The 42,663-nt window shown below is 64.2% G+C and carries 42 protein-coding genes and 3 pseudogenes; 25 read left to right on the top strand and 20 right to left on the bottom strand.

The window, feature by feature from the left end; all coding sequences use genetic code 11:
- Positions 1-27: 27 nt before the first annotated feature.
- The gene (locus ACODTJ_RS26160; RefSeq protein ID WP_488850833.1) at positions 28-2,376 is read right to left on the bottom strand and encodes a phosphoketolase family protein; all 2,349 of its coding nucleotides are present in this window, start codon (positions 2,374-2,376) and stop codon (positions 28-30) included.
- A 233-nt stretch (positions 2,377-2,609) separates the two neighbouring features.
- Between ACODTJ_RS26160 and ACODTJ_RS26165 the strand changes: the two genes are divergently transcribed.
- The gene (locus tag ACODTJ_RS26165; protein ID WP_454656736.1) at positions 2,610-3,146 is read left to right on the top strand and encodes a GNAT family N-acetyltransferase; all 537 of its coding nucleotides are present in this window, start codon (positions 2,610-2,612) and stop codon (positions 3,144-3,146) included.
- 159 nt (positions 3,147-3,305) lie between these two features.
- Here the strand turns inward: ACODTJ_RS26165 and ACODTJ_RS26170 are convergent, their stop codons facing one another.
- Both ACODTJ_RS26170 and ACODTJ_RS26175 read right to left on the bottom strand, forming a co-directional pair.
- Positions 3,306-4,112, bottom strand: a complete 807-nt coding sequence (locus tag ACODTJ_RS26170) for an ABC transporter ATP-binding protein (RefSeq protein ID WP_454656737.1) — start codon at positions 4,110-4,112, stop codon at positions 3,306-3,308.
- Positions 4,113-4,197: 85 nt separating this feature from the next.
- On the bottom strand, positions 4,198-5,088 hold the full coding sequence (locus ACODTJ_RS26175) for a universal stress protein (RefSeq protein WP_488850836.1): 891 nt from the start codon (positions 5,086-5,088) through the stop codon (positions 4,198-4,200).
- A 244-nt stretch (positions 5,089-5,332) separates the two neighbouring features.
- Here ACODTJ_RS26175 and ACODTJ_RS26180 point away from each other — a divergent pair, with 244 nt between their 5' ends.
- Both ACODTJ_RS26180 and mgtA read left to right on the top strand, forming a co-directional pair.
- A complete protein-coding gene (locus ACODTJ_RS26180; RefSeq protein ID WP_454658985.1) occupies positions 5,333-6,397 on the top strand; it encodes an NAD(P)-dependent alcohol dehydrogenase in 1,065 nt (354 codons plus the stop codon).
- Positions 6,398-6,488: 91 nt separating this feature from the next.
- Positions 6,489-9,086 (top strand): magnesium-translocating P-type ATPase, encoded by a 2,598-nt coding sequence (mgtA, locus tag ACODTJ_RS26185; RefSeq protein ID WP_488850838.1) that lies wholly within the window; start codon positions 6,489-6,491, stop codon positions 9,084-9,086.
- Between the two features lie 29 nt (positions 9,087-9,115).
- On the opposite strand, the gene ACODTJ_RS26190 is transcribed toward mgtA, so the two are convergent.
- Positions 9,116-10,012 (bottom strand): ABC transporter ATP-binding protein, encoded by an 897-nt coding sequence (locus tag ACODTJ_RS26190; RefSeq protein WP_488850840.1) that lies wholly within the window; start codon positions 10,010-10,012, stop codon positions 9,116-9,118.
- 86 nt (positions 10,013-10,098) lie between these two features.
- Positions 10,099-11,082, bottom strand: coding sequence for a zinc-dependent alcohol dehydrogenase family protein (locus tag ACODTJ_RS26195; protein WP_454656741.1), 984 nt, complete (start codon positions 11,080-11,082; stop codon positions 10,099-10,101).
- Positions 11,083-11,205: 123 nt separating this feature from the next.
- Here ACODTJ_RS26195 and ACODTJ_RS26200 point away from each other — a divergent pair, with 123 nt between their 5' ends.
- From ACODTJ_RS26200 to ACODTJ_RS26210, 3 genes and pseudogenes are all read left to right on the top strand, one after another.
- A complete protein-coding gene (locus tag ACODTJ_RS26200; RefSeq protein ID WP_454656742.1) occupies positions 11,206-13,002 on the top strand; it encodes a PHA/PHB synthase family protein in 1,797 nt (598 codons plus the stop codon).
- Positions 12,999-13,337 carry a MaoC/PaaZ C-terminal domain-containing protein gene (locus ACODTJ_RS26205; protein WP_488850843.1) on the top strand — a complete coding sequence of 113 codons (339 nt, stop codon included), beginning with the start codon at positions 12,999-13,001 and terminating at the stop codon, positions 13,335-13,337. The genes ACODTJ_RS26200 and ACODTJ_RS26205 overlap by 4 nt, the downstream gene beginning before the upstream one ends.
- A gap of 494 nt (positions 13,338-13,831) precedes the next feature.
- Positions 13,832-14,230, top strand: a pseudogene (locus ACODTJ_RS26210) (acetate/propionate family kinase); the annotation flags it as partial.
- A 53-nt stretch (positions 14,231-14,283) separates the two neighbouring features.
- On the opposite strand, the gene ACODTJ_RS26215 reads toward ACODTJ_RS26210, so the two are convergent.
- Positions 14,284-14,685, bottom strand: a complete 402-nt coding sequence (locus ACODTJ_RS26215) for a phasin family protein (RefSeq protein WP_454656744.1) — start codon at positions 14,683-14,685, stop codon at positions 14,284-14,286.
- Positions 14,686-14,799: 114 nt separating this feature from the next.
- Here ACODTJ_RS26215 and ACODTJ_RS26220 point away from each other — a divergent pair, with 114 nt between their 5' ends.
- Entirely contained in the window at positions 14,800-15,288 is a 489-nt protein-coding gene (locus tag ACODTJ_RS26220; RefSeq protein ID WP_488850845.1) for an NUDIX hydrolase, read from the top strand.
- Positions 15,289-15,550: 262 nt separating this feature from the next.
- Entirely contained in the window at positions 15,551-15,859 is a 309-nt protein-coding gene (locus ACODTJ_RS26225) for a hypothetical protein (RefSeq protein ID WP_488850847.1), read from the top strand.
- Positions 15,860-15,932: 73 nt separating this feature from the next.
- On the opposite strand, the gene ACODTJ_RS26230 is transcribed toward ACODTJ_RS26225, so the two are convergent.
- The 5 genes and pseudogenes from ACODTJ_RS26230 to ACODTJ_RS26250 form a co-directional block, all read right to left on the bottom strand.
- The gene (locus ACODTJ_RS26230) at positions 15,933-16,580 is read right to left on the bottom strand and encodes a BON domain-containing protein (RefSeq protein WP_454656747.1); all 648 of its coding nucleotides are present in this window, start codon (positions 16,578-16,580) and stop codon (positions 15,933-15,935) included.
- A gap of 126 nt (positions 16,581-16,706) precedes the next feature.
- The gene (locus tag ACODTJ_RS26235; RefSeq protein ID WP_454656748.1) at positions 16,707-17,537 is read right to left on the bottom strand and encodes a universal stress protein; all 831 of its coding nucleotides are present in this window, start codon (positions 17,535-17,537) and stop codon (positions 16,707-16,709) included.
- A gap of 88 nt (positions 17,538-17,625) precedes the next feature.
- Positions 17,626-18,006: a hypothetical protein gene (locus ACODTJ_RS26240; protein WP_454656749.1), complete on the bottom strand. Its 381-nt coding sequence runs from the start codon at positions 18,004-18,006 to the stop codon at positions 17,626-17,628.
- 109 nt (positions 18,007-18,115) lie between these two features.
- A complete protein-coding gene (locus tag ACODTJ_RS26245) occupies positions 18,116-18,715 on the bottom strand; it encodes an Hsp20/alpha crystallin family protein (RefSeq protein WP_488850850.1) in 600 nt (199 codons plus the stop codon).
- A 109-nt stretch (positions 18,716-18,824) separates the two neighbouring features.
- Positions 18,825-19,076 (bottom strand): annotated as a pseudogene (locus ACODTJ_RS26250) (hypothetical protein); the annotation flags it as partial.
- A gap of 220 nt (positions 19,077-19,296) precedes the next feature.
- Between ACODTJ_RS26250 and blh the strand changes: the two are divergent.
- The 5 genes from blh to ACODTJ_RS26275 are packed head-to-tail and all read left to right on the top strand — an operon-like array spanning position 19,297 to position 22,550.
- Positions 19,297-20,592, top strand: a complete 1,296-nt coding sequence (gene blh, locus ACODTJ_RS26255) for a bifunctional sulfur transferase/dioxygenase Blh (protein ID WP_488850852.1) — start codon at positions 19,297-19,299, stop codon at positions 20,590-20,592.
- Positions 20,586-20,924 (top strand): sulfite-sensing transcriptional repressor BigR, encoded by a 339-nt coding sequence (bigR, locus tag ACODTJ_RS26260; protein WP_454656752.1) that lies wholly within the window; start codon positions 20,586-20,588, stop codon positions 20,922-20,924. The genes blh and bigR overlap by 7 nt, the downstream gene beginning before the upstream one ends.
- Entirely contained in the window at positions 20,921-21,328 is a 408-nt protein-coding gene (locus tag ACODTJ_RS26265; protein ID WP_454656753.1) for a YeeE/YedE family protein, read from the top strand. Before bigR ends, ACODTJ_RS26265 begins: the two co-directional genes overlap by 4 nt.
- Positions 21,325-21,768, top strand: a complete 444-nt coding sequence (locus tag ACODTJ_RS26270; RefSeq protein ID WP_454656754.1) for a DUF6691 family protein — start codon at positions 21,325-21,327, stop codon at positions 21,766-21,768. The genes ACODTJ_RS26265 and ACODTJ_RS26270 overlap by 4 nt, the downstream gene beginning before the upstream one ends.
- The gene (locus ACODTJ_RS26275; protein ID WP_454656755.1) at positions 21,765-22,550 is read left to right on the top strand and encodes a sulfite exporter TauE/SafE family protein; all 786 of its coding nucleotides are present in this window, start codon (positions 21,765-21,767) and stop codon (positions 22,548-22,550) included. The genes ACODTJ_RS26270 and ACODTJ_RS26275 overlap by 4 nt, the downstream gene beginning before the upstream one ends.
- 99 nt (positions 22,551-22,649) lie before the next feature.
- Here the strand turns inward: ACODTJ_RS26275 and ACODTJ_RS26280 are convergent, their stop codons facing one another.
- From ACODTJ_RS26280 to ACODTJ_RS26295, 4 genes and pseudogenes are all read right to left on the bottom strand, one after another.
- Entirely contained in the window at positions 22,650-24,032 is a 1,383-nt protein-coding gene (locus ACODTJ_RS26280) for a protein kinase domain-containing protein (protein WP_454656756.1), read from the bottom strand.
- Between the two features lie 5 nt (positions 24,033-24,037).
- Entirely contained in the window at positions 24,038-24,835 is a 798-nt protein-coding gene (locus ACODTJ_RS26285; RefSeq protein WP_454656757.1) for a metallophosphoesterase family protein, read from the bottom strand.
- Between the two features lie 158 nt (positions 24,836-24,993).
- Positions 24,994-25,218 (bottom strand): annotated as a pseudogene (locus ACODTJ_RS26290) (chromate transporter); the annotation flags it as partial.
- A gap of 232 nt (positions 25,219-25,450) precedes the next feature.
- Complete coding sequence (locus ACODTJ_RS26295) at positions 25,451-25,765, bottom strand: Lrp/AsnC ligand binding domain-containing protein (RefSeq protein ID WP_488850856.1); 315 nt, start codon at positions 25,763-25,765, stop codon at positions 25,451-25,453.
- Positions 25,766-25,835: 70 nt separating this feature from the next.
- Between ACODTJ_RS26295 and ACODTJ_RS26300 the strand changes: the two genes are divergently transcribed.
- The 11 genes from ACODTJ_RS26300 (at position 25,836) to ACODTJ_RS26350 (ending at position 36,741) form a co-directional block, all read left to right on the top strand.
- A complete protein-coding gene (locus tag ACODTJ_RS26300; protein WP_454658986.1) occupies positions 25,836-26,192 on the top strand; it encodes an ArsR/SmtB family transcription factor in 357 nt (118 codons plus the stop codon).
- A complete protein-coding gene (locus tag ACODTJ_RS26305; RefSeq protein WP_454656759.1) occupies positions 26,185-26,712 on the top strand; it encodes an arsenate reductase ArsC in 528 nt (175 codons plus the stop codon). The genes ACODTJ_RS26300 and ACODTJ_RS26305 overlap by 8 nt, the downstream gene beginning before the upstream one ends.
- Positions 26,712-27,137, top strand: coding sequence for an arsenate reductase (glutaredoxin) (gene arsC / locus ACODTJ_RS26310; protein WP_454656760.1), 426 nt, complete (start codon positions 26,712-26,714; stop codon positions 27,135-27,137). The genes ACODTJ_RS26305 and arsC overlap by 1 nt, the downstream gene beginning before the upstream one ends.
- 7 nt (positions 27,138-27,144) lie before the next feature.
- Positions 27,145-28,197, top strand: coding sequence for an ACR3 family arsenite efflux transporter (arsB, locus tag ACODTJ_RS26315; protein WP_488850859.1), 1,053 nt, complete (start codon positions 27,145-27,147; stop codon positions 28,195-28,197).
- Positions 28,198-28,256: 59 nt separating this feature from the next.
- Positions 28,257-28,574 carry an ArsR/SmtB family transcription factor gene (locus ACODTJ_RS26320; protein WP_454656762.1) on the top strand — a complete coding sequence of 106 codons (318 nt, stop codon included), beginning with the start codon at positions 28,257-28,259 and terminating at the stop codon, positions 28,572-28,574.
- 57 nt (positions 28,575-28,631) lie between these two features.
- Entirely contained in the window at positions 28,632-30,050 is a 1,419-nt protein-coding gene (locus tag ACODTJ_RS26325) for an FAD-dependent oxidoreductase (protein ID WP_454656763.1), read from the top strand.
- Positions 30,047-31,222 carry an MFS transporter gene (locus ACODTJ_RS26330; RefSeq protein ID WP_488850861.1) on the top strand — a complete coding sequence of 392 codons (1,176 nt, stop codon included), beginning with the start codon at positions 30,047-30,049 and terminating at the stop codon, positions 31,220-31,222. The genes ACODTJ_RS26325 and ACODTJ_RS26330 overlap by 4 nt, the downstream gene beginning before the upstream one ends.
- A gap of 12 nt (positions 31,223-31,234) precedes the next feature.
- Positions 31,235-31,633: a hypothetical protein gene (locus ACODTJ_RS26335; protein WP_454656765.1), complete on the top strand. Its 399-nt coding sequence runs from the start codon at positions 31,235-31,237 to the stop codon at positions 31,631-31,633.
- A 127-nt stretch (positions 31,634-31,760) separates the two neighbouring features.
- Positions 31,761-32,156 (top strand): FixH family protein, encoded by a 396-nt coding sequence (locus ACODTJ_RS26340; protein WP_454656766.1) that lies wholly within the window; start codon positions 31,761-31,763, stop codon positions 32,154-32,156.
- Positions 32,153-33,568, top strand: a complete 1,416-nt coding sequence (locus ACODTJ_RS26345; RefSeq protein WP_454656767.1) for an efflux RND transporter periplasmic adaptor subunit — start codon at positions 32,153-32,155, stop codon at positions 33,566-33,568. The genes ACODTJ_RS26340 and ACODTJ_RS26345 overlap by 4 nt, the downstream gene beginning before the upstream one ends.
- Positions 33,565-36,741, top strand: coding sequence for an efflux RND transporter permease subunit (locus ACODTJ_RS26350; protein ID WP_454656768.1), 3,177 nt, complete (start codon positions 33,565-33,567; stop codon positions 36,739-36,741). The genes ACODTJ_RS26345 and ACODTJ_RS26350 overlap by 4 nt, the downstream gene beginning before the upstream one ends.
- Positions 36,742-36,889: 148 nt before the next feature.
- Here ACODTJ_RS26350 and ACODTJ_RS26355 read toward each other — a convergent pair whose 3' ends face one another.
- The 5 genes from ACODTJ_RS26355 to ACODTJ_RS26375 form a co-directional block, all read right to left on the bottom strand.
- The gene (locus ACODTJ_RS26355; protein WP_454656769.1) at positions 36,890-37,462 is read right to left on the bottom strand and encodes an ureidoglycolate lyase; all 573 of its coding nucleotides are present in this window, start codon (positions 37,460-37,462) and stop codon (positions 36,890-36,892) included.
- Positions 37,463-37,553: 91 nt separating this feature from the next.
- A complete protein-coding gene (locus tag ACODTJ_RS26360; protein ID WP_454656770.1) occupies positions 37,554-38,579 on the bottom strand; it encodes an alcohol dehydrogenase in 1,026 nt (341 codons plus the stop codon).
- A gap of 5 nt (positions 38,580-38,584) precedes the next feature.
- Positions 38,585-39,742: a flavin monoamine oxidase family protein gene (locus tag ACODTJ_RS26365; RefSeq protein ID WP_454656771.1), complete on the bottom strand. Its 1,158-nt coding sequence runs from the start codon at positions 39,740-39,742 to the stop codon at positions 38,585-38,587.
- A 5-nt stretch (positions 39,743-39,747) separates the two neighbouring features.
- The gene (locus ACODTJ_RS26370) at positions 39,748-40,965 is read right to left on the bottom strand and encodes an MFS transporter (protein WP_454656772.1); all 1,218 of its coding nucleotides are present in this window, start codon (positions 40,963-40,965) and stop codon (positions 39,748-39,750) included.
- Positions 40,962-42,281 carry a tetratricopeptide repeat protein gene (locus ACODTJ_RS26375; protein WP_454656773.1) on the bottom strand — a complete coding sequence of 440 codons (1,320 nt, stop codon included), beginning with the start codon at positions 42,279-42,281 and terminating at the stop codon, positions 40,962-40,964. The genes ACODTJ_RS26370 and ACODTJ_RS26375 overlap by 4 nt, the downstream gene beginning before the upstream one ends.
- A gap of 114 nt (positions 42,282-42,395) precedes the next feature.
- On the opposite strand from ACODTJ_RS26375, the gene ACODTJ_RS26380 reads away from it, so the two are divergent.
- The gene (locus ACODTJ_RS26380) at positions 42,396-42,656 is read left to right on the top strand and encodes an AraC family ligand binding domain-containing protein (RefSeq protein ID WP_488850867.1); all 261 of its coding nucleotides are present in this window, start codon (positions 42,396-42,398) and stop codon (positions 42,654-42,656) included.
- The last annotated feature ends 7 nt before the right edge of the window (positions 42,657-42,663 follow it).

The raw sequence follows: 42,663 nt of genomic DNA on the forward strand, positions 1-42,663 counted from the left end.
GAACAGGTGGCCGGCTTCGTTTCGGAATCAATGGCCGGCTTCATCGGAATACGCACCGTGCTCGACCAGCTTGTCGCGGATCGCTTGTTTGGCATAGGCAGCACGAGCGCCAAGACTCGGCACCCGATCGATGACATCGCCGACGAGATGGAAGCGGTCGAGCCGGTTGCGCACGACCATGTCGAAGGTCGTCGTCGTCGATCCCTCCTCCTCGTAACCGCGCACATGGATGTTGGCATGGTTCGTCCGCTTGTAGGCGAGCCGATGGATGAGCCAGGGATAGCCGTGATAGGCGAAGATCACCGGCTTGTCGGTGGTGAACAGGGCATCAAAATCGGCATCGGTCAGGCCGTGCGGATGCTGGGACTTCGGCTGCAAGGTCATCAGGTCGACGAGGTTGACGACGCGAACCTTCAGCTCGGGCAGATGTCGGCGCAGCAGCGTGACCGCCGCGAGCGTTTCGAGGGTCGGCACGTCGCCGGCGCAGGCCATCACGACGTCGGGCTCGGTTCCCCGGTCATTGCTGGCCCATTCCCAGATGCCGATGCCCTGCGCGCAGTGCTTGATCGCGGCATCCATGTCGAGCCATTGCGGGGAGGGTGCTTTCCCGGCGACGATGACGTTGATGCGGTCCCAGCTTCGCAGACAGTGGTCGGTCACATGAAGCAGCGTGTTGGCGTCCGGCGGAAGATAGACCCGCACGATGTCGGCCTTCTTGTTCACGACATGGTCGATAAAGCCGGGGTCCTGGTGGCTGAAGCCGTTATGATCCTGCTGCCAGACATGGGAAGTGAGGAGGTAGTTCAGCGAGGCTATCGGCCGCCGCCAAGGCACTTCCTTGGCCGTCTTCAGCCATTTCGCATGCTGGTTGAACATCGAGTCGACGATGTGGATGAAGGCTTCGTAGCAGGAAAAGAGGCCATGGCGACCGGTCATGAGGTAGCCTTCCAGCCAACCCTGGCAGAGATGCTCGCTCAGGATTTCGGTTACACGGCCGTCGCGCGTGAGATTCTCATCTTCGGGGAGGATTTCTTCCTGCCAGGCCCGATCCGTTACCTCGAAGAGGGCCTGTAGGCGGTTCGAGGCGGTCTCGTCGGGACCGAAGACCCGAAAGTTCCGGCTCGCCTCGTTTGCCCTCATGACATCGCGCAGGAAAGCCCCCATGACCCGGGTCGCCTCGGCCTTGCCGCTGCCTGGGCGTTCCACAGACACGGCATGGCGAGTATAATCCGGCATCCTCAGGGGTCGGCGCAGCGCTCCGCCATTAGCATGGGGGTTGGCGCTCATGCGCTTTTCGCCTGAAGGTGCCAGTGCCGCGATCTCGGCGCGCAGCCGACCGGCCTCATCGAACAGTTCCTCCGGGTGATAGCTGCGCAGCCAATCTTCGAGCAGTTGCAAATGGCCCTGCTTCGACATGTCGCTGAAAGGCACCTGATGGGAGCGCCAGAAGCCCTCGGCCTTCATGCCGTCAACGGTCTTCGGACCGGTCCAGCCCTTGGGGCTGCGCAGCACGATCATCGGCCAGAGCGGACGATTGCGCGACGCCCCCGCGCGGGCTTGATCCTGGATCGCTGCAATTCTGGAGAATGCGATATCGAGCGCTGCCGCCATCGCCTGGTGCATCGCTTCCGGCTCCTCGCCTTCCACGAAGAGCGGATCGTAGCCGTATCCGCGCAGCAATGCCTCCAGCTCGGCATGCGGGATGCGCGCCAGAACGGTCGGGTTGGCGATCTTGTAGCCGTTGAGGTGCAGGATCGGCAGGACGGCACCGTCCGCTGCCGGATTGAGGAACTTGTTGGAGTGCCAGGACGCGGCGAGGGGACCGGTCTCAGCCTCGCCATCGCCGATCACGCAGGCGGCGATTAAACCGGGATTGTCGAGCACGGCGCCAAAGGCATGCGCGAGGCTATAACCGAGCTCGCCACCTTCATGGATGGAGCCGGGTGTGTCGGGCGCGGCGTGGCTGGAGATTCCGCCCGGGAAGGAGAATTGCTTTACGAAGCGCCGCAAGCCTTCCTCGTCCTGCGACACGTCCGGATAGAGCTCGCTATAGGTTCCTTCGAGATAGGTGCTTGCTACCACGCCCGGCGCGCCATGGCCGGGGCCGGCGATGAAGAGGATGTCGAGATCCCGAGCCCTGATGATGCGGTTGAGGTGCAGATAGATAAAGTTCAGGCCGGGTGTCGTGCCCCAGTGGCCGAGCAATCGCGGCTTCACATGCTCGATCCGCAGAGGCTCGCGCAGTAGCGGATTGGAGAGCAGATATATCTGCGCCACGGAGAGGTAGTTGGCGGCCCGCCACCAGGCCTGCATCAACGCGACTTCCTCCGGGCTCAGAGCCGTCTGCGCCGCGGTATCGATGTCCCGAGAGGTCATTGCCGTGCTCCAGCAGGGCTTCAGAAAAGAAATTCTACGTCCGCGCCATCGCTGTGCGCTTTGATTTTCAGCAAAGCGGATCCGAAGTGCAGCGAGTACGAACGAACTGATCTGTGCAGGGATGATCGACCATCATCGTGGCGTCGGTCTGTTCATGGTCCGCCGGAAGCCCTGGCGTAGCCGACCTGCCGAAAAGCGCCTGCTCGATTGCACAGCGATTGGAGGGAAATCTCATGATGACCGACGATTTGAGCCGCTACCTCAACACACGCGCCGGTTTCAGGTTCCTGGTGAGGCCCGCCCATCCCGACGACGAAGCGGGACTGTCTGAATTCTTCACGCATGTGACGCCCGAGGATCTGCGATTCCGCTTTCTGACCACGGTCAAGGAGGTCGGGCATGATCGCTTGGCCGCGATGACGAAGGCCGAGGATCGGCAGACCGAAAACTTCGTTGCCTTCACCGATGACGGGAAGACGATCATCGCCGCGGCCATGCTTGCTTGCGACGCCGCTTTGGAGAAAGGAGAAGTCGCGATCTCGATCCGGCGCGAGTACAAGCATAAGGGCGTGGGTTGGGAGTTACTCAGGCATGTTTGCAAGGTCGCCGAGAGCAAGGGCGTGAAGGCTGTCGAATCTCTCGAGGATCGACAAAATCACGAAGCGATCGAGATCGAAATCGAGCAGGGGTTCGAGGTCAACGAGTGTCGGGACGACGCGAGACTCGTTGTGCTTCGAAGGACATTCAAGCCGGCACCCAAGGTGAAGTGATCGGTTGATCGGCTAAAGTGTCCTCGCACGAATTCCCTTGGCGTACGATCTTCAATCATGGCCAGGGCAGGGGCATTTTCCAGCTCGCTTGCGAGTGCCGCAGATGCACTCTTGGGGGCGTGTCTACGGCGTCTGATCGCGCCGCTCTGCAAGCACATGTCAGGCGGTGATTTGATCCGCGAAAATGGTCCGACCGCGTTCGCCTGCGAAATACTGCTTGAGCCAGGGGTCCTCGTGCCTCAGCAAATCCTGTAGCGTGCCGAGAGCAATGATCTTGCCCCGGGCAATGGCCGCGATCCTGTCGCAGGTCGTGTGAAGGCTGCTCAGATCATGGGTGATCATCATCACCGTCAGATTCAGACTCGCCTTGAGGGTCAACAGAAGCTGGTCGAAGGCATCGGCGGCGATGGGATCGAGCCCCGAGGTTGGCTCGTCGAGAAACAAAATCTCCGGATCGAGAGCCAACGCCCGGGCCAAGGCGGCTCGCTTGGTCATGCCACCCGACAGCTCAGCCGGGTACTTTTCCGCCGCATCAAGCGGCAACCCGACCATCTCGATCTTCAGCATCGCCATTTCGGTCAGCAGGCTCGGCGACAGATGCAGAAGCTCGCGCATCGGGAGCTGGATGTTCTCCGCGATCGTCAAGGACGAGAATAGGGCGCCTTGCTGGAACATCACGCCGCAGCGCTGTTCGACGGCTCTGCGCTCACTCTGCCGAAGGTCATCGAGATCTCTGCCGAATATTTCGATGACGCCGCTTCGCTTGGGGAGAAGGCCGAGGATCGTTCGTGCCAGGACTGACTTGCCGGAGCCGGAAGCTCCGATAACCCCGAGAATCTCGCCGCGCATGATGTCGAGATTGAGGTGATCCAATACCGCCTTGGCGCCGAAGACGACTTCGAGATCTCGGACGCGAACGGCCACTTCACCTCGGTTCGGATCCTGTTCTCGCTCGGTCCCAACCATGAACGGTTCTCCGACTGCAAGGCAGTAGCTGAGCAAGGCGGTTGGCCCATTGGGAAAACTCACCCGGGGCAACCGCCTTGCGACGCTAATGAGCGAGAAAAAGCGGCACGGCGGAGCTGTCGATCAGATCCGCGGTCACGCCGCCGAGCACCCATTCCCGGAAGCGCGAATGGCCATAGGCTCCGATGACGATCAGGTCTGCCGAAATCCGCCTAGCCTCGGAAAGGAGCGCGTCCGTCGGCGACGTCTCCGTATTAAGCACGGTTGCCGTTGCTTCGATACCGTGCCTGGCGAGATGGGCGCTGATATCGGCGAGGACTTCGGCACCGCCCATCCGTCCATGGGCCTCTTCCCTGACCGTGACGATGTGAACCTGTGTTGCGTGGGCGATCAGGGGCAGGGCCTCGGCTACGGCTCGGGCGCTCTGTCGCGTATCGGTCCATCCGATCAGGACGGTCTTGATCGGAGAGCGCAGCGCGGCCTTGGGTGGCAGGAGGTAGAGCCCTCTGCCTCCGTCGAACATGACGCTCTCGATCAGTGGACGCCAGCGGCCGTGGCCGTCACCGCGCGGACAGGTCGCGATGAAGAGGTCGTTCCAGCGGGCTTCGCTGGTGACGGCCTGTTCGAGAAGGCCGGGGAATGCGTCGAGGCGGCGTAGCTCATGCACGGGGCCGAGGCGCGCCAGGCGCTCCCTGAGACGCTTCTCACTGACGTCTCCTTCTTCGGTGACGGCATCGACCAATTGCCCGATCGCGGTGATCCCGAAATCGCCGGCGAAGAGCGCGGGATCGGGCAAGAGGTTCGTGAAGATCCCGGTCATCCGAGCCGCAAAGCCGGCAGCGAGCGCTTCCGCATGAGCCAGGCGGGTTTCGTCCTCCGGCGAACCATCGAGGTGGATTGCGATGTCGCGATAGGCGGTGCCGCGAACGGCCTGCGCCTTCGCTACTGTGCTCGAAGAGAGAGTGATGTCGTTCATGCCAACCTCCGCGTCGAAAGCTGTTCCTGATGTGCCATCGAGCGACGGAAGCGCATCGACCACATTGATTTTCGTCAAACGCCCGGGTGTTCTCTCGCAATTTTGCGTTGGGTCAAATCCAGATGGGCCGGTTCGGGGCAGGCTGATTTCATCTCGAAGAATTCGGAGAGGGATCATGTCGTCATCGCTTCAATCCGGCGTGCGGTCCTCGACGGAAAAGCGGCGCGCAAGCCGGTCCAAGATGATGTGCGCCACCGTGTTCGTGGAACCCGGTCGCATCGAACTCGAGGACAAGCCGATTCCCGATGTGAGGCCGCTCGACGCACTGCTGCGCATCACCACCACGACGATCTGCGGCACCGACATCCATATCCTCAAGGGCGAGTATCCGGTTGCGCGCGGCCTCACCATCGGCCACGAGCCGGTCGGCGTGATCGAGAAGCTCGGATCGGAAGTGAAGGGTTTCCGCGAGGGGCAGCGGGTGATCGCCGGCGCTATCACGCCTTCGGGGCACAGCGCCGCCTGCCTCTGCGGCTGCGCCTCGCAGGACGGCCCCGGCGAGCGCCACGGCTTTAAGGCCATGGGCGGCTGGCGCTTCGGCAATACGATCGACGGCGCACAAGCCGAATACCTGCTGGTGCCGGATGCGATGGTCAATCTCGCACATGTGCCCTCCGGGCTGACGGACGAGCAGGTGTTGATGTGTCCCGACATCATGTCGACCGGCTTTTCCGGCGCCGAAAGCGGCGGGGTCAGGATCGGCGACTGCGTCGCCGTATTCGCGCAGGGCCCGATCGGGCTGTGTGCCACGGCCGGCGCCCGGCTGATGGGCGCGACGCGCATCATCGCCGTGGAGAGCGTTCCGGAACGGCAGGCGATGGCCCGCAGATTGGGCGCCGACGAGATCGTCGATTTCTCGAAGGGCGATCCGGTCGACGAGATCATGCGGCTGACGGAGGGGCGAGGCGTCGACGTGGCGATCGAGGCACTGGGCCGCCAGGAGACCTTCTCCGCCGCATTGCGGGTGCTGCGTCCCGGCGGAACGCTATCGTCGCTCGGTGTCTATTCGAGCGACCTGACGATCCCGCTCGGCGCCTTCTCGGCGGGTCTCGGCGACCACCGCATCGTCACCACGCTCTGCCCCGGCGGCAAGGAACGGATGCGGCGCCTGATCGACGTCGTCGCCTCGGGACGGATCGACCTGGGACCGCTGGTCACGCACCGTTTCCCGCTGGAGCGCATCAAGGATGCCTATGAGCTGTTCTCGCACCAGCGCGACGGTGTCCTCAAGGTCGCGATCACGCCTTGAACGGCAGAATCAAGGAACGGCGTGTCACTTAACGCCCGCTGCAGCGACCGGATCATCAGCGTAGTCGACGGGCGCAATGAGGGAGGCCGGCGTGACGACGGAGCCTGCGAAAGCAGTCGCGGCATGCGGCGGGGAGTTCTGGCAGGAGGGGCGGGATGGATTGCTGCAACGTCTCGGGGCCACGCCGGGCGGCTTGAGCGATGTTGAAGCGACCGAACGGCTGAAATGCTTCGGGCCCAATCTCGCCGTGACCAGTCTGCGGCGGGGGGTGTCGTTCAAGATCGCCAAGCGGCTCATGGAACCCCTGATCGCGATCTTGCTGATTGCCGCACTCATCTCGGGGGCGACGGGCGATTGGCAGAGCCTGATCATCATCGTGCTCATCGTGCTGGCTTCGATCGCCCTCGACGTCTTCCAGGAGACCCAAGCGGAGAATGCCGTTGACGCGCTCCGCCGAACGGTGGCGGTGCAGGTCACGGTTCTTCGCTGCGGACGGCTCATTGAAGTCCCGGTTCGGGAGGCTGTTCCTGGTGACGTCGTCGCGCTTCACACCGGTGATCTCATCCCGGCCGATGGCCTGATCCTCGAGAGCCACGATGCGTTGGCCGATGAAGCGGCGCTCACTGGCGAACCCTTTCCGGTGGAGAAGCTGGCAGCTCCTGAGAATTCCGCTGGCGACGGAACCGCCAGCGCCCTTTTTGGGGGAACAAGCCTCGTTGGCGGAGAGGTCCGGATGCTCGTCGCTGCGACGGGCGCGCAGACACGTCTGGGCTCGATCTCCCGTTCCATGCAGGCGAGCGAGCCGCCCACTGCCTTCGAACGTGGGGTTCACGGGCTCGGCATCCTGATCCTGCGCCTCACCGGCTTCCTGGTCCTATTCGTGCTGCTGACACAGCTCGTGCGTCACGGGCTGTCGATCGAGAGTTTCCTGTTCGCCGTCGCGCTGGCCGTGGGGCTGACGCCGGAGCTGTTGCCGGTCGTGATGACGGTGACGCTCGCACGGGGCGCGATGCGCATGGCGCAACGCCAGGTCGTGGTGAAGCGGTTATCCGCGATCAACGATCTCGGGGCGATGGATGTGCTGTGCACCGACAAGACCGGGACGCTGACGGAAGCGCGGATCGCCCATGTCGGAAGTTTCGACTGCGACGGCTTTGAAAGCTCGCGCGTCACCGAACTCGCTTGCCTCAACAGCCGTTTTTGCAGCGGGCTGCGCAACAACCTCGACACTGCTTTGCTCGCCAACTCGGAAGGCGACGACAAGACCTGGCGTGCCCTGGCCGATCTGCCGTTCGATTTCCAGCGGCGACGCTCCTCCGTTCTTGTGGCGAGGGGCGACGAGCGGGTGATGATTGTCAAGGGCGCTCCCGAAGGCTTGCTCGACCTGTGTGACAGCTTGGAGCGTGAGGATGGGACGGTTGAAAAGCTCGACGATGCTCAGCGAGGCAAGCTTCTGACCTTATTCGAAGCAAAAGGGGCGCAGGGCTTGCGCTTGCTCGGCATCGCTCAGCGCCCTATGCCTCCCGGAACCCATGACCTGTCTCGCGACGACGAAGCCGGTCTTGTCTTCGCGGGCTGCGCTGCCTTCATCGATCCGCCCAAGGCCTCCGCAGGCGTGGCGGCCCGCCAGCTCGCGGCGGCGGGCGTGCGCGTCAAGGTGATCTCGGGAGACGCCGCCCCCGTCGTTCGCCATCTCGCCGAAACTCTGGCGCTTCCGGCGCGAGGGCTGATGACGGGTGACGAGATAGCGGTATTGGGAGATGCCGCCCTGGCCGCTCGCGTTCGCGACGTCGACCTGTTCGCTCGGATCGCGCCGGAACAGAAGGCGCGCCTCGTCTTGGCCCTGCGCAGGGCGGGGCACACAGTCGGCTTCATCGGCGACGGCATCAACGATGCGCCGGCGATCCATGCCGCGGATGTCGGCCTCTCCGTCGAGGGTGGCACCGAAGTCGCGCGCGAGGCGGCGGCGATCGTCCTGCTGGCACCCGATCTCGGGGTTCTCGCGCAGGGCATCGCCGAAGGCCGGCGCACCTATGCCAACATCATGAAATATGTCCGCATGGGCACGAGCTCGAATTTCGGCAACATGCTGTCGATGGCGCTGGCGTCGATGGTGCTGCCTTTTCTGCCGCTCAACCCGTTGCAGATCCTGATCAACAACATGCTCTACGACCTGTCCGAGGTCGGCATTCCTTTCGACGAGGCGGACCCCGCCGACCTTGCGAAGCCGCAGCACTGGGACATGCACGCCGTGCTCCGCTTCACGCTCGTCATGGGGCCGCTCTCATCTGTATTCGATGTGGCAACTTTCGCCGTTCTGCTCGGTGTTTTCGGCGCAGGCACCGAGACGTTCAGGACGGCCTGGTTCGTCGAGTCGATCCTGACGCAGATCCTGGTGATCTTCGTCATCCGCACCGCTGCACCCTGCTGGCGCAGCAGGCCGCATCGCTTTCTCGTCATGACCTCGCTCGGGGCTCTCGCCGCCGCACTGATCCTGGCCCTGACGCCGCTCGGTCATCCCTTCGGCTTTGTCGCGCTGCCGGTTCCGCTCCTGCTCGCCATCCTGGTCATCGCCGCCCTCTACCTCGGGCTTGCCGAGATACTGAAGCCGCTGGCGATGCGCGCGGAAGGGAAACGAAGAAGAGGTCGCACCCGTCATTCGGAAGCTCGTCGTTTCCGCGCCTTCTGAAGCGTCATGACCTCTGGGGGCCGCCGCGGTCATGGAGGAGTATCGTCGGGCAACGTTTCGAGCGCCCGAATAACGAGGTCGTATTTCACGGAGGTCATCGCAAAGCCGCGCGCCCAGTCGATGACGTCGTTCCAGGGGTCGACGATCTTGGTCGTGGCGGACAGGAAGGTGACGACGGTGGCGATCTCGGTCTGTCCGCGAACCGCCAGCACGCAGCCGATGCCGAGCACAAGCAGGCTGCCCAGGGAATAGGTCAGGTTCATCAGAAAATTGAGAGAGAACTTGATTTCGAAGATGCCGATGTCGACAGCGAACACCTCGTCCAGCTTGGGCGCGCTCGATTCCGCTTTCGATGGAGACAGGATTTCGTCGCCGAAACGTCGGAGGAGGCGCGTTCGCTGCGCCACGCGACGGTTGATCGCCCGCTGCATGAGCGGCACGAACACGAATTGCGGCGCGAGGATCAGCAGGCTGGCACCCATCATTCTGAGGTCGAGGAAGGCGAGATAGATGAAGACGCTCGCCAGAAACCCGATCTCGACGATCGGCAGGCTGAGGCTCGAGCCGACGAACCCGCCGATGTCGTCCGCTTCGGCGAGGATCATGGCGAGGCCGGTTCCATTGGCGAGATCGGAACCTTCCTCATCCGCTTGTTCAAGTCGCTGCGTCACCACAAGTCGCAGGTCGCGGGTCGCGCATTCTCCGAGCCAGGCGCGGTAGACGTTCATCGCCAATTTCGCGAGGCCAAAAGCCAGCACGAGCCCGATTTGTAGAGCAATCAAGGTCAGGATGGCACGGGCGCTGCCGAGATGGACGGCGGCGTCGATGATGCGCCGCTGGGTTTCGATCGGGGCGGCATTGAGCAGGAAGACGAAGATGGACAGGGCGCAGACGGCCGCCTGATGCCAGCCGCCTGAGAGGAGCACGAAGCGGAGAAGAGAGGACGGCAGAGGCGAGGCTTGCCCATGTGGACGAGGGGGCTCGGATATCGCGGCAATGAGCCCCGAGAGCGTCATGGCACCAGCACCGCCGCGCCCTGCAACCGGCCGGCGCGCAGATCAGACAGTGCCTCGTTCGCCCGCTCCAAGGGATAGATTGTGGTTTTCGTCCTGATGCCGGCCAGCTGGGCGATCGACAGGAATTCGCGGCCGTCTGCTCGGGTAAGATTGGCGACCGAGACAAGTTCGCGTTCGTGCCAGAGCAGATCGTAGCCGAAGCCGGGAATGTCGCTCATATGGATGCCGCCGCAGACCACGCGCCCGCCCTTCACGACGGCGCTCAGGGCCAGCGGGACCAGCGCGCCGACGGGCGCGAAGATCAGCGCGGCGTCGAGCGGCACCGGCGGTTTTTCTTCGGAGCTTCCGGCCCAGCATGCACCGAGCGATAGGGCATGGGCCTGTGCTGATTCGTCGCCCGGACGGGTGAAAGCATAGACTTCGCGCCCCTGCCAACGGCAGATTTGCGTAAGGATGTGAGCGGCAGCGCCGAAACCGTAGAGACCGATCCGCCGGGCTGCGCCGGCGCTGCGTAGGCTGCGCCAGCCGATCAACCCTGCGCACATCAAGGGTGCGGCAGCGACGGGGTCGGGGAATTCATCCAGCGGGAAGACATAGGCCGCCTCGGCAATGACGTGCGTGGCGAAGCCGCCATCGCGGGTGTAGCCGGTGAATTCCGGGGTGTCGCACAGGTTCTCGCGGAGGGCATGGCAATAGGGACAATGCCCGCATGTATGCCCCAGCCAGCCGAGGCCGACGCGCCGACCGATCAATCCGGACGCGATATCTGATCCGACCAGATCGACCCGGCCGACGACTTCGTGACCAGGGACGCGTGGGCATTGCAGATCGGGCAGTTCGCCATCGACGACATGCAGATCCGTACGGCAGATGGCGCAAGCCTCAACCTTGATCCGTAGTTCTCCCGGGGCAGGTGCAGGATCGGGGCGCGACTCCTCTACTAGTGGGCTGCCCGCGGCGTTCAGAACCATCGCCTTCATGGGATTCTCCCGCTCTGCGCGCTGAAGAACCTACCTGGGGGAGGTGGCATCGGCTTTGACCAAGCTCAAGGAGCGCGGGGCTTTTGGAGCGCATCTTGGCGAGAGTTTCGCGGGAAGAAAGCCATGCAGTCCTCATCCCGAACCGGCTTGTCTCGGAAGCTTCGGAGACAGCAACCTTGCAGGGAGGAGACGCTCGGCGAGGAGGCATTCTCAGCGATCGATCGCATGCGCGAAGCGGCGACAGCGAAGCTCACCGGCGGGTTTTCGCCGATGGCCCTTACGCTGGCCTATCTCGACTGGGCTATCCATCTCGCAGCCGCGCCCGGCAAGCAGCTCGAACTCGCAGCCAAGGCGGCGCGCAAGGCCGCCCGCCTGGGCGGACATGTCGCATCGGGGCTTTTCCAGCCGAAGGCCGATCCCTGCATCGCGCCGCTGCCCGGCGACCGCCGCTTCGCGGCGCCGGAATGGAGCAGGCCGCCCTTTGGCTTCATGGCGCAGGCGTTCCTGCTCAACCAGCAATGGTGGCACAACGTCACGCATGAGGTGCCAGGCGTGGAGCCTCACCATGAGGAGGTGGTCTCTTTCGTCGCCCGCCAGCTCCTCGACATGTTCTCCCCCGCGAACAACCCCTTGACCAACCCGGAGGTGATCGCGCGTGCCCGCGAGACCGGCGGCGCCAATTTCGTCGAGGGCTGGAGGAACTGGATCGAGGATCTGCAACGGCAGCTCGCCGGACAGCCTCCTGCCGGCGCCGAACGCTTCGTCGTCGGCTGGGACGTGGCGGCGACGCCCGGCAAGGTCGTCTTCCGCAACCACCTGATCGAACTGATCCAGTACGCGCCGGCGACGCCGACCGTCCGCGCCGAGCCGATCCTGATCGTCCCGGCCTGGATCATGAAGTACTATATCCTCGATCTGTCGCCGGAGAATTCGCTAGTGCGCTACCTCGTTGGCGCCGGGTACACGGTCTTCTGCATCTCCTGGCGCAACCCCGATGCCGACGACCGAGAACTCGCTCTCGATGACTATCGCCGCAGCGGGGTGATGGCTGCGCTGGATGCCATCGCTGCGATCATGCCCGGTCGCAAGGTTCACGCTGCCGGATACTGTCTGGGCGGCACGCTTCTGGCGATCGCAGCCGCGGCGATGGTGCGCGACGCCGACGGGCGACTGGCATCGCTGACCTTCCTCGCGGCCCAGACCGATTTCAGCGAGCCAGGTGAGCTTGCGCTGTTCATCGATACGAGCGAACTGCGCTTTCTCGACAGCATGATGTGGAACCGCGGCTACCTGTCGGCCGACCAGATGGCCGCGGCCTTTCAGCTCCTGCGCTCGAACGATCTGATCTGGTCGCGGCTGGTGCACGACTATCTGATGGGGGAACGCTCCCCGATGTTCGATCTGATGGCCTGGAACGCGGATTCCACGCGCATGCCCTATCGCATGCAGGCGGAATACCTGCGCGGCCTCTATCTCGACAACGATCTGGCGAGCGGCCGCTTCATGGTGGGGGGACGACCTGCGGCGCTCCAGAATATCCGCACACCGACCTTCGCGGTCGCGACCGAGCGCGACCATGTCGCGCCGTGGCGTTCGGTCCACAAGCTGCACCTGTTGATCGATGCCGACTTGACCTTCGTGCTGACGAGTGGCGGGCACAATGCGGGAATCGTCAGCAAGCCCGGTCATCCCGGGCGCCGATATCGGATGCTCGAGAAGAAGCATGGCGATATCTGTCTCGGTCCCGACGAGTGGTTTGCCGCAGCGCGGACACGCGAAGGCTCGTGGTGGGAGGCCTGGACGGAATGGCTCGAGGGCTTATCGTCGCCCGAGCAGGTCGTGCCACCCGCGTTCGGTGGTGCTGGAAGCGGACGAGAACCGCTCTGCGATGCACCGGGAACCTATGTGCTGCAAAGGTGAGCCGTGGATCAGGAGCTCCTCACCAACCGGACGTTCGACGAGATCGCGATCGGCGAAAGCGCGTCGCCGTCCGCATCGTCCAGCCTGACGACATCGAGCTGTTCGCTTCCGTCTCGGGGGATGCCAACCCCGCCCATCTGGATGCAGCCTTCGCTGCGGCTGATCCGTTCGGGCATGTCGTGGCGCACGGCATGTGGACCGCGGCGCTGGTCTCGGCGGTGCTCGGCACGAAGCTGCCCGGACCAGGTACGATCTATCTCGGGCAGGATCTGCGCTTCCTGAAGCCGGTCACGCCCGGCAATACCATTACGGCGACCGTCACGGTCCGAAGCTAGGAGGCGTCGAAGCGAGCCGTCGTGCTGGATACCGCTTGCTCCAACCAGCGCGGCGAAACGGTTCTGTCCGGCACGGCGACGGTGATGGCACCCGGCCAATGCGCGACCCGGCCGCGCCTGCGCCTTTCCGAAGTCACGCTGAAGCATTCCGATCGCTACGACAGCATCATGGCACAAGCCCGTGTCCTGCCGTCGTTGAGCGCCGCGATCGTCCATCCCTGCTCGCCGGAAGCCATCCTGGCCGCGATCGAAGTCCGTGACGAGGGCTGTTGCAGCCGCTCCTCGTCGGCCCGGAGGCGAAGATCCATGCTGCCGCGGCCGCGCGCGCCGTCGAGCTTGCGGTATCGGGCCAGGCGGCGGCCCTCATGAAGGGCAGCTTTCATTCGGATGAGTTGCTCGGCGCCGTCGTCGCTTCAGGCTCCGGCCTCACCACCGAACGCCGCATCCGCCATGTCTATGCGATGAGCCTGCCAGCCTATCCCAAGCCGCGGCTTGTGGAGGATTTGCTCTACCGCCGCAGTGGCCTGCTCGGCGTATCCGGGATCAGTCCCGACAGCCGCGATCTCCTCGACAGCGAAAGGCCTGAAGCGCATGAGGCTCTCGACCTGTTTTGCTTCCGCATCGCGGGGGAGGTGGGCCGGCTTGCGGCAACGTTGGGCGGGTTCGATGCGATCGTCTTCACCGCCGGCATCGGCGAGCATCAGCCGCCAATCCGCGCCGCCGTGGCGAGGCGGTTGAAATGGTTGGGTCTCGAACTCGACGAGGCCGCCAATGCGGCGAATGCAACCCGGATCAGCCGGACCGATGCTCCTGTGGCGGCTTTCGTAATCCCGACCGACGAGGAAGCTGTTATCGCCGAGGATGCATTGGCGCGGGTAAGACCAACCGCATAGCCGTCTGAGCCGAATGGTGGAAACTCGACTCAGACAGGCTTCCGGATAGAGACTTAGGCTGCGGCTTTGTGATTGCCAGTCCAGCCCGACACGTATTGGGCGCCGACCCCGGTCCAGGCATCCACGTTCTTCCGCGCGAGCGTCGACAATTTCTCGGCCTCGTCGGCATAGGCGCCGCCGACGCCCTTGGCGAAATCCTGCTGGGCGTCCACCGCCTCGCCGATTTCCTTGCAGCGGCCGAGCTTGGCGCAGAATTCGGCCTGGGCTTGCATGCGGCGGCCCATGAACGCCAGGATTTCCGAGGTGATCGCGAGCTGAGTCTCCCAGACCTTCTGCGGCAGCACCGTTGTTGCGGCGAGCTGGGCTTTGACCATCTGCATGCCTTCATCGACCATGGCGGTGGTGCCGATCTGGTCCGGCGCGAGAGAGTTGGAGACAGGCTTCGTCATAGGCATGGGAACCTCCTGAATTGTCTCATTCGCCTGAATGGCGGCGATGGAGAGTTTCCTCCGGGGGCTTCATCGGGTCTTTGACGCAACGCAAAATTTGGAGGCGGTGGAATTACTTCGATGGCTTCGTCCAGTGCCGGAATTCTCATGTATCGCGTTGCGGAGGAAGGTGCCGAGGTTCTCCTCGTCCACCCGGGCGGCCCGTTCTGGCGGCGCAAGGATTTGGGTGCCTGGTCGATTCCCAAGGGCGAGCCGCATCCGGGCGAGGCCGCGGAGGAAACCGCGCGACGTGAATTCGCCGAGGAACTGGGAACCATGCCTGAAGGGCCGCTCGCTCCGCTCGGATGCATTCGACAAAGGTCCGGGAAGATCGTCGAAGGCTTTGCCATCGAGGGTAACCTGGACACGGAGCGGATTCGTTGTGGTAGTGAGGTTGAGATGGAATGGCCGCGTGGCAGCGGTCGGATTCACCGATTTCCCGAAATCGACCGTGCGGCTTGGTTCTCACTTCCGGAAGCACGGTTGCGCATCCTGGCGGCGCAAGGTGATCTTATCGAGCGTCTCGAGAAAAAATTACTCGATGAAACGCTTTGTCCTATCGATCAGTGAGCTGCCGTTGTGACGATTCGCGGCAAAATGGGATAACGTTTGACGTCGTTCTTTTGTCTTTTTCCTTAAGTAATATCGTCAATGCCTCTTCGATCGATTTTCGTAAATTCTGATCGAACGTTGATCGGCCCATCACGCAAAAATAAGCGCTCAGAAGCAGGGTGTTGCACTGGTCGTAATCGGATTGAGAGTCGACCTTCTTCGACATTGTTGACCTCGCACGCCACGCGATCTTTCGGATTCAATCGGCAACGAGCGTTACATGGAAGCGCTGCGCCGGGTTCAAGACCTTGCAGCCGGGATGAAGTTGCGTCCTTGGATGCAGCCGAACTCCTACTCAGCCGGACAACCTCTTATCGCCAGTGCCCGGCTTCTCGTATTCGGGGAAGCGGCAATCGCACTTGCCGGGCTGCGCGCCGATCCGTTCGATGTGGCCGCTCGGCCAAATCCTGAACACGCTTCCGTCGTCGCGCATGAGGTATGCCGGGATCAGAGCGGAATGGGTTCTTCGAATACTTTGCTCTTCCTGTTTCGCCAGCCGTGTCGCAAGCATGATCGCTCCTCGACATGAGTTAGCCGTCGAGATTGCCCGGAGGGACCGGCCGAGACGCGGATCGCGGCTGGTCTGCTTTTCCCGGAAGCCCTCAGGCCACTGCGAGACGGTCCTCGACGATCGCGACCCCGGGAGCGGCCCAGGCAGCTCGTTCTGCGAGCACGCGTTCGTGCCATGCGCTCACCTTGCCCTCGAGAGTCACGCGGCCGCCCGAAACGAGAACGCGGATCTGGTTCGCCTCGAGTTCGGCATTGCGCTTCAAAGCGTCCTCGATCCGGTGCTTGATGTCGCCGGCCTGGACGGTGGGCTTGATGGTGATGTTGTTGGTGATGCCAGTCACGCCCGACAGCTTCCGAACGGCGGTTTGCGCGGCACTGCTCTGGAAGTACCACGGGACCTCGCCGGTCAGGGTGACCCAGCCCTTCTGCACCTTGAGCTGGACCTTGCCGTTGGGAATCGTGGTATCCCATTCGATGATCTTGAGCGCGCGCTGCGCGATCTCGTCATCGTTGGTTTTCTGATCGCTCGGCCAGCGGACCTCGATTTCCTGTGCGATCGCCCGAACGCCTTTCACGCGTTGGACCACACGCTCGGCCATCAGCTTTTCGGCGTAGCTGCCGACATGTCCGGATAAGGTGACGACGCCATTGTCGGCGGCGACGCCGATATGGGCCGCATTGACGCTTGGCTCGAATTCCAACTCGTTCAGCACGCTTTCGCGAAGAGATAAATCACCCATGGCAGCCTCCTGTGTTTGGGTGTATCTTCAGTTTGGTTATCTATACGCTTATTACATTGATAATCATCAATAATTCGGCGCTGAAAATTCGACATATGTTTGCGTGATCTCTGGTGGGGATCATCCTCAATGCGACATCAAGCAGGGTATTGGCGAATGGGCGAGAAGATCGCCCGTAACGCCCCCGAAAACCCATTCTCGCATCCGGGTGTGCCCGTAAGCGCCCGACACGATCAGGTCGCTACCTTCCTCGAGCGCAGCATCTACGATGGTGTCGGCGCAGGAGCCCGACAGCGACGCGCGCGCCAAGTGCCGACTGGCAATACCGTGGCGCGCGAGGTGCGCGCAGACATCCTCCGTGCCCGCCGTGCTTGCTTCTTCGTCAACGGAAAGCACCGTCACGGTTTCGGCGCGTTGGAGAAATGGCAGGGCATCGAGCACGGCGCGCCGCGCTTCCCGCGTGTCCTTCCAGGCTACGATGACACTCCGGGCGAATATCTCCCGGCAGTCATGCGGGACGACAAGCACGGGGCGGCCCAATCGTAAGACTGCTTCGCTGGGGTCGATCGTCATGAGCCGATGGGAAGTTCCCGAAGACGACCTTGCGACGACCACGAGATCGGCGGCGCGTGCCTGGTTGACGATGAACGAGTTGGGCTCTTCGATACTCCAGCGCCACTCGACGTCCGGTAGCGAGCCGGCGCCACGTCGGAAGTTCGCCTCTGCTTGCCCGAGATCTTCCATAGCGGCTTTTCGGGCGTTCTCGACCAGGATCGGACGCGCGGTACCTAAACCGTCTTCGAGATAGGGGATTGCTGCCTCCTCGGCGGCTACGCCGATCAGGCGGCTGCCGAAACGGGACGCGAGCGAGACGGCCAGCGCGACACGGTTTTCGGCGTCGTTCGACGGTCCCACGCAAACCATGATGCTGGCGAAGTTGCGAATGTTCGAACTCATCGCGGGGCCTTCGTGTGCGAGGATCACGCTGAACGGCGGCTCAGCGCGGAGGAGGAACCAAGGATTCGCTGCTTCACCCGCGAGCGGGTTATTTCAGCTTCATCGAGGCAACCTGGAACGGCAGCAGAACCCCATCCTCGGCATTTCTGATCGAGATATAGTCGCCCGCTCCGAAGCGATGGCCGTCGAACCGGAACCCGGGCTCATCGTCGGCAGTGCCGGCATCGTCATAGTCGATGCACCAGGTTGCCCCACCCGATCCGCCGGCCCGATGCACCAGCCAACCGTATCGATCGGCTTCACCAGCCCAGAAGCGTCGGACACGGCACTTGTCACGGTTTCGCTGCCAGGCTTTGGGATCAAGATGGAGTTTCGCGTCCAATGGTGCGTGAATCTCGTATCCACAGCCTGGGTGCCCGTCCGGATGGGTGGGCGTTCGCGCAAGATGGAGTGTGACGACATACATCATTGGCTTTCTCCCGGATCGCTACGGAAGTGCTCACTGATCGCTCGGCATATCGGCAAGCGCCCAGGATACTCTCGCGAATGCGAGCGCTTGCGGCGCGATGCCGACGGCGTCAGGCCGCCTTGACGGGGATGACCTCTTCCTTTGGCTGAGACCTCGCCTGCCGCGGCACCTTGATTGTCAGGATGCCGTTGGCGAAGTTCGCGTCAATCTTGTCGGCGGCGATATCGTCGGGCATGCGAAATGAACGGAAGAAGGAACCATAGCGGCGCTCGGATACATAGGCGTCCTCGTCCTTCCGCTCCTTCTCGCTTTTCTTCTCGCCGCTGATCGTCAGAACGCCTTCGGATAGCTTGACCTGCACGTCAGCCGGGGCCATGCCCGGGAGCTCGGCGGTGATCTCGTAGAGATTGTGCGTCTTGGACACGTCGACTGCGGGGACACTTCCCCAACGCTCGAAGCGGGGCAGGGATGGGTCGAAGGAAGGCGCGCTCGCGAACGGATGTCGGCCCGAGCGAAAGCCGAAAGTGTCGAACAGTCGCTCCATCTCGTTCCAAAAGCCTTCAAGGCCCGCCGGCTCGGCTCGGCGAGGCGAAGGCGCACGGGTTTCACTCTTGATTGGAAGCTTGGTTGCTGCTCCTGCCATGACGGCCTCCTGTGAGACGATGGCGAGCGGTGCGGTGGAGCCGCGAAGATCGTGCCGCTCAATCAAAGCCCGGTATCTGGCGTGCGGCCAACCGGACCGATGCGTGAACCAAGCACGGATCTCGGTCGGTCACTTTGAGAGAAATCAAAAACGAAATGATCGGAGAGCGAACTGCTCAGGGCCTGCGATCATGGGCGAACTGGCGCCGCTTCCAAGCGAGCCGGAAACGCCACTCTTTCGGCCCTGCAAGCGTTCGCAACGCGTTGAGAATGACCGCGATATCGATGCCCTCCTGAAGAAGGGCCCCGGCCACGGGAGGGATCAAGCCGAAGGCCGCGAAAACCATGGCAATGCCCGACAGGCCGAGACCGACAACAATGCTCTGCCGCGCGATGTGGTGGGTCCGTTGCGCGATCGCGACGGCTTCCGTCAAACCATTGCAGCGGAAACAAATGCTGTGTGAAGCGAGCCAGGCTTGCTTGTGGCGGGGCTCTTCGGGTGATGAAGCCGACCCCGCTAATGGCGTTCCAGCCTCCTGACGAAGCAGTTGGAGCGCCATTAGCGGGGTCGGCCGCAGGCGGGCTTGCATTTAGTCGATATATATTATATTTAACTGTAAAGTGATTTCTGCTGAGAGGATGCTCACGATGACTGCCGTCAAGATCGACGACCGGCTGACGATCGCCAGTCAGCCGAGGCAGGAGGCGCTCGCCACGCTGGCGGCGACCGGCTTCGCCACCATTATCAACAACCGACCCGACGGTGAGGAAACTGGACAACCCAGCAGCGCCGCCGAGAAGGCGATTCTCGAGCAGTCGGGTCTTGTTTATCGCTTCATTCCGGTGACGGCGACGACGATCACCGAAGCCGATATCCGCTCCTTCCAAGAGGCAGTGTCGGGGGCCAAGGGGCGCGTCTACGCCCATTGCCGCAGCGGCACGCGATCATTGACGCTGCACGTGCTGGGCGAGGTGCTGGCAGGGCGAATGAAGCCCGGCGAGGTTGAGGCTTTCGGTCGCGCGCACGGCTTCGATCTCTCGGGCGCGGTGCAGTGGCTCGCCCGGAATGCGGCCAAGGCGCCGCAAGTTAAGGGCTTCTACGAGCCGCGCACCGGCAGCATCCAGTATGTCGTAACCGATCCGAAGACGAGGCGCTGCGCGATCATCGACCCGGTCTATGAGTTCGATGAGAAGTCCGGCGCGACCGCCACGCATCAGGCCGACACGATCCTCGCCTATGTGGCGCGCGAGGGGCTCACCGTCGAGTGGATCCTCGACACCCATCCCCACGCCGATCACTTCTCGGCCGCTCATTATCTCAAGCAGAAAACAGGCGCCCGGACAGCCATCGGCGCGCGCGTCACGGATGTCCAGAAGCTCTGGCAGGGCCTCTACAACTGGCCGGAACTGGCGATCGACGGTTCGCAATGGGATCGACTCTTCGCCGAAGGCGACAGCTTCAAGGTGGGAGAACTCTCGGGTCGCGTGATGTTCTCGCCCGGCCATACCCTTGCCTCCGTGACCTATGTGATCGGTGACGCGGCATTCGTGCACGATACGATCTTCATGCCGGATTCCGGCACGGCGCGCGCGGATTTCCCGGGCGGCAGCGCCCGGGCCCTGTGGGCGTCGATCCAGGCGATCCTGGCCCTGCCGGAAGAGACGCGCTTGTTCACCGGGCACGACTACGAGCCTGGCGGGCGCGGCGCCAGATGGGAGAGCACCGTGGGCGAGCAAAAGCGTGCAAACCCGCACCTCGTCAATATGACGGAGGAGCGCTTCGTCGCGCTGCGGGAAGCGCGCGACCGCACCCTGCCGATGCCGAAGCTGATCTTGCATGCACTCCAGGTCAACATCCGCGGCGGCCGGCTGCCGGAGCCCGAAGCCAACGGAAGGCGCTATCTCAAATTCCCGCTCGATGCGCTCTCGGGGGCCGCATGGTGATGGCCGCCGCAATGATCCGCACGATGCCGCCGGCTGAGATGGAGGAGCGCGCTGGCGAGGTTGCCGCCTTGCTCAAGACGTTGTCGCATCCAGCACGTCTGCGGCTCGCCTGCGCACTCGCCGAGGGCGAATACGCCGTCGGCGAGCTCGAGGAGCGGCTCGGCATCCGTCAGCCGACGCTGTCGCAGCAGCTCGGCGCATTGCGCGAAGCCGGGGTCGTCACGACGCGCCGCGAAGCCAAGCAGATCTTCTACCGTCTGAGCGAAGAGAAGGCCGCGCGCCTGATCGAAGCCCTCTACGCCATCTATTGCGAACCGGAGCAGCAGCCATGAGTGTCTATTGGCCTTCTCTGATCGGCGGCATGTTGCTCGGCCTCTCCGCCGTCGCGCTCCTGCTGCTCGACGGACGGATCGCCGGCATCAGCGGCATCGTCGGCCGCTTGCTCGGCGGCGCGCAGGTCCCGCTGAATGCGGCTTTCGTCATCGGGCTCATCAGCGGCCCGCCGCTCTACATGCTGGCCTTCGGGAGCTTCCCGTCCGTGACCATCGCTACGTCCTGGCCCCTGGTCCTCGTGGCCGGGCTGGCCGTCGGCATCGGCACGCGCATGGGCTCGGGCTGCACCTCGGGACACGGCATCCTCGGCCTCGCCCGCTTTTCGAGACGTTCGTTCGCCGCGACCGCGACCTTCCTCCTCGCGGGGGTCGCCATGGCGACGCTGATGGAGTTCCTGCGGTGAAGCCTCTCGCGCCCCTGCGTATCGTCGTTGCGCTCCTTGCCGGTGCGCTGTTCGGATTCGGCCTGTCGCTCTCCGGAATGCTGGATCCGGCGCGCGTGCTCGGCTTCCTCAATCTCGCCAGCGGTCATTGGGACCCGAGCCTGGCCTTCGTGCTCGGCGGCGCTGTGCTCGTGGCGGTGCCGGGCGTCATGCTGCAACGCCGTCTGCGGCGCCCTTTGCTCGACGACAGCTTCCACCTGCCGGAGAAGACGGAGATCGATGGGAGGCTGCTAGCGGGCTCGGCGCTGTTCGGAGCCGGATGGGGTCTCGCCGGCTTCTGCCCGGGCCCGGCGGTCTCGGCGTTGTCGATGGGCCTCGTCCCGGTTCTCCTGTTCGTCGCAGCGATGGTGGTGGGGATGATACTGCATGATCGGGTGATCGCGGGGATGCTGCCGCGATGACCTCGACCCTCGTCCCTGCCCTCGCTTCCGGCGGCCTCGTGGGCTTCAGCCTTGGGCTGGTCGGCGGGGGCGGCTCGATCCTGGCCACGCCACTGCTGCTCTACGTCGTCGGCGTCGCCAGCCCGCATATCGCGATTGGCACTGGCGCGCTGGCAGTCTCGATCAATGCCTATGCCAACCTGCTCGCCCATGCCCGGAAGGGCCATGTCCGCTGGCTCTGCGCATCAGTCTTCGCGGCGCTCGGTTCGCTCGGCGCCCTTGTCGGATCGAGCCTCGGCCTCGTCGTCGACGGAACACGACTTCTCCTGCTCTTCGGCGCACTGATGGTTGTTGTGGGGCTGCTGATGCTGCGGCCGCGCGGCGTCAGCCGAGGCGATGAGCGGCCGGTGGATCGGCGCATGTGTGCGCTCACCGCCGCCGCAGCGCTGGCGACGGGCGGCGCCTCCGGCTTCTTCGGTATCGGTGGCGGCTTCCTCATCGTGCCGGCGCTCGTCTTCGCCACCGGCATGCCGATGATCAATGCCATCGGCTCCTCCTTGCTCGCAGTGGGAACGTTCGGCCTGGCGACGGCGCTGAACTATGCCCGCAGCGGCCTCGTCGACTGGGTCGTCGCAGTGCAGTTCATCTCGGGCGGCGTCGCGGGCGGCATTCTCGGCATGCTCCTGGCGACGCATCTCTCGAAAGGCAAGGCCACGCTGAACCGCATCTTCGCTGCGCTCATCCTGACGGTCGCGATCTATGTGATCTTCAAGAACCTGCCGATGGCGATCGGCATCGCGTAATCGCGGAGGGTGATTTTGGCGGCACGACCTGGATAGTTCGGGCGAACTTCCTTGGAAGCGCGGCAACCTCGTCGCTATGACTGCATCACGCTACGCGCGTTAGGTGGAAGACCTGTTCCGTACCACCGTCACCGAGCATCCGGCCTCGGCCACGACCTTGGACGAGACGCTGCCGAGATGGCGGCGCAGGGTGGAGGCGCCGCGCGCACCGAGGATAATGTGGCCGATCTGGTTATGCTCGGCATAACGCAATATAGCGTCGGCTGCGCTCACCGCCTGCACGACGTGGTAGCTGATCCGGTCCTCGGCAAGGCCGAGCGGGCTCGCCCAGGCCTTAAGCGCAACCAGCCGCTTGATGTAGACGGAGTGGCCAGCGCTGTCCGCCACGACGTCCTCCCGCAGAATCTCGGTCTTCAGGACGGTTAGGCAAGAGAGGCGTGAATCGGAGCGGGCCGCCAAGAGCCGACCGGTCTCGGCGAGCACGGCATCGGCCAGCGGATTGACGCCATCGGCGAGGTCGACTGCCGCCAGGATAAGTGCCGGACCGGCCTCGCGCCGACGGGCCGTTGGAGCGCCGGTGAGCAGAAGATCATCGCGCTTCTGGAACGCTGCGAGGAGCCAGTCCCACCAGCGGCGCTGTGGCAGGGGCTCGACGATCACCACCTGCTCAGGGTTGCGCAACTCGAAAGCGACCCGGGCGGCATCCGCATAGCGGCGCTCGCGATCGACCTCGAGGCATTTCTGAATGATCGTTTCCAGCCAGGCCGGTACCTTCGGATTGCGGGCGGAGGGCGGCTTCGGCGCCTGATAGAGCCTTCGCTTCATCCCCGCCTGTGTCGAGGGCCAGCCGAACGGCGGCTCTCCGGTGGCGAGCAGATAGAGGATGCCGCCCAGGGCGAAGATGTCGCTCGAAGGGTCGGACCGGTCGCCCAGCACCTGCTCGGGTGCGATATAGGCGGCTGAGCCCATTGGGACGTTGCTTTCCTCCGAAAGCAGGTCTGGCAGGCCGGCATGGCGTGAGAGGCCGAAATCGAGCAGCACCGCGCCGCGGGCGGCGAGGATGACGTTCTCGGGCTTCAAGTCGAGATGTGCCACCTGCTGCTGATGCAGGCTGGCGACGGCGGCCGCCACCTCGGCGCCGATGCGCGCGACCTCCTCGGGCGAGAGTGGCGCATTCCTGGCGATCCGTGCGAGGCTTTCGCCTTCGACGAACTCCATAGCGATGTAGGGCGTCTCCGCCAGATCGCCGGAGCGGATGTAGCGCGGAACATGGGGGCCTGATAGGCGCTTCAGGATCAGTTCTTCGACCTCGTAGCCGATGACGGTCGAGACATCCTGGCCGGGCTCGAGAAAGGGAATCTTGAGGACGACGGAGGCTTCCACATCCGGATGATGTGCCCGCCAGAGTGAAGCCATACCGCCGGAAGGCATCAGCGATTTCAGCGTGAAGCCGTCGATCATCTGTCCTTCGTGGAAGCGCATTCTGTTCACCGGCCGAAAATGAGCCGCGTGGCGAGAGCCGGCGGCAGCCCCGCCGCCAGCACCTTGCGGGCAGTCGTTTCTGCATCATAGGGCACGCGCCGCATGGTGACGCAGCGCTGCTCCAAGTCGATGAGAGCGAAGCAGGCGGCCGGATTGCCGTCTCGTGGCTGCCCGACGGAGCCCGCGACCACAAGGTGTCGACGCGTCGCGATCAACGGTGCCGGTTGATTGTCAAGCGGCCGAAACGCGACGGGCGGGTAGCCGACACGAGCATAGAACATGGCTGGAACGTGCGTGTGGCCGCAGACGATGAGACGCGCTCCGGTTGCATCGAAGGCGGATTCCGCTGCCTGCGCGTCCAGGATGTAGCGCCAGCGGCCGGGCTCGTTGGCACTCGCATGAACATAGAGGCGATCCTCCTCCACGATTGTCAGAGGCAGTCCGGCGAGGAAGGCACGATGTTCTTCCGAAAGTTGGCTGCGCGTCCAGTGAATTGCGTCGCGAGCGGCCTTGGTCATGCCACGGTCCTCTTGGTGGACCGCCTGATCGTGATTGCCGAGCACCACCCGCGCACCGTTCGCGGCGTACTGCGCCGCAACTTCCACTGCATAAGCCGGATCCGGCCCATACCCGACGATATCGCCGGCAATCACGATCACGTCCGGGGCCGCCGCAGCGACAGCCTCCTTCACTGCATCGAGTGCCTCGCGATTCCCATGGATGTCAGCGAGTACGACGATGCGCATCGATTGTCCGGAGGCGAAAACCTTGGCGATCCTGCCACCATCGAAACGATGCTGCATCTAAAAAGGACTCCATCCCAGCACGCCCCGCAGCCTCGGTCACGAGCATCAAATTTGCTGCCGCTCGTGTTAACGCGGCACCTATCATTTGTGAGTGATCGGGAGCGGCAGCGGTTGCTGGGGCATCGGCACCTGCGGCCCCGAGGCACGGAGGATGATCATAAGGCTCCATCGCTCTTAGAATGCGTGAGTACGCCAGCGACGGCCAGAAATGCCACGGTGATCCAGGGCGGTGCTTTACAGATGGTGAGGAGCAGAAAGCCCGCAAGCGGCAGAACGAAGACGTGTCGTGATTGAACGGCGCTCGCCCAGACCGGGTCATAAGGGGCGGCACCGAGAATTCCGACGACCGCTGCGTTAGCACCGCGCATTGCCGCCGTGGCGGCGGCGCCTTGCGGCGGCATGGAAGCGATGCGGTCGATGAGTTCCTTCGGGTTCATGGTCACTCCTTGGTCCGGGTGTCGATGAGAATGACGCCGCTCGCCCGGAGAAAGGAGGCCGAAAGACCCTTCAGCGATCCGAAGGTCGGGCTTCAGTCGCCGATCTTCCAACCGCAGGTCTCACATCTCAGCTCGGCGAAGAGCTGATAGGCTGCCCGGCAGATGATGCTGCCGGTTATGCGGGGCCGAGACACAGGTGCGTCTCGGGTTTCGAGATGCCCTCCATCACGCGAATGCCGGTCAGGAGCCGATTGAATTCGGCCATGCTTGGGACCTCGATCTCGGCGATAAGGTCCCAAAGACCATTCGTCGTGTGCATGGCCGCAAAGCCGGGGTTCTTTCGGAGAGCGGCGACCGTGCCCTTCACGTTCCGGCCTTCCAGTGCGATCATCATGACGCTACGGATCCGATCCGCGGTGTCGGCATCTTCGGGCCAACGCTCGGCGAGTGCGGGGCCGAACGTTGAGTGAGAAGTTGCCGCCGAAAGCAAGTTTGGTTCGCGTCGTCTCCAACCGACACCCGCCTTGCGTTTCGATATTAATGTCGATAAGTCTCGACATATGGAAAATGAGCAAGTCATCCTCGCGCTGGCAGCGCTGGCGCAGAGTACTCGCCTCGACGTCTTCCGCCTGCTGGTGAGCGCGGAGCCAGAGGGGTTGCCTGCCGGCGAGGTCGCTCGCCGTCTCGAAGTTCCCCACAACACCATGTCGTCCCATCTGAGTATCCTCAGCCGGGCAGGGCTCGTCCGTTCGGAGCGCTTCAGTCGCTCGATCATCTACCGAGCCGATCTTGACGCGCTTCGATCGGCCATCGGGTTCCTCCTCAAGGATTGCTGCGGTGGCCGTGCGGAGATCTGCGCGCCGCTCCTGGTTGAGCTCACGCCCTGCTGCCCGCCAAAGGTCACGACCGATGCCTGATCGCGTCCACAACGTGCTGTTCCTCTGCACGCATAACTCCGCCCGGTCGATCATGGCCGAGGCGTTGCTCAACCATCTCAGCGAAGGACGTTTTCGAGCCTTCTCCGCCGGCAGCGAGGGCGGCCCCGGGCCGAAGCCGATGGCGCTCAAGGTTCTGGATGCCGAAGGCATCCCGACCGAGGGCCTGTCGTCGAAGACCTGGGATTTCTTCGCGAAGCCCGGCGCACCCGTCATGGATCTCGTGATCACCGTCTGCGATCAGGCGGCGGGCGAGGCCTGCCCGCATTGGCCCGGGCAGCCGATCACGGCGCACTGGGGCATCGAGGACCCGTCCAACGTCCAGGGCAGCGAGATCGAGCGCGAGCGAGCCTTCGTGACGGCGTTGCGCTATCTCAGGAACCGGATCAACGTCCTCCTGTCGCTGCCCGTCGCCAGCCTCGACGAGATGGCGTTGGCTCAGCAGGTTCGGCGGATCGGGGGCCTCGAGGGCGCGAGCGGCGGTCGCCCGGAGGTGGCGTGATGGACGTCATCATCTACCACAACCCGGCCTGCGGGACTTCCCGAAACACGCTCGCGCTGATCCGCAATGCCGGCGTCGAGCCGCACGTCATCGAGTATCTGAAGACGCCGCCGAGCCGGGCGCTGCTGAAGCAGCTTCTCGATCGCGCCGGGCTGACCGCCCGGGACATCCTGCGCGAAAAGGGCACGCCCTTCGCCGAACTCGGCCTCGGCAACCCGAGCCTTTCCAACGAAGTCCTGCTCGATGCGATCGAGGCCCATCCCATTCTAATGAACCGTCCGTTGGTCGTGTCGCTCAAGGGCGTGAAGCTGTGCCGGCCGTCAGAGGCGGTCCTGCCCCTGCTGCCGCCCCAGCTCGGCGAATTCCGCAAGGAGGACGGCGAACTGGTCGTCGATGCCTCCGGCCGTCCCGTCGCACTCGCCTGAGGTCACCATGTCCACCTTCGAACGCTACCTGACCATCTGGGTCGCGCTGTGCATCGTCGTCGGGATTGTGCTCGGCCATGTCATGCCGGGCGTGTTCCAAGCCATCGGCTCTGCCGAGATCGCCAAGGTAAATTTGCCCGTTGCGGTCCTAATCTGGCTGATGGTCATCCCGATGCTGCTGAAGATCGACTTCGCGGCGCTCGGGCAGGTCGGCCGCCACTGGCGCGGGATCGGCGTCACCCTCTTCATCAACTGGGCGGTGAAACCCTTCTCGATGGCGGCGCTCGGCTGGTTCTTCATCGCCTGGCTGTTCCGGCCGTGGCTACCCGCCGACCAGATCAACAGCTACATCGCCGGACTCATCATCCTGGCGGCCGCGCCCTGCACCGCGATGGTCTTCGTCTGGTCGAACCTGACGAAGGGCGAACCGCACTTCACGCTCAGCCAGGTCGCCCTCAACGACGCGATCATGGTCGTCGCCTTTGCTCCGATCGTCGGCCTGCTGCTCGGCCTGTCGGCGATCACCGTGCCGTGGGGAACGCTCGTCCTCTCGGTCGTGCTCTACATCGTCATCCCCGTAATCGTCGCGCAACTCGTCCGCAGCCGCGTTCTGGCGAAGGGCGGACAGGCCGCGCTCGACAAGCTGCTCGGCCGACTGGGACCTGTTTCGCTCGTGGCCCTGCTCGCCACCCTCGTCCTGCTCTTCGGCTTCCAGGGCGAGCAGATCCTCGCCCAGCCGATGGTGATCGCGCTCCTGGCGGTGCCGATCCTGATCCAGGTCTACCTAAATGCCGGGCTGGCCTATCTCCTGAACCGGATCGCGGGCGAGCAGCATTGCGTCGCGGGGCCGTCAGCGCTGATCGGCGCCTCGAACTTCTTCGAGCTCGCCGTTGCTGCGGCGATCAGCCTGTTCGGCTTCAACTCCGGAGCGGCGCTCGCGACCGTGGTGGGGGTTCTTATCGAGGTGCCGGTCATGCTGACTGTGGTCTGGATCGTGAACCGATCGAAGGATTGGTACGAGCGCAGCGACAGCGTACGAAAGGTTCAGGCAGCGGAGTAATTCGACGATCATGGAAATAGAGGTTGACGAAGCGATCCCGTCCATGCCTACTTATTTCCATGAACATCGAAGAAGCAGCGAAGCAGCTCGAAGCGCTCGGTAACCCGACGCGCCTCCAGCTCTATCGAACCTTGGTCCGCGCGGGTCACGGCGGCCTCCCTGTCAATCAGGTGCAGGAACGCCTGGGGATCCCGGCTTCGACCCTGTCCCACCACCTTCAGCGGCTGATCCGGAACGGTCTCGTCACGCAGGAGCGACAGGCCACGACCCTGATCTGCCGCGCGGTCTATCCGGCCATGGATGCACTACTCGGCTTCCTCGCCGACGAATGCTGCATTGAGGAAGGCTGCTCGGATGCTTCCGGGAAGGCCGCCTGAGCGGCTTTTCATTTGCCACTTAATTCCATGTTTCTAGCAGGAATGGAGGATATCCAGATGAAGGAGCTTCCCGTCGTCGTCATCGGGGCCGGACCGATCGGACTCGCGGCCGCAGCGAACCTTGTCACGCGAGGTATACCGGTGAAGGTGCTCGAGGCAGGCGACGCGGCCGGCGCCAACATCCGGGACTGGGGTCACGTCCGACTGTTCTCTCCCTGGGAATTCAATGTCGATCCCGCCAGCCGGGTACTGCTTGCGGCCGCTGGTTGGAGGGAGCCCGAAAGCGGGAGCTATCCGACCGGAAACGACCTCGTCGAAATCTACCTGGCGCCCTTGGCGGCAACGAACGAACTGACCTCCGTCATCGAATACGGGGTCCGCGTTGCCGCGATCAGCCGCCATGGCATCGACAAGGTGGTGAGCAGGGACCGCGAGCTGCGCCCGTTCCAGTTGACCGTCGTCGGTCGCGACGGCGCGGTGAGCCGCGTCCAGGCCCGGGCGGTGATCGACGCTTCCGGAACATGGAGGACTCCGAACCCGGTGAATGCCAGCGGCGTGCCTGCGGAAGGCGAGGAAACGCTGGCTGATCGGATCGCCTACGGCATCCCCGATGTCCTCGGCCGAGACCGAGCCGACTATGTCGGCCGAACGACGCTGGTGGTGGGCGCCGGGCACTCCGCCGCGAACGTGCTGTTCGATCTCGATGAGCTTTCGGCTCGGGGCGGCGCGACCAGGGCGATCTGGGTCACGCGCGGCCGGGATCTCTCCCGTGTCTATGGCGGGGGCTCGAACGACCAGCTCGCTGCCCGGGGAGATCTCGGGCAGCGCCTGCGCCGTCTCGTAGCGGAAGGTCGCGTCGAATTGGTCTCCGGCTTCTCCGTCACGGACCTTTGCGAGGACAGTGCGGGCATCGTCGTGAACGGCGAGATCGGCGGTGTCGGCCGAACCATCGGACCGATCGACCGCATCGTGGCCTGCACGGGACAGCGGCCCGATCTTTCGCTGACCCGGGAGCTGCGGGTCGAGTTCGACCCCTGGCTCGAAAGCGCCCGGGCGCTCGGGCCCATGATCGACCCGAATCTCCATTCCTGCGGATCCGTTCCGCCGCACGGGCACCGTGAACTCTCGCATCCCGAACCTGGGTTCTACACCGTCGGGATCAAGAGCTACGGGCGCGCACCGACCTTCCTGATGATGACGGGCTTCGAGCAGGTTCGGTCGGTCGTGGCGGCGATCGCCGGCGATCTGGCCGAGGCCGACGATGTCAGGCTCGTCTTGCCGGAGACGGGCGTATGCACCGCGGTGCCGGCAGAAGCCGGAGGATGCTGCGGTGGTCCCGTACCGGCCGAAGCGGATGCCTGTTGCGCCGATGACGCCGCAGCGAAGGCCGACGGCAAGGCTGGATGCGGCTGTGGTCCTGCCAAAGCGCCGGAGCCCGCGCAGGCGACATCCTCCTGTTGCGGGAAGGCGGCGTGATCGATCGCGATCGGCTGACCGTCATTTCGGCCCTGGGCGTGGTGCAGATCCTCGCCTGGGGCTCGTCCTATTATCTCCCGGCCGTCCTTGCCGCACCGATCGCCGCCGATACCGGGTGGCCTCTGTCGTGGATCGTCGGCGCTCTTTCGATCGGGTTGCTCACCGCCGGGGCCGTCGCGCCCCATGTCGGCCGCGCCATCGGAGAGACGGGCGGGCGACCTGTCCTGGCGGCGGCGGCCATCCTCCTGGCCACCGGGCAATTCACTCTGGGCATCGCCCCGAATCTGCCGGTCTTCGTGTTCGGCTGGATCGTTCTCGGAGCGGGGATGGCCGCAGGCCTGTACGATGCGGCGTTCTCGACGCTTGGGCGTCTTTACGGAGGCAGCGCACGATCGGCGATCACGATGCTGACCTTGTGGGGCGGATTCGCCAGCACCGTCTGCTGGCCGTTATCGGCCTACCTCGTCGCTCATCTTGGATGGCGAGGTACCTGTTTCGCCTATGCCGCCATCCAGCTTCTGGTTTCCCTCCCGATCATCCTGATGGCCCTTCCGAAGGTTCCACCGGAGCTTCCGAAGGCGAAGGTTGGAGGCGGCGGTCCGACGGTCGAGCTGCTGCCGTCGGAACGCACCGCGTTCCGAATTCTTTCCGGGATCATGATCATCGGTGGTGCCATTACCGCGATCGTCGGTGTCCATCTGCTGACGCTGCTTCAGGCACAGGGGATCGGCTTGGCCGCGGCCGTTGCGCTCGGAGCTCTTGTCGGGCCGGCTCAGGTTGGCGGCCGGGTCGTCGAGATGGCAGGCGGAGGCCGTCACCATCCGATCTGGACGATGAGCGCGGCCCTTGGGCTGATTGCCTTCGGGCTCGCGATGCTGGCGTTCGGGGCTGGCCCGATCGCCTTGGCGCTTATCTTCTACGGCGCAGGGAACGGCGTCTTCTCGATCGCGAAGGGAACGCTGCCCCTCGCTCAGTTCGGACCGCAGCGATATGCGCCCCTGGTCGGAAAGCTCGCGAGGCCGAGCCTCGTTGCCCAGGCCTTGGCGCCGACGGCAGGGGCACTATTGCTCGATAAGGCGGGTTCGAACTGGACCTATGTGGCCCTCATGATGCTGGCCGTCATCAATGTCTTGCTTGGGGTATGCCTGTGGAGCGCCAAGAACCGGAAATGACGAACTCTTGAAATGAAGGTCCTTTCGCGGATCTCGCCGCCATGGCAAAGCATCCGCATGAAGCTTCGGCTCTTTGCGCATTGTCTGGTGCTGGCCCTGTTCATCACGGCTACCGTCCTGGCTGCTTTCGTCAGCCCGGCGACGGCAGGCTTTGGCCGTACGGATGCAGTGGACATGGCGATGCCGATGGATGGCGCCATGCCGTGCTGCCCGCCCGATCAGGGCAAGGCCAAGGACTGCACGACCAACTGCCCCGCGTTGAGCTTCTGCCTGGCAAAATGCTTCGCCAGCGAACCGACGTCGTTCGTTACACTCGCCCGGCCGATCGTTGCTCAACTCGGGCTCGGCGGGAACGACGCCGATCATGTTTCGCGGCCTTTCGAGCCGCCCGCCCGACCTCCACGAACCTGAGGCATCGCCAGCGCGAATGCGCTGGTTTCGTCCGCACAGCAGTTCCGGGCGGACGGTGAGCCGTGGCCATCGCCACGTCTGAGGCTGTGCGCCTGTGCGGCAGCCTGATGCATTCAGGACTACGATCATGACCTTCAACACTTTGCGGGCGCTCGTCGCGGCGCTTCCGCTCGCGGCCGTCTCCCTTCCGGCGCTCGCGGATATCAAGGACTATGAGTTCCGGCTCGTGCAGAGCGAACTCAAGCACGGCAACGGCGTCGTTATCGCCGTTCAGCTCATCGATAAGCGCTCGGGTAAGCCGGTTCCCGACGCCGTGATCTTTGCGCAGCGCATCGACATGGCGCCGGACGGCATGGAGATGATGGCGTCGCCGATCGAGGCGATGCCATCGACCGAACCCGGAACCTACCGCTTCAAGACCAATCTGGTCATGGCTGGCGGTTGGCGCCTCTCGCTCGGCGCCAAGGTTCAGGGTGAAACCGGCACGCTCGAAAACAAGCTGATCCTCAAGGCCCTGCCATGAAACGCCTCGCCCTCACGGGCCTCGCTCTCGCCGCCATCTTGGCGGCGGGAGGTGCAGGCTATTGGGCCGGGCAACGCGGTCTTGCCGTTGGCTGGCGCGGATGGCTCGGTATCGATGGTTCGCTCGCGGCAAACGAGCCTGTCGGAAGCGGCCCGGTCATCTACTATCAGGACCCGGACCGGAAGCCGGTCTATTCGGCAGGGCCGCGCCAGGCCGGGGACGGCAGACCCTTCACGGCCGTCCGCGCCAGTCAGGATGTCAGCTTCGAGGAGAAACTCCCGAGCGAGGAGCGGACAGTGCAGGCCGACGCGAAGCGCGTCCTCTACTACCGCAATCCCATGGGGCTCCCCGATACCTCGCCGGCGCCGAAGAAAGACTCTATGGGGATGGACTATCTCCCCGTCTACGAAGGCGAGGGAAACGAAGACGGCGTCATCAAGCTCTCGCCCGGGCGCATCCAGCGCAGCGGCGTCCGTTCCGAACCTGTCCGCCGTCAGACCATTGCCCAAACCGTTCACGTTCCAGGCGTAGTGCAGCTTGACGAGCGGCGGGTCTCCGTCGTGACGATACGCGCCGACGCCTTCGTCCAGGAGGTCGCGGCGGTCACGACCGGTGACCACGTCACGAAGGGAACCCGCCTCGCGCGCATTTACTCGCCCGAGATCAGCACGGCCGGCGCTCAGTTCATCACCGAGCTCAATGCCGCGGCGCGCGGCGTACCCGAAGGCGGCGCAAGACAGCGGCTCGAAAACCTCGGCGTCCCTTCGGAGGTCATCGCCGAGATCGAGCGAAGCCGGAAGGTGCCGCTCACGATCAACTGGTCGGCACCACGTGACGGGATCGTGCTCGAACGTTCGGTCAGCGATGGGATGAAGATGGCCGCCGGCGGCAGTCTGTTTCGGCTAGCCGACATCTCGACGATCTGGGTTCTGGCCGATGTTCCGGAACGCGAACTGGCTGCCGTGAGCATCGGGGCACCAGCCACGGTGCGGTTGCGCGGCCGTCCCGGGAGCTCCTTCGAAGGTCGCATCAGCGTGATCTACCCGGAGATCGCCGAGGCGACGCGCACGGCCAGGGTCCGCATCGAGATCGGCAACCGCGACGGCATGCTGCTGCCGAACATGTATGCCGATGTCGATATCGGCTCCGGTGATGCCTCTCCGGAACCCGCCGTTCCCGACAGTGCCGTGATCGATAGCGGCACGCGCCGCATCGTCATCCTCGATCTGGGCGAGGGCCGCTTCGCACCGCGCGAGGTCAAGCTCGGGCGCCGCGGCGACGGCATGGTCGCGATCACCGAGGGTGTCGCCGAGGGCGACCGCGTCGTCGTCGCGGCCAACTTCCTGATCGATGCCGAGAGCAATCTCAAGGCCGCTCTGGGCGGATTTACGCAGCCGGAGGCCAAGCCATGATCGCCCGCCTGATCGCCTGGTCGGCGCGCAACCTGATCCTCGTCTTCGTCGCCTCGGCCTTCGCCGTGGCGGCGGGTGTCTATGCGCTGAAGACCCTGCCGCTCGACGCGATCCCGGACCTCTCCGATGTCCAGGTCATCGTCTACACCGAATACCCGGGCCAGGCGCCGCAAGTGATCGAGGACCAGGTCACCTATCCGCTGACGACCTCGATGTTGACGGTACCGAAGGCGCGCGTCGTGCGCGGCTTCTCCTTCTTCGGCGTCTCCTTCGTTTACGTCATCTTCGAGGATGGCACCGACCCCTATTGGGCGCGCTCGCGCGTGCTCGAGTATCTCAACGCGGCCGCGCGGCGCCTGCCGACCGGGGTCACGCTGACGCTCGGGCCGGACGCGACCGGGGTTGGCTGGGTCTACCAGTACGCCGTCATGGCCAAGGACATGAGTTTGGCCGAGCTAAGGTCGTTACAGGACTGGGTGGTGCGCTTCGCAGCCTCGCGCGCGGAGGGCGTAGCCGAGGTCGCCAGCGTCGGTGGCTTCGTCAAGCAATACGCGATCGTCGTGGATCCCGCGCGGCTGCGTGCCCAGGGCGTTTCGCTCGCCACGCTGCGCGAGGCGGTGCGCAGCAGCAACATGGATGTCGGCGGGCGCACGGTCGAGCTCAGCGAGTTCGAGTTCATGGTTCGCGGCCGCGGCTACCTGAAGTCGATCGCCGATATCGAGAGCATCGTCCTGAAAAGCGACCGGGGCGTGCCGCTTCGCCTCTCCGACGTCGCCCGCGTCGAACTTGGTCCGGACGAGCGGCGCGGCATCACCGAACTCAACGGCGAGGGCGAGGTCGCAAGCGGCATTGTTCTGCAACGCTTCGGCGCCAACGCACTGGCGGTGATCGAGCACGCCAAGGCAAGACTCGCGGAGCTCGCGCCGAGCTTGCCGGGTGGGGCGGAGATCGTGCCTGTCTATGACCGCTCCGGGCTGATCGAGCGGGCCATCGAGACGCTGAAGGGCACGCTGATCGAAGAGACCATCATCGTCGCGCTGGTCTGCATCGTGTTCCTGCTGCATCTGCGCAGCGCCCTGGTCGCGATCATCATGCTGCCCGTCGGCATCCTGATGGCGTTCGCGGCGATGAAGGTGCTCGGCCAGGGCTCCAACATCATGAGCCTCGGCGGCATCGCGATCGCCGTCGGCGCCATGATCGACGCCGCCATCGTCATGATCGAGAACGCCCACAAGCACCTCGAACGGGCCGCGCCGGACAAGCCACGCATCGACATCCTGATCGAGGCGGCCAGCGAGGTCGGCCCGGCGTTGTTCTTCAGCCTGCTCGTCATCACGGTCTCGTTCCTGCCGATCTTCACCTTGGAAGCGGAGGAGGGCCGTCTGTTCGGGCCGCTCGCCTTCACCAAGACCTTCGCCATGGCGGCCGCGGCGCTCCTGTCGGTGACACTCGTCCCGGCGCTGATGGTCGTCTTCGTGAAGGGGAGGATCATCCCGGAGAGCCGGAACCCGATCAATCGCGGTTTGATAGCGCTCTACCGCCCGATGATCCGCGGGGTTCTCGGCGCCAAGACGCTGACGATCCTGGCCGCGGTGACCGTTCTCGGGCTCAGCCTCTGGCCAGCGCGGCAGCTCGGTTCGGAGTTCATGCCGTCCCTCGACGAGGGCACGCTGATGTACATGCCGACCACCTTGCCAGGCATCTCGGTGACCAAGGCGGCCGAGATGCTTCAAACCCAGAACCGGATCATCCGCTCGTTCCCGGAGGTCGCCTCGGTCTACGGCAAGGCGGGGCGCGCCCAGACGGCAACCGATCCGGCGCCGACCGAGATGTTCGAAACCATCATCAACCTGAAGCCTAAGGCGGAATGGCGCGAGGGCGTCACGCTCGACAGCCTCAAGGCGGAGATGGACAAGGCGCTCCAGTTCCCCGGCGTTTCCAACGCCTGGACGCAGCCGATCCGGGCCCGCATCGACATGCTCGCGACCGGCATCCGCACGCCGATCGGGGTGAAGGTGTTTGGTACCGATCTCGCGCAAATGGAGGCGGTCTCGCGCCAGATCGAGACGGTGCTGAAGGCCGTGCCGGGGACGAGCAGCGCCTATGCCGAGCGTGTGATTGGAGGCTATTTCCTCGACATCGTGCCGGACCGGATCGCGCTGGGGCGGTACGGGCTCTCCATCGGCGACGTCCAGAACGCCATCGTGATGGCGATGGGCGGCGAGACTGTGACGACGACGGTCGAGGGTCGCGAGCGCTATGGCGTCAGCATCCGCTATCCGCGCGACCTGCGCTCCGATCCTCAGGCGATTGCGCGCGAGGTCCAGGTCTCGACACCCTCCAGCGCCAGCATTCCGCTCGGCGATGTCGCGAGCATCGAGCGCAAGCGCGGTGCGACCTCGATCCGAACCGAGAATGGCGAGCTAGCGGTCTACATCTTCGTCGACACGGTCGGGCGTGATCTCGGCGGTTACGTCCGCGATGCCCAGAACGCGATCGCGCAGAGCATCAAGCTGCCCGCGGGCTATCGCATCGCCTGGAGCGGCCAGTTCGAATATCTCGAACGGGCCGAGGCCCGCCTCAAGCTGGTCGTGCCGGTGACGCTCGCGATCATCTTCCTGCTGCTCTACCTGAATTTCCGCAAGCTGACCGAGACGTTCATCGTCATGCTCTCGCTGCCATTCGCGCTGGTTGGCGGTGTCTGGCTGCTTTGGTGGCTCGGCTTCAACATGTCGGTCGCCGTTGCCGTCGGCTTCATCGCGCTCGCAGGCGTCGCCGCCGAGACTGGGGTGATAATGCTGATCTATCTCGATCACGCCCTCAGCGAGGTGCGGGCGCGCTGCGAAGCGCAGGGGCGGGCGTTCACGCGCGCCGACCTGCACGAGGCGATCATGCTCGGTGCTGTGGAGCGCGTGCGGCCAAAAATCATGACCGTGGTCGCGATCATGGCGGGCCTGCTGCCGATCCTCTGGAACACCGGCACGGGCTCGGAGGTGATGCAGCGCATCGCCGTGCCGATGATCGGAGGGATGGTCTCGTCGACCGTACTGACGCTGCTGGTGATCCCGGCGATCTACGCGTTGATCAAAGGTTGGCGGCTGCCATCGGCCGCGAAGGTCGAGAAAGTCAGAGAGGCATCAGCTTCAGCGCATCTTGCTGCCAGTACCGAATGAGGGAGAAGCCAATATGCATGGCATGATGAGCGGCATGAGCTGGGGGATGGGACTGGTCGTATTTCTCGGCATTGCGATCGTCATCTTGGTGATCGCCGCGCTCGTGAAATACCTCTTCTGATGGCAGGGAACCAAGTCGACGTCATCGTCAGAGGGCGCTGTCGAGGGCTAATGTCGTCGGTTCGATCGCAACGATCTCGCAGTCGGCCGCCGTGCCGTTCTGCCAGGACTGCACCAGAAAGCTGGCGTCAGAGCCGACCGCCATGATCGGATGATGCCAAAGTCCCCGCCGATAGATCATGCCCTGCGACGCCGTGAACGAGAACGCTGTGAGGGTCGAAAGATCGGGCATGCCGTCTTCGCCGGCTTGACTGACGATGACGACGTGGCCCTCGCCGCCGAGCGGCACGATCAGTTGGATCGAATTCACATGCCGCTCCAGCATGGTGATGGTCTGGTCAGGCTGCTGCCGCTTCGCTTCGAAAATAGAAGTGACCAATCGGGATCCGGCCTGAACCTCGGCGGCTGGGTGAGCGTGGATATCGTGGCGGCGCGCAGTGCCGTTGTTCGCATCGCAGCCGGAATTGGTGGTTTCGACGATCCAGCCGAAGGGCTCAAATGCCAATTCGGTGACTGGCTTCACGTCCAGCAGGTTATCTTGAGAAGACATGCCGCCAAGCGTTGTGAGGCCATCTATCCGGCTTCCCTTCATTTCTTTCATGATTTTCGCCTCCCAACACTTTGAATTATTTCGATAATGAAAGAACAGCTCGCGAACGAGATCTTGAAAAAACCGTCCCCGATGAGTTCGTTCAGGTGCCGGCGCTGGCCATTGTTAGGACCATCCGGAACTTCGCATCGCCTGACTTCATTCGACGGTAGGCGTCGGCGGCATCCTCCAGAGGCATGGTCTCTATCCAGGGCCGGACCTCTGTGAGGACGCTGAAGTCCAGGGTCCGTTCATTCTCGTAGGGCGTGCCGGTGATGGAGCCTTGCACGCTCCGCTCACCACCAACCAGGATACCGGCTGATACGGCGAGGGGGTCCTTGCCGGTTCCGAGCATGACGAGCCGACCTCCCGGAGCCAACCCCGCGAGGAGCGGCGATACGACATTGGCCAAGCCGACGGTGGCGATGATGGCTTTGGCTCCGCCTATGGCGGTCAGGGCCTGTGCCGCGTCCTGCGTTTCCGTGTCGATGTAGCTGTGAGCTCCGAGCCCTTGCGCATCAAGGGCGGTATCCGTGCCGCGCCCGATGGCGACGACCCTGAAACCCATTCGGCGTGCGTATTGGACGGCCATATGACCGAGCCCGCCGATGCCGAGGACGGCGACCGTATCCCCGGCCTCGGCGCCGGATTTCTTCAGCGCGTTGAAGGTCGCGATACCCGCGCACAGAATGGGAGCTGCCTCTTCCGAACTCAACTCTTTGGGAATGGAAACCAAGCCTGTACCGCGGGCAATCATCATCTCGGCATAGCCGCCGTCGCAGGTCGAGCCGACGAAATGCTGGTTTCGGCAGAGTTGGAATTTGCCCTGGCGGCATTGAGCGCATTCGTTGCAGTGGCCGCCGAGGCGCCCGACGCCGACACGTTGCCCTTCGCGCCAGATGGATGGCACCTGGGGACCGAGCGCGACGATCCGACCGACCACCTCATGCCCGGGAACGCGAGGCCATGGTCCTCCGCTCCGTTCGACATCGTTCGCGTCGGCACCGCAAAGGCCACATGCCTCCACGGAGAGGAGGACCTCCCCAGATCCGGGAACCGGGATGTCCCGCTCGATCAGTTCGAGCTTTCCAGGAGCCGTCACGACCACGGCCCGATAGGTGCTCCCCATTACGACTATCTCCCAACTAGGGTTGGCGTCGGATTACGGACGATCCCGCCCGACAGCTTCATCAGTTCTTCGACGGCACGGTCCGCGGCATCGACTGCTCCGGCGAGATATCCTGGCTCGCGACTGCTGGCCTCGCTTCCGGCCAGCAGGAGACGCCCGGCCCAGTCACCTTCGACGTGAGGTGAGGGGAAGCCGACGGGATGGCCGGCAGCGCCCAGGTCCTCCTGCGTCGCCGTGAGAGGATCGGCTGCCCAATCCTTGTAGAGCGTCGCTTTCGGCGCGCCTGCGAGGGGGCCAAACATGGCCGCGAGCTGCTCGACCGCGGCCTTGACGATCGCCGCCTCACCAATCTCTGCACGCCGTGGAGCCGGAACACCTAAGAAGCCGAACAAGGCAGCCTGGCCCGAAGCCGTGGTGGCATCGTGGATCTCCGCCAAGGGCCCGACCATGCTGCGGCCAGCTCCTGACAGGCCCGCCTCGCGCCAGAACGGCCGCTCGTAGACCGCGAAGAACTTCGCATGGGGAGCCATCCAGGTCGGCGTTTGCCGCCAAGCTCTCTGGACCTGACCCTCGATGCTCGGATCGAGAACGATCGATTCCGCGAGGAGGCGCGGGGGCAGGGCCAGAATCACCCGGGATGCCTCCCGTCTCACGGTCTCTCCGTGCTGCGTCGTGCAGATCAGATCGACCCCACCTTCGGTCCGTATCAGGCTGCGAACGGTTGTGCCGGTTCGGATCGATGCTGCGGGAAGCTGGGCGGCGAGGGCGGAGACAAGAGTGCCGGTCCCTCCGATGAGGCGGGCCGAGGCCGATTGCCGGAAGCTATTTCCGGGATAGCGTGCAGGTGTCGCCCCGGCGCGATGTTGGACGATGACGTCGCCCTCCTCATGCTGCCGGAAGCAGGCGAGGCCAAGTTCGTCCACGAGCGCCGCCAACTGAGGTTGCATCTCCGGCCAGAGCCAGGACGGCCCGAGATCGAAGCCATCGGAAGACGATGCGCCAGAGCTCCCCGCCGACAGAATTCGCCCGCCGAGCCTGTCCCGTGCCTCGATCAGCTCGAAGGGAGTGCCAGCCTGATGCAGACGGCGGGCCGCGACGAGCCCCGCCAGACCTCCGCCGATGATGGCGATCTTGTCGTTCGTGTTCGGGGTCGATGTGCACATGCCGATCAGCCGCGCCGGGTCGCTGTGTACCGACCCGCCACCAAAGCTAGGACGGCGGTCAGCAGCGGCGCGAACGAAAGCCAGAGAACCGTGTTCCAGCCGAAGGAAGACAGCAATCCGCCGGACAGGAACGAGCCGATCGCCATCGTGCCGAACACGGCGAAGTCGTTGAAGGACTGCACGCGTGCCTTCTCTTCCGGCCGATGGCATTCGAGCACCATGGCGGACGCGCCGACAAAGCCGAAGTTCCAGCCGAGACCCAGCAGGATCAGCGTCGCCCAGAAATGCGCGACATCGATTCCGAGCAGGCCGACTGCTGACGAAGCGCCTGTCAGGATAAGCCCGGCGGCGACGACCTTCGCGGCACCGAAGCGCGTGATCAGTCGCCCCGTCCAGAAGCTAGGGCCGTACATAGCGATGACATGCCATTGCAGCCCGAGATTGGCCGATTCCTGAGACAGGCCGCAGAACTTCATCGCCAAGGGTGCCGCCGTCATCAGGAAGTTCATCAGCAGGTAAGAAACGACCCCGCAGATGATCGCAAGGATGAAGCGTGGCTGGCGGACGATAACGCCCAGCGGTCTGCCTCCGGCACGCTCTGCTGCGGTCGGCATTGGCAGCTTCACGCCGAGAAGGATGAAGGCGGAGATCGCGGCCACCGCCGCCTGTCCGACATAGGTCGCGGCAAAAAGATGGGGCGCCCACAGATCCATCGTGTGCGTGACGAGCTGGGGGCCGATCACACCGGCGAAGACTCCGCCGGCCATTACGGCCGACAGAGCCCGGGGCCGCCGGGCAGGCGCGGCGCAGTCGGCGGCCGCGAAGCGAAACGACAGCACCACCGCAGCGTAGACCCCGCCGAAGAAGGTCGCGGCGCAGAAGACCCAGAAGGCTGCGTAGTAAACCGCCAGCGCACCGAGCAGGCCTGCCAGCACGCCGCAACCGGTTCCCAGCATGAAGGCTGCCCTGCGGCCATGGCGCTGCGCGACCGCACCAGCCGGCAGCGTGCAAAGAGCCATGCCGACGACGAAGATCGAGATCGGCATCGTTGCGAGCGCCTTGCTCGGCGCCAGCATGTCTCCGACGACGGCTCCGGTCGCGTAGACGACGGTCGAGTTGGCTCCTGCCAGGGCCTGGCAGATGGCCAGCCTGAGAACGTTCCCGCGTTCCCGGCGCAGGGTTTCAGCCTGCCCGGGTTCGTTCGATGCAGTGATCGTGGTCATGCTGCGATCTGGCTCTTCCAGAGTGTGTCACGCGGTGACGGGCGCCGATGGAGGCGTTCGTCGAGAAGTGCGCGGGCTTTCGTGGCTTCGCCGCTGCGGATCAGCGCCAGCAGCAAGGTGTCTTCGATGATTTCGCGCTGGGCGCCGCTGCCGCCGATCCGCGCGACATCGCCGGCCATCGGCTCGAGAATCCGGGCGCAGCCGGCATAGTCACCTTCGGCGAAGGCTAGCGCAGCCCGGCAGATGGCTGGAACGATCGGACCCGCGGCCATCGCCCCTTCCTCGACCAGCTTCGTCAGCGCTTCGATGCGTTCGCCCGCCGCGATCCTGTCGCCCATTGCAGCGGACAGAAGGCCGAGATGAGCGTCGGCGAACGCGAGGCCGGGCTTGGGGAATTTCGTGTCTGCGTAAGTCCGCGCCGTCTCCCACAACCCGGCCGGGACCTCATGCCCATAAGTGCGGATGCGCCAGAGCAGCGAGACCGTGTCGGTCATGATGTTGATCGGCGTTCCGAGTGAGACCGCAGGCTGGACGTGTTCCTCGTAGACCGCCAGGGCACGTGCTGCATCTCCGCGTTCCAGCGCCGAGAGCGCTTCGTGCCAGGCGATGTGACCGTGCAGGATCCCTGAACGGTCATAGGTCGGCAGCCATTGAGTAATCAGTCGCTCGGCTTCCGCCCCCGCGCCGTCCTCGAACATCGCATGCGAGAGGGCATGGGCACCGTTGGCGTTGGCAGGCCGAAGATCCAGGCTCCGCTGAGCGAGATCGCGGCCGAGCCTCACGGCGCCGTTCTCGGCATGCGACCAGCCGCGATAGGTCAGGAACCACCAGTCATCGGATTCGAAATGATCGGCATAGCGCTCGCACAGGTCGACACGAGCCTGGTCGTGATCGGCCATGCCGGAGAATGCGAACAGGCCGAAGGCTCCGAGCGGCAACGACATGATCACGACGTCACGCGGCCATTTGTCGATGTGGGCCAACGCCGCGGAAAGGGCATTGGCCGCTTGCCCCGTCACGGCGAAGGCCAACGTTGCGACGTGACTGCGCTCCCGGGGCGTGCCGTTGCGTGCGACGAGGTCGGATGCCTTGGCGATCGAGGTCTTTGCGTCGGCGGGTTGGACGCGGATCGCATAGGCGCGCGCCAGCGCCGCATGGGCGAGCGCGAAATCGGGGTCAGCCAAGAGGGCCTGCTGCAACGTCTCCATGGCGCGCGGCCAGGCGGAGAGAAGAAGATCGATACCCTCGCGGTAGAAGCGCGCCGCTTCCGCGGAGTTGGTCGAAATGGCGAGGCCGCGGCTGTCGACATGGGCCATAGCGATGTTCCGCTCCGTTCGAGTTTGGGTTCATAGCCCATAGCAGAAGCGCTCTTGGCGAACTTTCGACGTTTTGCCATAATTCATCGAGTATCGGACATATTGGGCTCGTAGATGTCCTGGTTGACGGTTTCCGCCCCGCCAAGTGCTCGCCCGCCGCGCCCCCTGACCATTCGGGCGCAGTCGATTCCCGCGCGCCATTACTTTCCCGAGCACGCCCACGATTGGCATCAGCTCGTCTATGCGATCGACGGCGTGCTCACGATTTCGACGGCCGGGCGAACATTCATCACCTCGCCGGAGCAAGCCGCCTGGCTGCCGACCGGTGTGTCAAACGGCCCGCAAAGTTGCCCCCCGATCGGCGTCCAATGTTGACCCCTTG

It is taken from the genome of Allobosea sp. FG18, assembly GCF_057809495.1.

Bases quoted from the DNA above. Each gene is read 5' to 3' on its own strand.
- ACODTJ_RS26160 (WP_488850833.1), bottom strand. From the start codon at position 2,376: ATGACCTCTCGGGACATCGATACCGCGGCGCAGACGGCTCTGAGCCCG.
- ACODTJ_RS26165 (WP_454656736.1), top strand. From the start codon at position 2,610: ATGATGACCGACGATTTGAGCCGCTACCTCAACACACGCGCCGGTTTC.
- ACODTJ_RS26170 (WP_454656737.1), bottom strand. From the start codon at position 4,112: ATGGTTGGGACCGAGCGAGAACAGGATCCGAACCGAGGTGAAGTGGCC.
- ACODTJ_RS26175 (WP_488850836.1), bottom strand. From the start codon at position 5,088: ATGAACGACATCACTCTCTCTTCGAGCACAGTAGCGAAGGCGCAGGCC.
- ACODTJ_RS26180 (WP_454658985.1), top strand. From the start codon at position 5,333: ATGTGCGCCACCGTGTTCGTGGAACCCGGTCGCATCGAACTCGAGGAC.
- ACODTJ_RS26195 (WP_454656741.1), bottom strand. From the start codon at position 11,082: ATGAAGGCGATGGTTCTGAACGCCGCGGGCAGCCCACTAGTAGAGGAG.
- ACODTJ_RS26200 (WP_454656742.1), top strand. From the start codon at position 11,206: ATGCAGTCCTCATCCCGAACCGGCTTGTCTCGGAAGCTTCGGAGACAG.
- ACODTJ_RS26215 (WP_454656744.1), bottom strand. From the start codon at position 14,685: ATGCCTATGACGAAGCCTGTCTCCAACTCTCTCGCGCCGGACCAGATC.
- ACODTJ_RS26220 (WP_488850845.1), top strand. From the start codon at position 14,800: ATGGCTTCGTCCAGTGCCGGAATTCTCATGTATCGCGTTGCGGAGGAA.
- ACODTJ_RS26225 (WP_488850847.1), top strand. From the start codon at position 15,551: ATGGAAGCGCTGCGCCGGGTTCAAGACCTTGCAGCCGGGATGAAGTTG.
- ACODTJ_RS26230 (WP_454656747.1), bottom strand. From the start codon at position 16,580: ATGGGTGATTTATCTCTTCGCGAAAGCGTGCTGAACGAGTTGGAATTC.
- ACODTJ_RS26235 (WP_454656748.1), bottom strand. From the start codon at position 17,537: ATGAGTTCGAACATTCGCAACTTCGCCAGCATCATGGTTTGCGTGGGA.
- ACODTJ_RS26240 (WP_454656749.1), bottom strand. From the start codon at position 18,006: ATGATGTATGTCGTCACACTCCATCTTGCGCGAACGCCCACCCATCCG.
- blh (WP_488850852.1), top strand. From the start codon at position 19,297: ATGACTGCCGTCAAGATCGACGACCGGCTGACGATCGCCAGTCAGCCG.
- bigR (WP_454656752.1), top strand. From the start codon at position 20,586: ATGGTGATGGCCGCCGCAATGATCCGCACGATGCCGCCGGCTGAGATG.
- ACODTJ_RS26265 (WP_454656753.1), top strand. From the start codon at position 20,921: ATGAGTGTCTATTGGCCTTCTCTGATCGGCGGCATGTTGCTCGGCCTC.
- ACODTJ_RS26275 (WP_454656755.1), top strand. From the start codon at position 21,765: ATGACCTCGACCCTCGTCCCTGCCCTCGCTTCCGGCGGCCTCGTGGGC.
- ACODTJ_RS26280 (WP_454656756.1), bottom strand. From the start codon at position 24,032: ATGCGCTTCCACGAAGGACAGATGATCGACGGCTTCACGCTGAAATCG.
- ACODTJ_RS26285 (WP_454656757.1), bottom strand. From the start codon at position 24,835: ATGCAGCATCGTTTCGATGGTGGCAGGATCGCCAAGGTTTTCGCCTCC.
- ACODTJ_RS26300 (WP_454658986.1), top strand. From the start codon at position 25,836: ATGGAAAATGAGCAAGTCATCCTCGCGCTGGCAGCGCTGGCGCAGAGT.
- ACODTJ_RS26305 (WP_454656759.1), top strand. From the start codon at position 26,185: ATGCCTGATCGCGTCCACAACGTGCTGTTCCTCTGCACGCATAACTCC.
- arsC (WP_454656760.1), top strand. From the start codon at position 26,712: ATGGACGTCATCATCTACCACAACCCGGCCTGCGGGACTTCCCGAAAC.
- arsB (WP_488850859.1), top strand. From the start codon at position 27,145: ATGTCCACCTTCGAACGCTACCTGACCATCTGGGTCGCGCTGTGCATC.
- ACODTJ_RS26320 (WP_454656762.1), top strand. From the start codon at position 28,257: ATGAACATCGAAGAAGCAGCGAAGCAGCTCGAAGCGCTCGGTAACCCG.
- ACODTJ_RS26325 (WP_454656763.1), top strand. From the start codon at position 28,632: ATGAAGGAGCTTCCCGTCGTCGTCATCGGGGCCGGACCGATCGGACTC.
- ACODTJ_RS26335 (WP_454656765.1), top strand. From the start codon at position 31,235: ATGAAGGTCCTTTCGCGGATCTCGCCGCCATGGCAAAGCATCCGCATG.
- ACODTJ_RS26340 (WP_454656766.1), top strand. From the start codon at position 31,761: ATGACCTTCAACACTTTGCGGGCGCTCGTCGCGGCGCTTCCGCTCGCG.
- ACODTJ_RS26345 (WP_454656767.1), top strand. From the start codon at position 32,153: ATGAAACGCCTCGCCCTCACGGGCCTCGCTCTCGCCGCCATCTTGGCG.
- ACODTJ_RS26350 (WP_454656768.1), top strand. From the start codon at position 33,565: ATGATCGCCCGCCTGATCGCCTGGTCGGCGCGCAACCTGATCCTCGTC.
- ACODTJ_RS26355 (WP_454656769.1), bottom strand. From the start codon at position 37,462: ATGAAAGAAATGAAGGGAAGCCGGATAGATGGCCTCACAACGCTTGGC.
- ACODTJ_RS26360 (WP_454656770.1), bottom strand. From the start codon at position 38,579: ATGGGGAGCACCTATCGGGCCGTGGTCGTGACGGCTCCTGGAAAGCTC.
- ACODTJ_RS26365 (WP_454656771.1), bottom strand. From the start codon at position 39,742: ATGTGCACATCGACCCCGAACACGAACGACAAGATCGCCATCATCGGC.
- ACODTJ_RS26370 (WP_454656772.1), bottom strand. From the start codon at position 40,965: ATGACCACGATCACTGCATCGAACGAACCCGGGCAGGCTGAAACCCTG.
- ACODTJ_RS26375 (WP_454656773.1), bottom strand. From the start codon at position 42,281: ATGGCCCATGTCGACAGCCGCGGCCTCGCCATTTCGACCAACTCCGCG.
- ACODTJ_RS26380 (WP_488850867.1), top strand. From the start codon at position 42,396: ATGTCCTGGTTGACGGTTTCCGCCCCGCCAAGTGCTCGCCCGCCGCGC.